The sequence below is a fragment of the Mesorhizobium sp. WSM4989 genome, assembly GCF_029625795.1.
In the GTDB taxonomy this organism is placed as follows: domain Bacteria; phylum Pseudomonadota; class Alphaproteobacteria; order Rhizobiales; family Rhizobiaceae; genus Mesorhizobium.
In genome coordinates this window covers 234,929-279,027 of the sequence record NZ_JARTVN010000004.1, presented here as the reverse complement: position 1 = coordinate 279,027, position 44,099 = coordinate 234,929, and the positions used below count along the sequence as shown (strand labels likewise).

Sequence of the window (44,099 nt, the reverse complement as noted above, 5' to 3'; positions counted from 1 at the left end):
CTCGACCGCACCGGCGACGAGATCCACACCTCGATGGAAGCCGGCCCGATGATCCGCAAGGGCGACATGAAGCAGGCCGCCTGGATTTCCGCCTACGAGGCCTGGAATGTCGATACGGGCCTCGAATGCGGGCTCGCCGGCCATGCCCAGATCGGCAAGGGCATGTGGGCGATGCCGGACCTTATGGCGGCGATGCTGGAGCAGAAGATCGCGCATCCCAAGGCCGGCGCCAACACCGCCTGGGTGCCGTCGCCGACGGCGGCGACGCTGCACGCCACCCATTACCACAAGGTCGACGTGCATGCGGTGCAGGCGGCACTGAAGAGCCGGCCGAAGGCCAAGCTCGACGACATCCTGTCGGTGCCTGTGGCGGTGCGGCCGAACTGGACGCCGGACGAGATCCAGCGCGAGCTCGACAACAACGCGCAAGGCATTCTGGGTTACGTGGTGCGCTGGATCGACCAGGGCGTCGGCTGCTCGAAAGTGCCCGATATCAACGATGTCGGCCTGATGGAGGATCGCGCCACGCTGCGCATTTCCTCGCAGCACATCGCCAACTGGCTGCGCCACAAGGTTTGCTCGGAAATCCAGGTCAGGGATTCGCTGCAGCGCATGGCGGCGATCGTCGACCGCCAGAATGTCGGCGACCCGCTCTACCGGCCGATGGCGCCGGACTTCGACAGTTCAATCGCCTTCCAGGCCGCCTGCGACCTGGTGTTCAAGGGGACGGTTCAGCCCAACGGCTATACGGAGCCGGTTCTGCATAAGCGCAGGCTGGAGCTGAAAGCCAAGCCCACCGCCTGAACCAGTCCGTCATCATGATCAATGGAACATTTGGAGGCCCATCGTGTCGGAACTAAGCTTGGATGTCGCAAATGCCATCATCACCGCGTCGCTGGCCAAGGCGAAGGAAGCGCAGATGAAACCTCTCGCGATCACCGTGCTCGATGCTGGCGGGCACCTGAAAGCGTTTCAGCGGCAAGACGGCGCCTCGATGCTGAGACATCAGATTTCCGCGGGCAAGGCGTACGGGGCTCTCGGGGTTGGCAAGGGATCGCGTTGGCTACACGCTGCCGCTCTCGAGCGCCCTCATTTCATCGAGGGTTTGAATGCGGTGTCCGGCGGGCGCATCGTCCCCGTGCCTGGCGGAGTGCTGATAATTGACGGCGAAAGCAAATTGCTGGGAGCAGTTGGAGTTAGCGGAGACACCTCCGACAACGATGAAATTGCCGCGGTCGCCGGGATAGAGGCTTCGGGCCTAAAGGCTCAGGTTGACTGATCCGGCTTCAGGCGCCGGCTAGGTTCGCCGAAGGATCAGAACGTCAGTTACGACTGTCAAAGTCGGCATGTTGCGGCGGGATGCCATCCGTTCGTGAAAAGCACGCAGTACAACGAGCAGAATGGCTTGCCAAATACCCAGCGGCGAGTGCCGTTCTTTTCACACACAGCATCGAGCGGCGGCTTTTCTGCTCCGTGCGCCGATTGCCTTGGCCTAACTGCTCAAGATATCGCGATATCAGCGGCAGAGGTTCAGGAAGGCTGTTCCTCGCGGTCCTGCGCGGCAACGCTGACGAAGCCCTTCCGGTGCCAAAGAAGGCATCGGTTCGCATTCTCGTTCGGCAGAAGGATGTCGTGGATGACCCCGATAAGGATCGAATGGCTGAAGCCTTCATGAACCTTCGCGATGCGGCAGTCGAAGGCAACGGTCGCTCCGGCCAGCAACGGAGCGCCGGTCGTTTGCATTATCCACAGCGCGCCCTCGAAGCGGTCCGCGCCTCTTGCCCGGGCGAAGTGATCTGCGAAAGCCTTTAGCGCATCAGGCAGGACCGACACCCCGAAGAAGCCCTGTCGCAGAATGGCGTCGTGCGCAGTGGCGGTCTTGTTTACGCAAGCGATCAACGACGGTGGGTCGGCCGACAGGCTGCAAACAGCTGTAGCCATGAGCCCCGCGGGAATACCGTCCTCGATTGTCGTGATAGCAGTTACCGGGCCGGGGAACCGCTGCATCGCCTCCCTGAAGTCATCTGAATTGATCATGCTCGTCCTCCTCCACGCGGCCCGTTGGGGCGTCCCGTCACTTCAGTTCATGTCGTGGCTCACGAAGCGCGTGTTCAAATAGCCTTCGAGCGCTTCGATGCCGCCTTCGTAGCCGTAGCCAGAGTCCCTCACGCCGCCATACGGCGTTTCCGGCAGGCCCAGTCCGATGTGGTTGATGGAGACCATTCCCGCCTGGATGCCTTGACCGAAACGACGTGCCGTTTGGGCGTTCCGCGTCCAGGCATACGAACCGAGGCCAAATGGCAGGCGATTAGCCTCTTCGAGCGCCTCGTCGATGTCAGAGAAGCGCCGCACCAAAGCGAGGGGACCGAAAGGCTCCTCGTTCATGGCCCTCATGTCGGCTGTCACGCCCGTAAGAACCGTCGGAGCGAAGAAGAAGCCGCGATTGTTGACGCGAGAACCGCCCAAAGCAATCTTCGCGCCTTTAGCAGTCGCATCCTCAATCAGTCCTTCAACGGCCGTGCGCCGCCTTTCGCTGATAAGCGGGCCCATCTGCGTGCCCTCCGCAAGGCCGTCGCCGACCTTCAGCGCCGCCGCCTTGCGGACGAACACGTCCACGAACTCATCATGGACGTTCTCCTGGATAAGAAAACGGGTTGGCGAAATGCAAACCTGGCCAGCATTCCGGAACTTCGAGGCGACAAGCGCTGTGGTGGCGGTATCGATATCGGCGTCGTCTGCGATGATGACGGGCGCGTGTCCCCCAAGCTCCATGGTAACGCGCTTCATGTGGGATCCTGCGAGCGAGGCGAGGTGCTTGCCCACTCCCACTGACCCTGTAAACGATATCTTGCGTATCGCAGGATGCGGAACCAGGAACTCACTGACCGCGGCCGGAACGCCGAACACCAGATTGACGACTCCGGCCGGGAAGCCAGCCTCGTCAAAGCAGCGAAACAGCGCCGCGGCTGCTCCCGGGGCCTCTTCCGGGCCCTTGATGATGATCGAACAGCCAGCGGCGACGGCTGGTCCCAGCTTTCGAATGATCTGGCTTGCGGGAAAATTCCAGGGCGTGAATCCGACAGCCGGACCGACAGGGTCCTTGTGGGCAATTTGCTGGACACTGAGGGATCTGGCGGGGATGACACGACCGTAGGTTCGGCGCCCCTCTTCGGCGAACCAATCGAGCAGATCGGCGCAGGAATTGATTTCCAGCCGCGCTTCCGCCAGGGGCTTGCCAGCGTCGGAAGTCAGGGTCGTGGCGATAGCCTCCAGGCGTTCACGCAACAAGGACGCGGCCTTGCGAATGATCTTGCTGCGTTCATACGGCGAAGTACGGCTCCAGACCTTGAACCCTTGCACGGCAGCCTCGACCACGCGTTCAAGGTCATGGCGTGAAGCCAGTTCAACCGAGCCGATACTCTCGCCCGTCGCAGGGTTGGAGACGTCCCAGACCTTCTTGTCCGAAGATTCCGCCCACGTGCCTCCGATGTAGAGCTTAACACTCTCGTAGGTCATTCAATGCCTCCAAGGCGCAACGCGCCTGCTCCTGCAGATTTGTGAACAAGCCATGTCACGCAAGACATGTGCCAATTCGTGCGATCCCGTGGAATGGCGCAGGTTGCCTCCGACTGCGTAGAAAGCATTGGTCTCAAAATCGTCTCAAAATCGAGAATGATGAGACTCCTGCCTTTGCATTGACATTGATCGACAATCGCGCGCAGAGTTCACGCTCCGTTTCGGGAACAAAGGCCGAATGCAGGACGCAGGCGACCATTTCAAGGTGATCGAGCGAGCCGTCCTTGCGGGAGGCGACAAGGGCGATGCGGCTTGGCGGACCGAGTCATGGGCTCGATGCCTGCACGAGTATAAACTCGACCCGTCACGGCCAAATTTTATCGATCTGTCGCCGCAGGAACTGAAGGTCGAGAACGACATCTTCGACAACGACATCGCGCTCGCCGGCAAAGAGTTGGAAGCCACCCTGTCGATGATTGAAGGTGGCGGCTACAGCGCCCATATCGCCAATAGCAACGGTGTCATAATCAGCGAAAGACGGAGTCGGGATTCCACCTTTTATTGCAGTTCCGATCGCGTCGGAGCGGTTTGGTCGGAGAGGGTAGGGGGGACCAACGGCATCGGAACCGCCTTGGCGATGCTGGCACCTGCTGCAGTTTATCTGGCCGACCATCTGTATGCGGACCTCACGGGTCAGGCTTGCGCTGCAGCACCCTTTTTTGGACCCGATGGTCAAGTCTTGGGGATAATCAACCTCTCCACCCAGAACCCGGGACTGCCTCAATTGGCCCACCGTGTAGTTGCGGGTGTGGCCCAAATCACCGCTCACCGCCTGGAGAACAGGTATTTTCGCGACACTTTCCGCAAGAACTTTATACTCACCATCGCGGGCGATCAGGCTACACCGGCGATGGTCGCCTTCGATGCAGACTATCGGATAGTTGGTGCTACACGGGCTGCGCGAGCGCTGTTGCGTCTCGACGACTCGACCGTCGGTTCCAGAAGCCTATGGGGCGTGTTTGAGAAATCGCGGGGCAATCCTACACTGGATGCCCTTTGCGAGACTGTACGGGAACTCAGGCCGCTGGGCAGTGGGGAAGCGCTCGGTATAACTTTTCAGCGTCCCACTTCAATGGCAACCGTTTCCGGAAAGAACCTTTCCGTGCAACGGGTGCCATTGAAGCAGGCTAGGCGGATCGCAACGCTGGCCGAATGTGCGGGAAACGACCCGCAGATGAAGCGTAACCTGGAGATACTCCGTAAGGTATTCGGCTGCGGGCTTCACTTACTGCTTCTCGGCGAGACAGGGGTTGGCAAAGATACCCTTTCGCGCGCCTTGCATCAGGAAAGTGAGCGGGGGGCGGGACCGTTCGTCGCGTTCAACTGCAGCGCGGTGCCGGAATCCCTGATCGACAGCGAGCTTTTCGGGTACAGTAGCGGCGCGTTCACCGGGGCAAACAAAGACGGAAACGCTGGCCGGATCGTGGAAGCCGACAAAGGAACGCTTTTCCTTGATGAGATCGGCGACATGCCGCTGGCGCTACAGACGAGGCTACTGCGTTTCCTTGAAACCCAGGAAGTGATGCCGTTGGGTTCCGGCAAGGCCAGAATGGTCGACGTCCAGATCATTGCAGCCACGCACCAGAATCTGGCGGAAAAGGTCTCCAAGGGAACGTTCCGACAAGATTTGTTCTACCGTCTGGCGGGCACGATCATTACCGTTCCCCCTCTGAGAGAAAGGACAGATCTCGATTTCATCATCGAGACCATTCTGGAGCAGGTTTCAGAGGGAAAGCCGCTGCTGATGAGTGTCACTGCTCGCGCCGCGCTCCTCGAACACGATTGGCCAGGAAATATCAGGGAGCTTCGGAATGTGCTTACCCGGGCCGCCCGCCTAGCCGAGGGCGGCAGAATCGAACTGGGCGACTTGATGATTTCAGCCGCCAGCACTCCGATGGCTCCCCCTCCGATCGAGGCCGACCCGCAAAATGGCCAAGGAGCCCTGCGATACGGCGATGACCGGCAATGGGGCGTGACAGGCCCTTGCGAACCCGCCTCGAACAAACGGACGCTGGCGCGCGATCCTGCAAAGCCATTGACTGCTCATAAGCTCGCCGCCTTGCGAGCCGAGCGCGAGGAAATGGCCCGGGTCATCGAGCGCGAGGGCGATGTCATGTCGTGGGCGAACGCGCTGGGTATGAGTCGGGCGACCTTCTACCGGAAGGTCAAGCAGCATCAATTGTCGTTGAACGCGCCGAACTAAAGCGCGTGTCGAGCCGATCTCGCGTGCTGATGAAGGGCCTCATACCTTCCAGCACCGAAGACACTGCGTGAAATGCCAATGACAGCTTTGCGGCGTCCAAGAAGGTCGGTATTGCCGAGTTACGCTCAATACCCGGCAATGGGATCGACAACGTTCAGAAGGTCCTCGCCCGCTTCCAACCGACGGACGTTCTCGGCAAATATGCTCAAGCAGCGATCGATGTATCCGTCGTGGTCGTCGCAGGAAATGTGAGGGAAGATCATAAGGTTCGGCGCCTCCCAAAGCTCGTCGTCGGGTGAAAGCGGCTCCTGATCGAACACATCCAGGATCGCGCAACCGATGCGGCCCTCCTTCAGGGCTGCAATGAGCGCCTTGTAGTCCATCACCCCGGAACGGGCGATATTGAAGACGCTGGCACCGGCCTTCATGAGCGCCAGCCTTTCCTCTGAGATCAGCCCGCGGGTTTCGCGGGTCAGTGGACATGACATCACCAGACAGTCAGCTTTCGGGAGGAGGTCATCGAGTCTGTCCGAGGTCCAAACCTCGTCGAAATCAGCGTTTGCTGCACCCGATCTGCTGATGCCCAGAGCGGTCACGCCGAATGGTTTCACTTTGCGGGCGATCGCGGACCCCAATGCGCCGGTTCCCACGAACAGTGCGGTTTTATCCTTCACACCGGTGGTTAATCGCGGATCCCAAATGCTGCGGCGTTGATTGAACGCATGCCGCGGTACCTCCTCAATTGCCATCAATACGGCCATGGCGCCAAAGGTACCACCCTTGTCCGCATGGACACCGCTACTGTTGGTGAGATTGGCCCCCTGTGGGAGCCAATCCAGCGGCATGTACTTTTCTACTCCCGCGCTCGTGCAATGAATGAAGCGCAGCCTTTTTCCATAATTTCTGATCCGATCTGGATCGAAACCGGAGCCGATGAAGTAATCCGCCGCCGACAGCCGTTCATAGTCGGGATCACACTCGGGCCTGACCGAAATGTCGGCCCTCATGCCCTTCGCAGCCAGCGCCTTTCGCACGGAGGCCTCCCCGACGTAGTATGGAGAAGCTTCCGGGAGCTTGTTTTCGACGTAGACAAATTTTGTGCCTGCCATTCAACTCTCCCAGGTTTGCAGTCACGGTCCGGCAAGTTTCGTGCCACTGGCCGGAGGAGCAGACGGCACTCGATGACTGTCGACCACGCCGCCGTTGGTCGCAAGTCTGGAGCGTCTGGGGCATTGGCGTCTTGTTTAGCCATGCCTGTAACAGACAAGGACCTGGGGCCGCTAACCACTGCTTTGCGGGGCACATACGTTGGCGGGCTTGATTTGGTGGCTTTGCGCGAGACTGTTGCGCGAGTCTTACTAACATAGTCCTTCTTTCTCATGCCTGAGACGGCGACTTATCGTCTGAGACTCATCATATGCGGGGTGGACGCCATCCCTAAGCCAATGTGATCGAACAGTTTTTTCGAATTGGCACGCGCCTTGCAGAATACATCACGCAGGTCGGGCAGGCCGATCTCAGCGTGTAGGGAGAAATTCGATGGATCTCGGTCTATTCATGATGCCGCTCCACGATCAGCGGCGCAATTTCACTGAGCTGCTGAAGCAAGACCGAGAAGCAGTCATTCTGGCAGACAGGCTCGGGTTCTCGGAAGTCTGGGTCGGCGAACACATCACGTGCTCATGCGAGCCTATCGCAGATCCGCTTCAGTTCTTTGGCTCCCTTATCCATTCGACCAAGCAGATCAAGTTCGCGACGGGGGTGCTCAACCTTCCTCAACACCATCCGGCCCGTCTGGCGGGCCAGATCGCACAGTTCGACCATATGTCCGAAGGACGGTACATCATGGGCGTCGGACCTGGCGGGCTGATCACCGACATGGAACTGTTCGGCACGAGCGAGAAGAATCGAGCCGAGATGACGACTGAATCCATCTCCATCATCCACAAGATCTGGGCTTCCGAGCCTCCCTACAACATCAAGGGCAAGTACTGGGATGTGGTGGTGGAGAAGACGCTGATCCCAAGTCTGGGGTTCGGGCCGATGCTGAAGCCGTATCAGAAGCCGTATCCGGAGCTGGCCATTTCGGTCATGAGCCCGTCCTCGTCCAGCGCCCGTCAAGCTGGTGAACAGGGCTGGAGCATCGTATCAGCCAATTTTACGCCTGTTGCGAATGTGAAGACCCATTGGGAGCAGTATGCAATTGGCTGCGAGAAGGCTGGACGGCGCCCTGACCGCAATAAATGGCGCATCGCCCGCTCAATCCTGGTCACCGACTCCGACCAAGCCGCGGCTGACTACATCGCAACCGACACCTCATCCTATCGCTGGTACTACGAGTACATCGTGGAGGACATGGCAGCTTTCAAGCTGCTCGGCGTCCTCAAGCCATCCATGAATACGCTCGATAGCGATGTCACGGTGCAAAATTGCCTGGACTGGATGGTGATTTCCGGCTCGCCAAAAACCGTTCTCGATAAGCTCGTAGCCTTCGTCGACGAAGTTGGTGGCCCATTTGGCGAACTCTTGATGACGCAGAAGGATTGGGACCAGCCGGCAATCCACAAGCGTTCCATGGAACTGCTCTCGACCGAAGTGATGCCGCGTTTGCGTCAGCACTGCCAGACGTTGCAGGCAGCTGAATGAAAAATGCGAGGCGCGCGGTGATCCGCGCCCACTCGCAATGACGGGAGCCAAGCAAGGCGACGATTGGGAGAAAGGCGATAGCGGACCCCATTTCCAAGGGTCTACATTGTAGTGCCACGCCCGGTACGGCTGGGCCTCTGGAAGCTATTGCGGTGGACCGCCTCAATGTCTTCGGCATGGTGGGGAGGCGATGAGGATCCCGGTTTGAGTTGTGGTGGCTTCAGCAGACAGTTGATGCAGACCCACATCTAACGGCATCGAAGAGGCTGGTCCGTCGGTCGCACATGAACTTTTGAACAACGCAGGCGGCCCACGGCCGCAAAACAAAAAACCGCCGTCATTGACTGGCGAAGCGGACGGGAACCACGGCCTATGGCTACTGCATCTGACTACCTCGAGGCCACGACGAAGATGAAACGGCGTACGAGCTGGACTTTTGCCATGCCAAAAGGCTTCGGTCTTGCAGCTGTGCCGCTGTCTTATCTTCTTTTTTTCTTCGTGCTGCCGGTGGTCATCCTATTCATCACCAGCTTCTTCATGGCGCGCTCGTTCGTGATCGAGCCCGTTTGGAACGTCCAGAACTATGCGAGGATTTTCGAAGCACGAGGATTCTGGCAGGCGACATGGGTGGGTTTGAAGAACGGATTTTTCACCGCGTTCTTTTCGGTCATTCTGAGTTTTCCCGTCGCGTATTACCTCGTGTATCGGGCCCGAACCAACATCATCTTGTACCTGGTCCTTCTGTCCTGGTTCTCCAGCTATCTGGTCCGCGTTTACGCGTGGCGGACAATTCTCGGCACGAACGGCGTTATCAATTCTTTCCTGATGGGCACCGGGATAGTCAGCAAGCCGGTTGAAATTATCCTCTTCAGCCCGTTCGCGACTGTCATCACGCTGATCCACATCATGCTTCCCTTCGCGCTGCTGATCCTGGTCTCATCAATGCGAGACGTTAGAAAGGAATATCTCGAGGCAGCCCGCGACCTCGGCGCGAGTGGTTTGACGGTTCTCTATAAGGTCATCCTCCCGATGACCTACAAAGGCATCGTCGGATCCTTCATGTTCAGCTTCATCCTCGCCGCCGGCGACTATTTCACTCCCCAACTGCTTGGCGGCCGCGAAGGTGTGACCAGCGGTTTGCTGATAGCGGACCAATTCCGCAGTTCGGGAAACTGGCCCCTCGGTTCCGCGATGGCGTTCGTCATGATGGCGACCTTCTTCGTGGTCTACATCCTGGTCGTTGCCATCCTCCGCTTTGCCCGCCTGGCGCCAGGCCGGCGGTATCACGGGTGATCGACATGCTGCGAACTTACCTCTCTGCCTATCTATTGTTCCTCTTCGCTCCCATCGCGATCATCGTCCTGTTTAGCTTCCACAGCACTCCGGGCTTGGTCTTTCCCATGGAAGGCCTCAGCCTGAGGTGGTACGCGCAGCTGTTTGTCAACGAAGGCTTCCTCACGTCCCTCTGGAACAGCGTTCGGGTTGGAATTCTTACATCTATCGGGACGACCATACTGGGAACGCTTACCGCGCTCGCCCTGATCCGGATGAGCGGCAAGTTCCGCACAGCGTTCGAATTCCTGAACTTCATGCCCATCGGGCTGCCGGGACTCTTTTTGGGCATCGCGCTCGTCACTTTGTTCGCTCAAATCAGCCTGCCTCGCTCGCTCGTTACCGTGACGATCGCGCATATCCTGTTCACGCTGCCCTTCTTCGTCGAGACGATGCGCTCACGCATCACCTATTTCGACCAATCATTGGAAGAGGCGGCCCGCGATCTGGGCGCCACCCAATTCCAGACGTTCAGGCTGGTCACCATTCCGATCCTGTTGCCTACGATCATCGGCGCAGCGATTCTCACGTTCGCGCTTTCGTTCGACGAATTCATCATCACGGTCTTCGTCAGCGGCAATGACACGACCCTTCCCATTTTCATCTGGTCGATGCTCAGAAAGACAGTCGATCCCTCGATCAACGCGGCAAGTGTTCTAGCGCTCGCGCTTTCGATCCTGGTGCTGTCGGCTGGCGGCCTCTCCATGTGGATGCAGCGCAAACGCGCTGTCGCATCGCGAATGACAGAAGAATAAGGGGATCCAAGAATGCCTAACAACATCGTCGAATTGATCAACATCACCAAGCGGTGGGGCGCATTCACGGGTCTGGAGAATGTCAGCCTCAGCGTACGCAAGGGCGAGATCCTGACGCTTCTTGGCCCGAGCGGCTGCGGCAAGTCTACCCTGATGAGAATTGCTGCTGGGTTTGAAACTCCTACCTCGGGAAAGGTCTTGATCGGTGGCAGTGACGTCACAGCTGTCCCCCCAGAACGCCGCCCGGTGAATATGGTGTTCCAACGCTATGCCCTGTTCCCGCATCTTGACGTCTTCGACAACGTCGCATTCGGCCTTCGGATCAAGGGCCACCCCAAGGAGAGGATCAACGCCGAAGTCAACGCGATGCTTGAACTCGTCCAGCTTCAGGAGTTCAGGAACCGTTGGATCGGTGAAATCAGCGGCGGCCAGGCACAGCGTGTCGCGCTCGCGCGCGCGCTGGTGAACAAGCCACAAGTCCTCCTCCTCGACGAGCCACTTGCGGCCCTCGATCTCAAGATCAGGCATCACATGCTCGACGAGCTCAAGCGCATCCACGTCGAAACAGGGACCACCTTCATCTACGTCACCCACGATCAGGATGAGGCGATGATCCTGTCCGATCGCGTGGTCCTGCTCAACAAAGGCGCCATCGAGCAAATAGGTACACCCAACGAAATGTATGGCGCTCCCAAGACGCTGTTCTGCGCAAAGTTCTTCGGCGAGACAAACTTGGTGACGGGCCAAGTGCGCGCAAACGATGGGGCGCTGGTCGTGGACACGCCTGTGGGACCGTCATTTGTCGGCGAACAGCCTCCTCTGGAAAACGGTTCGAAGGTGCATGTGTCAATTCGTCCGGAATCAATCGAAATCGCGTCGGCGGGATCGGGAACCGGTGCAAAGAACTCTTTCTCGGGCAAGGTGGAGGACGTGACCTTCATTGGCAGTCGAGTGGTCTACAAGGTGCGTCACTCGAACGGGACACTCTTCAAATGCCAAGAGTCCCGCTCGGCAAGCGGCATCCGTTTCTCCGTGGGCTCCGACGTAGGCCTTAGCTGGAAGCCGGAATCAGTCGTCGTTCTAGCAGATTGAAAACCGCGGCAGCTCTGCTGTCGCCGAAGGGTAGAATTTTCATGTACGATTACATCGTTGTGGGCGGTGGATCCGCCGGGTGCACGATTGCGTCCCGTTTGAGCGAAGACAGCGCTAGCCAGGTACTGCTTCTGGAGCAGGGGGATAGCGACTGGAACCCCTACATCCATATGCCCGTGACCTACTACAAGACGTCCAAGGGCAATATGCTTACCCGGTACCGTATCGAGCCTCAGGTCCACCAAGGCGGCGTCACGCCTGAGTTCGTGCAGGCGCGTGTGCTTGGTGGCGGCAGCTCTGTCAACGCCATGGTCTATATGCGTGGCTGTCCGCAAGATTACGACACTTGGGCCGCGGACGGGTGCGAAGGGTGGAGCTACAAGGATGTCCTTCCGTATTTCAAGAAAGCCGAGGACAACGAGCGTTTCAGCGGAGAGGTCCACGGTGTAGGCGGGCCGCTTGGCGTTTCCGACCAGCAACACACCCACTACCTGACAAAAGCTTGGGCAAGAGCGGCCCAGGAGCTCGGTATTAACTTCAACCCCGATTTCAACTCGGGCTCGCAGGCCGGTGTAGGTTTTTATCAATTGACGATGAGGAACGGGCTCCGTTGTAGCGCAGCCACGGCCTATCTGAAACCAGCGCGTCATCGTAAGAACCTGACGGTCCAAACCCGATCCAAAGCACTGAAAATCATTGTCGAGAATGGCCGGGCCGTCGGCGTGCAATACCTTCGCAAGGGTCAGGTGATTAGCGCGCGAGCAAACAGCGAGGTCGTTGTGTGCTCTGGTGCGATCGGTTCGCCCCACCTTCTCTTGGTTTCAGGTATCGGCCCAGCCGCCCACCTCAAGGAATCCGGTGTCCGGGTGGTTCACGACCTGCCAGGCGTGGGACAAAATCTCCAGGACCATTTCGACATGTTCCTGATCTACGAGCTGACAGGCGCTCACTCATACGACAAGTACAAGAAACTGCGATGGCAGATCGCGGCAGGCCTGCAATACGCTTTGTTCCGCAATGGGCCTGTTACATCCAACATCTGCGAAGGTGGCCTGCTGTGGTATGGAGACGCAAACGATCCGTTGCCGAGCCTGCAGTATCATTTCCTACCTGGAGCCGGTGTCGAAGAGGGATCTGAATCGGTACCCAGCGGCAATGGCTGCACGACCAATGTCTATCAGTCCCGTCCGAGGTCCAGAGGATGGGTCAGGCTCAAGAGCTCGGACCCGACGGTCTTTCCGGCGGTCGACCCAAATTACCTTTCCGAGCAATACGATGTCGAATGCCTCGCCGAAGGCGTGCGGATCGGCCAAGAAATTCTGATGCAGCGCTCAATGGAGAAGTATGTCTCCCGACCCTACCGCCCAGGGGAAGTGCTCAAGACCAAGGCCGAACGAATGCAGTTCGTTCGCGACACCGGGCAAGGCGCGCTTCATCCCTGTGGCGCCTGTCGGATGGGAAATGACGACATGGCGGTCGTTGACACGCAGTTGCGGGTGCGGGGGATCGATGGTTTGCGGGTTGCTGACACATCAGTGATGCCCCGCGTCGTCTCAGGTAACCTGAACGCGCCAACCATCATGATCGGCGAGCGAACCGCAGACTTCATTCGCGGCAACCGCAAGGGCATGGTTGGATGAGACAGCTGGAGCTGCTCTCTGCAATCGACGCAACTATCGAAGATGAATACTCGTGGTGGCAGCATGACCTTCGCAAAGGGTCCATGGTGCCGAACCAGCCGTCGATGACGGGCGAGCATCATTTCGACATCGTCGTTGTGGGGGGCGGGTTCACTGGTCTGTGGACAGCGCTGACTCTGTTGGAAAGGGCCCCGCGAACGCGAATCGCGATCGTTGAAGCTCATCGGTGCGGAGATGGGGCAAGCAGCCGCAACGGCGGGAATGTTCACGGCTACTGGGGGGCTTTGACCACCCTCGTGCCGCTATTTGGTCCGGACAAAGCTGTGGAAGCAGCCCGGCTTGGAACTTTGGCTCAGCGCAAGTTGAGCAAGTTCGCAAACAAGCCCGGACGAGATGTGTGGTGGGAGGAGAAGGGATACCTGCGTGTTGCAACGACGGCCGGCCAGCAGGGAAAACTCGAAAGCTTCCTTGCGATATCGCGGGCGCTCGGCGTTGCCGAAACCGTTCGAAGGCTTCCGATCGGCAAGCTTGCACAATATTGCTGCTCTCCGCGCTTCGTCGAAGGTTTGTTCTTCGAGGAAGGAGCGACCGTCAATCCAGCCCGCCTTGCCAATGCGCTAAGATCAGCGGTGATTAAAGCAGGCGTTGAAGTCTTCGAGGATACGCCGGTCACAGCGATCCAGGGCAAGGGCGCGCATCGCGTGCTGACAAGGCGCGGTTCAGCTGTAGCGCGCGATGTCGTTTTGGCGACTTACACAGGCGTAATGTCGGTACCTCAAGTTGCGAGGTCAACCACGCTCTTCTCGAGTTTTCCAGTCATGTCAGCCCCCAATGAGACCGAGCTGGAGCGGGCAAACTACACCGAGGCGCGGGGCCTTGCCGACCTTCGCATGTTTACCCATTACTTCCGTAGGACGCGGGACGGGCGCATGCTCATGGGCTCGGGGTCGGGGCCTATCGCATTCGGCAAGCGCCATGACGATGTTTCCCTGCGTCAAGACCCAAAGAGCGCAAAACGCGCGGCGCTCGGGCTTCAGCGATTTTTTCCTGGCGTCGCGCAAGGAGGAATAGAAGCATCTTGGGGATGGCCCATCGAGGTGTCGTCGGACCGTTTACCCTACTTCGGCACCTTGCCAGGCACTCGAATACACTATGGTTCCGGATATTCGGGGCACGGGATTAATGCGACTTGCATTGCCGGCGAATGCCTCACGTCTCGCGTCCTCGACGCGAAAGACCACTGGTTCATGTCTCCGTTCAGCCAGCGCGATCCGCTCAACTTCCCCCCAGAGCCTTTCCGCTTTGTCGGAGGTCGCCTCATCCGCAACGCAATCGTGACCTGCGAAGACTTCGAGGACGTCCAAAAGACACCTCCAGTCATTGCCCGGTCAATTGCACAGATTCCGGAAATCATGGGCCTGCGTATCGGCATGCGATGAATGTGGTAGCCACGGTTGGGGTCCGTCGAATATTCCCTCCGGGTAGGACCTCTCGGTATCCTTACCTCGCGGTCGGGTTTGCGCTGGAGGTGAAGTGCGATACGGCTGGCTATGGGACCGCGCGGCTAATGCGCCGCGGGGGGGCGGGGCGGCGGCAGTGATGATAGCCGCCGCTTCTTCGACGTCGATATCTTTGGAAAAATACGGTGAAAACGACAGGCTAATTGCCGTCAGAGGCGCGTGCTCGGATTGCTTGATCAAGGCACCCACCGACGTCATGCCTTCGATGTTTTCGTCTTGAACGATCGCGTATCCGCGTTCCCGGGTCAGTTGCAGATCCCGCAGCAGCACTGATGGGTCGGTGATCGTTTTCTTCGTTATGGCGGGCAGGGGACCGGTACCAAGGATTTCAAGGGCTTCGGACTCGGGCAAAGATGAAAGAAGACACTTTCCGATTGCCGTCGAGTGCAGGGGGATCATGTCGCCGGGCTCGACCGGTACGGTGATAGGTGCCAATCCTGTCAGGCACATCAGGTAAATGGCGCGGCGCCCCTGCAAGGAGGCCATAAACGAATCGACACGAAGTTTGCGCGAAACCTCGTTGAGCTCTTTACGTGCCTCTATCAGCAGTTGATCGCGTCTGCTCAACGACGCGCCGAAAGCAAGCGTTTGATAGCCGATCGTATAACGTCTGGTTTCGGGGTCCCGCCTCAAATAGTGCCGTTCCGCGAGCGTGTTCACGAGCCGCTGGACGATTGCAGGGCTCAAATCCAGTAACCGGGCAAGTTCCCTTGTGCCGATCGGGCGTTCTGCCTGATTAACGGCTTCCAGGAGTTCCAAACCACGTTCAAGCGACTGGCTTTTAGACATTCGATGGTGCCACTGGTTTTATCGACGTATTTTGCGCTGGCGACTTGGCTCGGGGGTAAGACAAAGGGTGCGAGGCGAGTTTGTAAGCAGTTCGCTGCCGGTAGCAGTAACGATCACCGTGTCCTCGACCATCATCCCTCCCCATCCGATCTCGTAATAAGGTGTCTCCAGACAGAGAACCATGCCCTCCTCGAGAATGGTTTCGCTGGCCGGTCCAATGAGCGGGAATTCATGTGGACGAAGCCCTAGCCCGTGACCGCAGTGGTTGCGTTGATAGTTGGGCAAGGCACCGGCCCTAACCTCTCGCATTGCTACCTCGAAGACCGTCTTGGCAGGGATGCCGGCGCGCACAATGTCCAATTCCGCCAGTTCACCACGCAACAACGCTTCATATCTTTCGACGGCTAGGAAGCCGGGATCTCCCACAGCGTATGTGCGAGCCATGTCCGAGTAATAGCCATTGACTGACACACCAATGTCCAACCGAACAATGTCGCCCAGCTGCAGGACGCGATCGCTGGCGTAGGCATCGACTCGCGACCCGCGTTCGCCCGACGTGACAACAAGGAACCTGGGCACGCCGGCGCCGAGCGTGACATGCCTCGATATCTCAGCGGCGATTTCGACCTCGGTTGTTCCTGGTCGCACCAAATCGATGATGGACGTTATCGCCGTGTCCGTCAGTTTGGACACATAGCGCATGACCTCAAGCTCGCCCGGCAGCTTGACGGCCCTGCAACGCCGCAGGCGCTCGGCTATCGGGCATTGGCCCGCATCCGGCAGTGCCGTCTCGACAACCGCGTTCAGCTCCAATCTGCCGAGGTCATGTCCGATACGCTTCACACTGTTTAGATTTGACAGCACAGTCGCCAATGCAAGGGCCGGGGACGCGCTAGGTGGCGGCAAGCTTGCGAAGGTCGCATCGCCTTCCGACTCGAAGACGAAGAAGGCTCCATACCTCCATATTGAGTTGGGGTCGGACAACACCTCCAATGCCGCTGGTGCGTCACTCGCCCCGGTGACGAGAAAGATGCTGTCGCGGGTAGCAACGAGCATCTGCGTGTATGGCGGCATGTCCTGCAAGACGGACCGGTATCCTGAAAGATAGCCGATGTGGACCGGGTCATCAGTGACGACGGCATCGAGGTCCGGATTCAACGTGAAAAATCTATCCCGGCATTGCCGTCCCAATACGCTTTGTTCGCGCAGCAAGGGGGTCATTAGTGAAAATGTTCCTATATTTGCAACAATACCATGTATTTTTGATGCAGTGCGCCCTCTGTGTCAAATGCGAAAAACGCCGATTCGTTTGGGTGAAAGAGGCTTGACATGCCAAATCGTTCCGTTTTTAATATCACCGTTCCGATAAAAGGAACAGTAGCTGCCACCTAAGGCGCCTTTTCAAAACGGGCTCAGTGGTTCCAATCGGGGTTACGAGCCAGCTGCGGAGCGCAACATGTCGCCAAGTCAGGCTCACCGTGAGACGCTGTGCGTGATCTCGCCCGCAGCCCATCTCGATGGCTTCGCCAGCCTGTCAACACCTGTCTATCGCGCCTCGACGATCCTTTTCCCAACCGCCTCCGACTATCGTCACCGTGCAGACCGTGCCCCCGACGGGTACACGTACGGCCTGTCCGGAACGCCGACCACCAGGGCCCTGGAAGAACAAATCGCCTCGCTCCACGGCGCTCGCCGGTCTATCGTTGTTCCCTCTGGTCAGGCGGCAATCACGTTTGCGATGCTGGCCATCCTTTCGACGGGTGACCACCTTCTTGTTGCTGACAACGTCTATCCGCCAGTCAAGCAGTTTTGCCGTGAGATCTTGTCGACACTCGGCATCGAAGCCGAGCTGTTTGATCCGGCAGATCCGCAGGATATGCAGGCACGCATCCAACCTGGCCGCACGAAGCTTGTCTGGCTGGAGTCTCCTGGCTCGACCACGATGGAAGTCGCCGACATTCCCGAGCTCTCCCGGCTTGCGAAGGCTTCGGGCGCGTTCGTTGGTTGCGACAACACCTGGGCGACAGGCCTTCTGTGCAGGCCGCTCGAGCTTGGCGCCGACTTGGTGTCTGAAGCCCTGACAAAGTATTGCGGCGGTCATTCCGACCTTTTGCTGGGCGCAATTGTAACCAACGAGCCCGGCCTCCACGAGCGCATACGGCGCTCGTTGAGCATCTTGGGTGTCGGGGTTTCACCCGATGAATGCTCCCTCGCAATCAGAGGCATACAGACCATGGCCGTCCGCCTGCAGCATGCTGGTGACAAGGCACTCCAGTTCGCTGCGCGCATAGCCAACCGCTATCCCTTCAAAGTCTTGCATCCAGCTCTTCCCGAATGCGCGGGACATTACGTCTGGAAGCGCGATTTCAGAGGAAGTGCCGGTGTTTTCAGCATCCAGCTGCCCGATGTGGCCGCCGATCGAATCGATGAAGCAATCGACCGTGTGAAAACCTTTGCCATTGGAGCCTCATGGGGTGGCACCAGAAGCATCATTGCTCCGATGGAGATCGGCGCTGATCGGCACCTGAAGCAGCGCGAAGGTGCCGCGACCTATCTGCGGGTAAGCGTCGGCCTGGAAGCGGCAAGCGATCTTTGGGCCGACCTGGAGCAGATGCTGGATCATGTCCTTAAACATCATGCGTCCTCAAGAACATTGATCGCGTCAAATCGGGAGTAGGTCATGCGGTTGGCAGGAAAAGTTGCGATCATCTCCGGCGCCGCCCAAGGCATCGGCGAGGCTTGCGCGCGTGTCTTTGCAAAAGAGGGCGCGCATGTGGTCCTGGGCGACATCCAAGGTGATTTGATCGAACGCATCGCGGCATCGATAAATCAGGGTGACGGCAGTGCCGTTGGAGCTCATCTCGACGTAAGCGATCCAGTCTCGGTTCAGCGCTTCGTTGGCTTGGCGAACGAACACTTCGGCGGCATCGACATCTGTGTATGCAATGCTGGAGTCAGTCGGCCGAAACCATTTCTCGAACTCACCCCGGAGGAATGGGACCTTACCCTCAAAATCAACTTGGGCGGAGCCTTCCTGCTAGGTCAGGCAGCCGCCAGAACGATGGTGGCGGCCAACCGTGCTGGCTCAATCATCAATATGTCTTCGATTAACGCGGTCGTGGCCATCGAGGGGATCGCTCCTTACTGCGCCAGCAAGGGCGGCGTGAACCAACTGACCAAGGCCATGTCTCTCGCCCTCGCCAGCCAGGGTATCCGGGTCAACGCCATCGGCCCTGGCACCATCAGCACCGAAATGGTCACGGCAAGGGCGACGCCGGAAAGCAAGCGCATGCAACTCTCTCGCACGCCTCTGGGCCGGATGGGAGAGGCCGAGGAGATCGCGCGTGTCGCGCTCTTTCTTGCCTCGGATGACTCTTCCTACGTGACGGGCGAGGTCATCTATGCCGATGGCGGCCGGTTGGCGCTCAACTACACGGTTCCGGTCAAGGAATAAGAGGGAGGAAAGGCCAGGTCGATCTTGTTTGATCACCTGGGCCGAATAAGCACGATGAGGATTGGCCTGATCATCAATCCGGTTGCAGGGATGGGCGGCTCCGTCGGCCTTAAGGGCACTGACGGAGACGCGATGCTCAAGCGTGCACAAGAACTGGGCGCGGCGCGCATCGCCGCCAAACGTGCTCTTCGTGCTCTTCGGATACTGGCCGATGCAAACCTGCCTGTCCGTTTCCTCGCACCAGGCGGTGAAATGGGAGGAGACACCCTGGCGGCGAGCGGATTGATCTCGGACCTCTTCGAGTTGGGGTCGGGTTTCTCTCCTGGTTCCACCAAGGCAGCGGCGCAGAAGCTTCTCGAAGCACATGTGGACTTGTTGGTCTTCGCCGGCGGCGACGGCACGGCCCGCGACATCCTGGAAGTAATCGGCAGGGAACTGCCCGTCATAGGTATTCCGGCCGGCGTCAAGATGCATTCCGGCGTTTTTGCCCTGACCCCCGAAGCGGCTGGCAGACTGCTTGTCGACTTGGCGATCCAGGACAGTGCTCGACGGGACTTCGACGAAGCTGAGGTCATGGATATCGACGAGGATCTGCTTCGCGCTGGACACCTGAACGCGCGATTGTTCGGGTACATGAACGTGCCCCGTGTACGCGGGCTCGTCCAAACGGCGAAGTCATCAGGATTCTCAACCGACGACCTACAGCTGAGATTGCTGGGGCGCGAAATCGCTGGCGAAATGGAACCAGCGGTTACCTATCTCATCGGGCCAGGCACGACCGCCAAACGTCCGCTTGATGCGATGGGTCTCGGTGGAACCCTGCTTGGAGTGGATGCTGTAAGGGACCGGCAGCTCGTTGGCACCGATCTCACCTCAGATCAAGCGATCAGTCTCGCAAGGCAAGGGCCCGTCGGCGTCATCGTCGGTATCACCGGCGGTCAGGGTTTCGTTTGCGGACGCGGCAACCAGCAGATTGGACCGGACCTTATCAGGAAGGTTTGGCCGCATCGCTTCACCATGCTCGCAGGTGCAGAGAAACTCCAAAAACTGCGTAGACCTGAGCTCATCCTGGATACCGGCTGCGCGGAATTGGACGCCGGGATGCGCGGCTACGCCCGCGTTCGCACCGGTCCGAAGCGATCGATGATCATGCAACTCGTCTAACCGAAACTGCAAAACGGCTGAACATGGAAATGATCCAGGAAGATAACAAAGGCCAAAACGATCGCACGAGCGAAATGCGCTCCGACGCGCTCCCGTATCCGAACAGATTTGCGGGCACGTCCTCCAGAACGTCGCATCCTTGGATGGCAAGCTCTGCGCCGGGTCAGTTGGAAGCGATGCTGCGCGAGATCGGGGCGGCCAGCCCACGCGAGCTTTTTGAACAGATTCCGGCAGACCACTTCCGCAAAGCACCCCTTGAGCTGCCGGCGCCTATCACTTCGGAAGTGGAGCTGCGTCGCGTGCTTCGGTCCAAACTTTCCAAGAACCGGGACTGCGAGCAGAACCTTAGCTTTCTGGGCGCCGGCGTGTGGCAACATTTCGTCCCGGGCGTCGTCGACGAAATCGTCTCTCGCACTGAGTTCTCCACCAACATCTGGGGTTCGGCACAGTCGGATGTCGGCCGCAACCAGGCCTGGTTCGAATTCAGCAGCCAACTTGGCGCGCTCCTGAACATGGATGTGGTTCAGTTGCCTGTCTATTCGTGGGGGTGCGCCGCCGGCCACGCTATACGCATGGCCGCCAGGATGACGGGACGCAACAAAATCCTGGTGAGCGCCCTGTCCGATCCTGAGCGGCTGGCCGTGATCCGCACATATTGCGGCCCGCGCGACATGGAACGCAACATCGAACTGGTAACGGTGGCGTGCGATCCGAAAGACGGTCGTCTGGACATCAAGGATCTCAACGCGAAGCTCGACCGGTCGGTCGCGGCGGTCTATTTCGAGAACCCCGCTTATCTTGGCACTCTCGAGACGCGGGCGGCCGCGATTGCAGCCGCCGCCCGCAAGGTTGAGGCAGAGACCATCGTCGGCGTTGATCCGCTCTCATTGGGGATCTTCGCGCCACCTGCCGACTACGGCGCCGACATCGTGGTCGGCCCTACTCAACCGCTCGGCGTCCACATGAACGGCGGCGGTGGCACAGGCGGCTTCATCGCAACGCACGACAATGAACGCTATGTACGCCAGTACAACGGCTTCCTCGTGTCGATCGACGAGACCATTACTGCCGGAGAATATGCATTCGGCCTCTCTCATTTTCATCAAACGTCCTATGGCTCACGAGAGTCGGGAAATGATTGGACCGGTACCTCGGTCTATTTGTGGGCGGTAGCGAACGCCGCCTATATGAGCCTGCTCGGTCCCAAAGGGTTCGAGGAACTCGGCGCCCTGATCCTGGCTCGCGCACGCTTTGCTGCCAGGCGGCTTGGCGCGGTTCGCGGTGTGCGAATCCTTTGGCCCGAAAACCATTTCAAGGAATTCGTCGTCAACTTCGACGGCACGGGCAAATCGGTGCGAGAGATCAACGACGCGCTGAGAGCCGATGGCATTTTCGGCGGCAAGGACATCTCAAACGAATTGCCCCAATTCGGCCAGTCCTCGCTTTTCTGCGTGACGGAAATTCACGGCGCGGCCGACATCGAGCGTCTCGTGACCAGCCTGGAAAGAATCCTTTGATGCGCAAACAGAACGAACTTCGGCAGTTTCATGCGGCCAGGTGGAACGAACCCATCGTCATGGAGCTTGGGCGGCCGGGTGCGCGAGGTCAGGTCTATGGGCAGCCGGAGGCGGTTGTCAGCAAGACGGTGGGTGACACACGCGATCTGATCCCCCCGGAATTGGTGCGCAAGCGTTCCCCCGACATGCCCGAGCTCACCGAGTTCGAGGTGCAGCGGCATTTCCTCCACTTAAGCCAGCAGACGCTCGGCATGATGGGCATCAGCCTGTTCGGCACCTGCACGATGAAGTACTCCAGCAAGATGGCTGAGGCCGAGACAGTGCGTGCTCAGGTCTCCGAAACCCATCCCTACCAGCATGGGGATACACTTCAGGGAACCCTGGAAGTCATTCACGACCTCGACAGGACCCTGCGCGTCCTGTCCGGCATGGACCAGTTCGTCTTCCAGGCCGGCGGTGGAGCGGACGCTGCTTATACGATGTGCGCCGTGGCGCGCGCCTATTTCCAGGCGAAGGGAGAGCTGGATGTACGTGATGAGGTCATAACATCGGTGCAGGCCCATCCGTGCAATCCCGCAACGGCCGCCGCCGCAGGGTTCAAGGTCATCAATCTTCCTCTCACCGAGACCGGCTACCCGTCCCTTGAGGCGCTCAAGGCTGCAGTCAGCGAGCGCACCGCCATGTTGATGATCGGCAATCCCGACGACATGGGCATCTACAATCCGCAGATCAAAGAGTGGGTGCGCATCGTCAAAGAGGCCGGAGGTTTGAGCTTCTATGACCACGCCAACTTCAACGGCGTCATGGGCAAACTCGCTGCGCGGGAGCTTGGCTTCGACGCATGCATGTTCATGCTGCACAAGACCTTCGGCGGCGCAAAGGGCGGCGGCGGACCGGCCGTGGGGGCCTTCGGATGCTCCCCGGAGCTTGCGCCGTTCCTTCCGGCTCCGGTCGTCGTCAAGGTAGGCGACAAGTATCATGCCGATATGGATCGTCCGCAATCATGCGGGAAGATCCGGGAATTTTGGGGCAACGTGCCGCTGATGGTGCGAGCATATGCCTGGACAAGGTCCCTGGGTGCCGAAGGCATTGACCTTGCGTCCGATATCTCGGTCGTCGCCAACAACTACATCGATCACAAGCTTTCCTCCATTCGCGGTCTCCAGAAGTCCCATCCCGAGATCAAGAAATGGCGCATGGAAATGACGCGCTGGGGACTTGGCCCGATGAAGCTGGACACTGGTGTCGGTACCGCCGCGGCGGCAAACAGACTGGCTGATTTCGGAATCGATCCCTGGTGGATGAGCCACGAGCCTTGGATTCTCGACGAACCGTTTACGCCAGAGGCGGGAGAACTCTGGTCGAAGGACGACATTGATCAGTGGATCGCGGCGGTACAGCGAATATCGGACGAAGCCTATTCCGACCCGGCAATCATTCTGAATGCTCCCTACAACCAGCCGATTTCGAAGGCGAAGGGAACCTGGCCGGGCGATCCGGACAGATGGGCGATGACTTGGCGCGCTTATGTGCGGAAGCACCGGGGCGCTGAGCTCGAAGGAAACACGGCGGCCTGAGGACGCTGGCTGCCCCCGACTAAGGAAGAGGACACGAAATTGGACGCTCGAATTTCAAACGATCAGCTTGCCGAATGGGATCGGCAAAACTTCATGCACCCGATTACGGCCTACGGCGCGTTCGAACGGCAAGAAGTTACTAGCACTGTCATGTCGAGAGGCGAGGGTGTGTTCGTCGAGGACCGCGACGGCCGCAAGAAGTTGGATGCCTTTGCCGGGCTTTACTGCGTCAACGTCGGTTACGGCCGGACAGAGATCGCGGATGCCATCGCCGAACAGGCCCGCAAACTGGCATACTTTCATGCCTATGGCGGCCACGGCACCGAAGCATCCATCACACTGGCCAAGATGATACTGGACCGTGCTCCCAAACACATGTCCAAAGTGTATTTCGGCCTCAGCGGATCGGATGCCAACGAAACCAACATCAAACTCGTTTGGTACTACAACGAGGTGAAGGGACGCCCTGAGAAGAAGAAGATCATCAGCCGCTGGCGGGCATATCACGGCTCTGGGCTGATCAGTGGTTCGCTGACTGGACTACCGCTCTTCCACAAGCAGTTCGGCCTGCCGTTGGAATATGTCAAACACACCGAGGCGCCTTACGGTCTGCGTCGGCCCGACCCAGAGATGAGCGACGAGGCCTTCGTGGACTACCTCGCGCAACGGCTCGAGGAACTGATCGCTAAGGAAGGCGCCGACACCATCGCGGCTTTCATCGGCGAACCAGTGCTTGGAACCGGAGGGATCGTGCCGCCACCGGCAGGCTATTGGGATCGTATTCAGCCCATTCTGAAGAAGTACGACATCCTTCTCATTGCCGACGAAGTGGTGACAGGTTTCGGTCGACTGGGTTCGATGTTCGGAAGCGAGCACTATAACATCCGGCCCGATATCATAACCATCGCCAAGGGGTTGACGTCGGCCTACGCGCCCCTGTCCGGGTCTATCGTATCTGAAGATGTCTGGAGCGTTATCCGCGACGGCACCAACACACATGGGCCCTTTGGGCACGGATGGACATACTCCGCCCACCCGCTTTGCGCGGCCGCGGGCGTCGCGAACCTCAAGCTTATCGATGAAATGGGGCTGGTAGCCAATGCCCGCGAGGTCGGTGGCTACCTGAAGGCCGAACTCACCTCCGCTCTCGTCAACCACCCCGCGGTGGTGGAGGTACGGGGTGAAGGGTTGATGTGCGCTGTCGAACTCGCTTCCCTTAAAGATGGCAAGTCGGCATTCAACCCAAGCGACACTGTCGTTCCGCGCATCGTCGCCGAGATCGGCCGAAAGGGTGTGATTGCCAGGCCGATGCCGCAAGCGGACGTGATCGGCTACGCACCGCCACTATGCCTGACCAAATCCGAGGCGGACATCATCGTGGGTGCGACCCGCGACGCGATTGAAGAGTTCAGTTTTCCGGCGTGAGCCGGGCAAAGGAACGCCAAGCCCAATCGTTCGCTTCAGAAAGCGCAGAGCGACGCGGGCTTGGCTAGGAGGCCGTAGACAATCCAACTCAAAATGAAAGGGGAATGAAATGTCTGACAAGAACAAACTATTCGATAACAGCGACAATATCGCTGAGGAGCGCAGGGACTACATTTTTCGGTCGGCCGGGCTCGACCGAAGACAGTTCCTTTTCGCGTCCGGCGCTCTCGCAGCCGGAGCTACTCTGGCGTCCTGGGCGCCACCCGCACATGCCGAAGTCGGGGGCCAGCTCGAAATCATGGCCTATGAAGGCTATGCAATGGAAAAGGAGACTGAAGCCTGGCGCAAGGCGCACAATGTCAACATGCGCTCGACTGTTATCGCGAGCCAGGATGATGTCACCGCTAAGTTCGTGGGCGACCCGGTCAGGCTGGATCTGGCCGAGTATTCCAACGGCTATAACGACCTCTTCAGTGGCATGGGTATCCTGAAGGAAATCGATCTGTCCAAGATCCCGAACTTCAACGCCAACGACGTGTATCCCCCGTTCTTCAACGGCGAAATGTGGAAATGGGACAACAAGCAGTGGGGTATCCCGTGGACCTGGGGCGTCGATACGATCGTCCTCAATCCGAGCGCCGTCGGGTTCGAGGTGACCAGCTACAAGGACCTTTTGCGGCCGGAATTGAAGGGCAAGATCGCGTTCATGGACAGCCCGCTCACCGCGTGGCCCCAGATGGCCAAGATCGCCGGATACCGCGACAAGTTCCCGAACCTCACCAAGGAAGAGGTCGCGGATGTCTTCGCGAAGTTGCAGCCATACCGTGAGCAATCGAAGGTGTTCGCGACATCAGCCGGCGACATGGTCTCTCTTTTCGCCAATGGCGAGATCGCCGCATGCTTCAACGTGTGGACCGCGCTTCCGATCGAGCTGGCAAAGCAGAACGTGAACACGGTCGCGATCTTCCCGGTAGAGGGTCCGGCGGTGTGGGTGGACGCATGGTTCATCACCAAGACCGCGGAAAACGTCGACACCGCCCACGCCTACATCAACCAGTTGCTTACTCCCGAGGTGCAGGCCGCTTGTGCCAAGAACAACGCGGTTTGCTCGGTATCAAAAAAGGCGCCGCCGCTGATGGACGCAAACACGCGCAAGCTCTTCGACTACGATAACTTCGATGCGAAGTTCGGCTCCGCCAAGATCTACGGCCAGCCACCCCGCAAATCTGACAAGTTCGCCACTTATGACGACTGGCTGCAGGCCTGGTCGAGCTTCAAGTCGGGTTTCTAACCATCATAAGGGGTGCGGCTGCAGACTGGCCGCACCCCACACCCTGGTTCCGGTCATGGACGGCGAGACAAAGACCAGCATGCTCACAGGCTATACAAACCGTTTGACTGCGAGGCCGGGCGAGGCCCTGTCCTTCATGGTGAGTTCCCCTTCGGGCGCATATCATGCCCAACTCTATCGCATTTTCCAGGGCGACAGGGATCCGGCAGGGCCGGGCGAAAAACTCCTGCCAATCGATGTTTCGCTAAACGGTTCCTACGAGGGCGGCGAGCAGCAAATCAGGCCAGGCTCATACATCGAAATCGCGGCCAGCAACCATCTGGCGCTCCACGGCGATTTCACGGTGTTCCTCTGGGTGTTTCCGACCCTCCAGAACGGCAGGGAACAGGTGCTGCTATCGCGGGAGGATGACGCTGGTCGGGGCTATCGCCTGGGACTGGACAGCAGTGGCCGAACCTTCTTTCAGTCGGGTGAGCGGCGCGTCACTGCATGCCATCAGTTGGAGACCGGCCGATGGCAGTGGATCGGCGTTTCCTACTTGGCAAGCACGTATGGTTTGACCATCCACTCTGGACGCCATTTTAAAGATCCGACCCTGGAAACGGTCGCGCCGACGACCTTGCAACTGGTCGTTCAATCGCCGTCCATGGACGTGGCGCTGTTCCTTGCAGGTAGGGGACAGGCAGGCTATGCGCAAGATAGCTTCAACGGCAGGATCGCCAGTCCGGTTGTCTACGGTCGCTGCCTTCCGAACCATGAAATCGACGCTCTCGCGCTGATTGGCGATCACTCCGAGTTTGTGTCCATCGCCGATTGCCTCGCGGCTTGGGATTTCAACATCGGCCATGAAGGCACCCTGATTCACGACGCCTCCGCGAACGCGCTTCACGGGACAACCAGGCAAAGGCCGATGCGCGCGATCACGGGGCCGCACTGGACCGGCGCGATCGACGATTTCCGGTTTGACCGAAACGGATACTCGGCGATCCATTTTCATCGGGATGGCCTCACCGATGCGAATTGGAACGAAAGCTTTTCCTTCACCGTGCCTGAAAACCTGACGAGCGGTATCTACATCGTGCGCATTACCGCGGGCGACGAATACGATGATATTCCGTTCGTTGTTTCGCCGCCTCTAGGGCAAAGGCAAGCGGACGTCGCATTGTTGGTGCCGACCTTCACTTACCTCGCCTATGGAAACTATCCCAGCCGCGGCATCGATGGCATCAAGTGCCTTTATGATCTCTACGAGGATAGCACCGGGGTTCCTCACGCATCCGGTTTGCACCCGATTCCGACGATCCGGCCCCATAGAGGATTCGTCCTTACGACGGAGGGCATCCCCTTTGCGCGCCATCTAAGCGCCGATCTCTATTTCCTCGATTGGGCGAACGAACGCGATCTGGCGATCGACGTCATTACCGATCACGATCTGCATGAGTTCGGGCTAGACCTGCTGAAGCCGTACAAAGGCGTGTTCACCGGATCGCACCCCGAATACGTGTCAGAACAGATGCTCAATGCATTGGAGCGTTATCGCGACACAGGTGGCAGCCTGGCCTACATGGGCGGCAATGGCTTTTACTGGGTCACCTCCGTCGCCCCGGGCGGCTCCTTCATCGAAGTGCGCCGGCCGAACGGTTCGCGTAACTGGACGTCACGGCCGGGCGAGGGCCACAACGCACTTACTGGAGAAATCGCGGGGCTTTGGCGTTTGAGAGGCAGGCCGCCGCAACAACTGGTCGGCGTCGGCTTCACGGCACAAGGATATGATGCGAACGATCATGCCGGACCTCCCCGGCCCCACAATCAAGTCGCGGATCGTGCGGTTCCCATCGCACGCGAGCTTTTCGAAGGCGTGCCCGAAGGCATTCGAATTGGCGACTTCCGAACGCTCGGCATTGGCATTGGCGCGGCAGGGGATGAGATAGACCGTCTCGACTACGCCCTTGGTAGCCCATCACACGCAACCTTGTTGGCCCGCGCCGAGGGGTTTGCGCCCATGTACCAGCCGGTGATCGAGGACCTGCGCGAATCCAATCAACTCGCGCTACCGCCACCCTATCGGAGCGTTCGGTCGGACATCGTGGCGTTCGAGACGCGCACAGGTGGTTTCGTCTTTTCGGTCGGAACCATGCAGTGGTTCAGCGCGCTCTATCACGATGACTATAAAAACTCAGTTTCGCAGATCACCGAGAACGTGTTCAGGAAGATGCTGGGGGGCGCACCGCCGACCCGCGGCTAGGACGCGCGCTGTGGTGGTTTTGGGTTTTGGTGGTTGGTCCGGCGCTTTCGCCGTGATTCGCCATGAGGGATGCCGATAAGATAGCAAATGTATCAAACTGCGTTGCGCGTGGCTGATGGGCAAGACGGCGCTAAGTCAGCCGAAGTCGTTAGAGATTTTCCTGCCAGCTGATCCCATCTTGGGGTTGCGTGGACCTGTCTTCAGGCGGGCTAGTCTCGCAAGTGAGACGACGGCCTAATCTCGAAAGCCGTCTCACCGAGCGTCTCAGATGCTGAGACGTTGTCGATAAAATTTATATATTTCAATTGCTTAATGGTTCTCCAAAAATCTGGCATGCATAATGCATGGCTTGGGTAACTGCTCCCTGAGAGCGAAAGGGGAACTGCGAAGCCGATGACGAAAGTTCGCTTTGAGCGTGTCTCCAAGATGTTTGGAGACTACACCGCGGTACAAGAACTCAATTTCGAGATCAACGACGGCGAGTTTCTTGTGCTCGTTGGCCCTTCGGGTTGCGGCAAGACAACCACCTTGAGAATGCTCGCGGGGCTGGAGACGCCGTCCTATGGGCGTATCTGGATAGACGACAAGGACGTGACACTGCTTCCTCCTGGCGAGCGGGGCATCTCAATGGTCTTCCAGAGTTATGCCCTCTATCCGCATATGACGGTCGCGAAGAACCTGTCATTCGGCATGGAAGTCAGGCATGAGCCGAAGGCTGAACGCGCCGTGCGAGTGCGGCGCGTTGCCGAGATGCTTGGCCTCACTTCCATGCTGGATCGAAAGCCTGCCGCGCTCTCCGGCGGACAGAGGCAGCGTGTGGCTCTCGGCCGCGCCATGATCCATGAGCCGAAGCTCTTTCTCTTGGATGAGCCGCTCTCCAACCTGGATGCCGCGCTTCGCACCCAGATGCGGTTTGAAATCTCCGACCTACAGAAGAGGTTAGGGGTCCCGACCGTCTATGTGACGCACGATCAGGTCGAGGCAATGACCATGGGTCATCGCATTGCCGTGTTTGCTCGCGGTCACCTCATGCAGATCGGCACGCCGCAAGAGCTATTCCGCAACCCGATGAACCGCGAAGTCGCCAGTTTCATCGGTTCTCCGAAGATGAATATCGTGGATGGCGATCTCTTCGGGATCGAATCGCGCGCTTCCGTTCGGCTGCTCGGCGGTTCTTTCAAGCTGTCGGACGTCCAGGTCGCGGCCCTCTCGTCGAAGGCGAAACCCAAAGTGCAGGGCGGCATCAGACCCCAAGACCTGCATTGGATGCAGGACGCCCCGTCGCGCTGCGATCAGCGCATTTCGGGCCGGGTCGTCAGCATCGAGACCACGGGCGCCGAATCCTTCGTCATGGTCAAGATCGACGAGGATCTGGTGAATGCAAAGTTCCCAAGCTTTGCTCCCGTGAAAGTGGACGACACCGTCGATTTGGCGTTCGACGTCCACGACCTGCACCTATTCGACCCAGAAACTGGCGACGCGCTGCTGACGACCGACGTCAGTGCCACCAAATCGCGCAACCTGTCGCCCTCCGATCCATCTCTAACCGTGCAGCACAAATAAGGGGAAAAGCATGCGCAATCGAAATAAAATGTCGAAGTCGGTTATTCTTGGGTCTCTTGCGATCACGGCAACAATGATTGCTTTTCTGGCGCCGGCCACCGCACAGGAAAAGATCACCCTCAGGGTCGCCTATTCCCAGGACTTCGTTCCGCTTACTCCCGAGCTGGGGAAAGCCTATTGGGCAAGCATAATTGACCAGTTCCAGAAGGCAAATCCTAACGTCACCATCGAAGCCATCCCGGTCCCCGGCAGCTACAAGGACTTCGAAAACAAGATGGGTTTGCTCTATCGCTCGCCCGATACGGCTCCTGACTTGGCGGAACTGTCGAACCAGAACATCGTCCAGTGGATCGAAAGCGGCTATCTGGCTGACCTGAGCGAATATGCGGCCAAGGCCGACTGGTACAAGACGATCCCGGATTCCGTGAAGGCCGAGTACACGCTCGACGGCAAAACATATGGGATCAGTCACGGCGAGAACGAGATGGGTCTGCTTTATGACAAGACCCTCTTCAAGAAGGCCGGCATTGCAATGCCCTGGGAGCCGAAGACCTGGAAGGATGTTCTCGACGCCGCCCGCAAGATCAAGTCGTCGAGCCCTGACGCCTGGCCTCTCTGGCTGTCTACTGGCACTGCGCAGGGTGCAAGTGCGGCATCCTACGGTCCGAACAGCCTGTTGCTTGGGTCATCCGATCCGACCATCTACGATGCCTCCAGCCAGAAGTGGGTGGTAGACAGCAAGGGAATCCGTGAGGTGATCGATGCGTACCGGACCGCGTCGGCCGAAGGACTGCTGGCGCCGGCGTCCCAACTCCTGAACGCCACCGCCATCGCGACACCGCCCACAGAGATTCCCAACCATCATATCGGCATCACGCTGGCCGGTAACTGGTTCAGCCTGCAATGGGTCAAAAAGGTTTCTGCGCCCTACTCTCCGAACGCCAAGGACGAGGTGGGGTATGCTCCCTTGCCCACCGTCAATGGCCAGGCACCCGGCGTTGGATCCGCGCTCAGCGGCTGGGGCAGCTCAATCTACGCCAATTCCAAGAACAAGGACATCGCCTGGAAGTTCATCGAGCTCCAGATGACCAAGGACAATCTTCTGATGGCGGCCTTCAACGGATGGACTCCGCCCACGCCTGAAGCCTCCAACGACAAGGACTGGCTGGCCACCGATCCTTTCCAGGAAGGCTTCCAGAAGATCCTGCCGCTGTCGGTCGGCATACCCCTCAAAGCGGGCTATCCGGTCTGGGCCATGGGCTTCATCACCGCTACCGAGGCTGTGGTCCTGGACCCGACCGTAACGGTCGACGACGCCGTGCAGAAAATGAGCGACTACGTCGCCAACCAGTTGGGGCCGGACCAGGTAATGGTCAAGAAGTAACCCACCTGCCGGTCGGGTGACAGTTGCAAGGATCAAGCCGTGGGAACAAGTCCCAAACCCAAGAAGGTAGTTGTTATGGTGACGCCTCGGTTTGATCGGCAACGTTATGAATGGAGCAGCGCCCTCCTGCTTTCGCCGGCGGCGCTGCTTCTGGCGGGTCTGTTTTTGGTTCCAATAGCCTATGCGTTCTATTTGGGGCTAACCAATCTGCAGCTCATCGGAGCCAATGCTCTCCACTATCGGTTCACAGGCGCGTACAACATTCAGTACATGCTGCGCGACAAGGAGTTCTATCACTCCGTCCTCCTGACTATCTACTTTGTGGTCGGGGCTGGCGCGATAGCCTCGACCGTTGTGGGCTTGATCCTCGCATTGTTGATGGAAAAGGCTCTCCCGGCTTTCGGAACAATAGTCGGCGCTCTAGCGATGCTCGCCTGCATTCTCCCGCCGGCGACAGTTGCCGTTGTCTGGTTTGCGGTATCAACCGCGGGCGGTGTCCTTCCTACGGTTCTGGGCGTGCCCGGCTCCGACCTACTGTTCAAGTTTCCGATGACAATCGTGTCCGCTGCCAACGCTTGGTCCCTGTGCGGCCTATCCATGCTCATGTTCGCCGCGGCACTAAAGAACATACCCCGGGACATGATCGAGGCCGCCATGCTCGAGAATGCCTCGGGCGCACAGCGATTGTGGCGTATCACCCTGCCCATGTTGCGCCCGACGATCATGACTTCGGTGCTGATGATGACGCTGCTGTCCTTCGGGAACTTTACGCTCGTCTTCATGATGACAGGCGGCGGCCCAGGCGGGAAAACCAACATCTTGCCCGTCTACTCCTACCTGCAAGGCTTCAGCTTCAGCAATCTGGCCTATGGCGCCCTGCTCGGGAACGTCATTGTCCTCATGGCCGCGTTGCTCGGGCTTGCTTTCGTCGGCATCGACCGCTGGTTGAACCGGGCTCAAAAAGCCGCCTAGACATTTGAGGAAACCATCAAATGAGCATCACTGCTGATGAACGTCGCTTCAGGCCCGGCGGTGCGGTTTTGGACGGCGCGCCCAAGGTAAAGGAACGCCGTTTCACGGCAGATCGCGCGGCCGTCAACGTGGCTCTGCTTTTCTGCGGCATGCTTTTCGTCCTGCCGCTCACCTGGCTGGTCGTTGCGTCGGTGGATGCCACGGCGAGCCGCCAGGTCCATCTCCCGACGCTGACGATGGACAATTTCTATTCTGTCGCCGAGCCCGGGCGGCTGCAGGGAATCTTGAATAGCATCATTATCTCGCTGATTGCCACGATCGTCGCGACGGTTCCGTCCATTTTTGCGGGCTATGCCTTCTCGCGACGCTACATTCCGTTCAAAAGCGCGACGCTCTTGATTGTTCTGTTCCTATCAGGCGTGCCGATCAATATCGTTATCGTGCCGGTCTACCAGATATTTGCATCGCTCAACTGGCTGTCGATGATACCGACCGCGGTGTTCCTGGGCGTGACATCGCTTCCGTTTGTTCTCTTCATCGTCAAGAACGCCATCGATGCCATTCCGCTCGACCTGGAAGAGTCCGCCCGCATCGAGGGCGCGAACACCGCGCAGATCTTGTGGCGTGTCGTCGTGCCGCTGGCTATGCCCGGCATCGCCGCCGGTGCGATCTTCGCGTTCGTGAATACCTGGGGGAACTTCCTGGCTCCACTGGTTCTCATCACATCGTCAGACATGCAGCCGAGTCCAGTCAAGATCTTCTCGTTCCTGGCTGCCAACGTCACGCGGTATGGGGGGATAGCGGCCTACTCAATCGTCTACTCGGCGCCAGTTGTGATCCTCTATTTGCTGCTGAACCGCGTGTTCCGTAAGGGCTTTGTCTTAGGCGGCGCAGTTCGAGGCTAAGCAAATTACCGTTCACCTCCCAGCAACTGGAGCCGTCCAACTACCTCGTTGGGCGGCTCATTTTTCTTCGCTGGCGAAATCTTCCTGACGCTCACGATGTGGGAACGATCACTATCTACGGGGTTCTTGAGCGCACAATATGCGGCGGGCGTTGCGATTAATCCGCATTAAAGCAACTGGTGGGCAAGCGAAGGTTGGAGTTTCACGCCGACAAGCCCACCGCGCGGCGCCGGATTTCGTTAGTGTCAGCGAGGCGGTCATTACGCCTTGTTGGAACTATACGCCCTCATCCCAGAGAGGTCGTTCTCAGGGGAGGCCCATGGTGTCTTTGATATTCTCGCCTCGCCCTCTTAAGCCGAGAGAGTCGCTCTGGGCGCCTCGTACCCGGAATGGCGTCCGGATTTCGCACATTGACATTTAGTCTTACGTCCTTAATGTAAGACAATCTTATCCGCTGCAAGAGGCCCATGGGTCTGCTGCGGAATCGACTTTTTGGTGGAGGAGGACCGGCAGTTGGCGGGATATTTCATCCAGCAGCTTATCAATGGGCTGACACTGGGATCGATCTATGGGCTGATCGCAATCGGCTACACGATGGTCTATGGCATCATCGGCATGATCAATTTCGCCCATGGCGACATATTCATGGTCGGCGCGTTTGCGGCTTTGATCGTATTCCTCATCCTTGGCGCGCTGTTCTCTTCGGTGCCAATCGTGCTCGCGCTGCTGATCATGATGATCCTCGCGATGCTGCTGACGAGCCTCTACAATTGGACGATCGAAAAGGTGGCCTATCGGCCGCTGCGGGGCTCGTTCCGCCTGGCGCCACTGATCACGGCTATCGGTATGTCAATCTCCCTCTCCAATTTCGTGCAGGTCGCACAGGGTCCGCGCAACAAGCCAATTCCTCGGTTGTTTACCGAAGTATACGACCTAGGCGGCATTGCGATATCGCTTAAACAGATCATCGTTGTCGTCGTAACTGCCGTGCTGCTGGTTATCTTCTGGTACCTGGTTAACCACACATCCCTGGGGCGTGCGCAAAGGTCATGCGAACAGGACCGCAAGATGGCGGCATTGCTCGGGGTCGATGTCGATCGGACAATCTCCATTACCTTCGTTATGGGTGCCGCGCTCGCAGCCGTCGCCGGCACCCTGTTCCTAATGTACTACGGCGTTGTTTCCTTTTCTGATGGCTTCGTGCCGGGTGTGAAGGCGTTCACCGCCGCCGTTCTGGGCGGCATCGGCTCGCTGCCGGGCGCGGTCCTTGGCGGCTTAGCGATTGGTCTTATCGAGAGCATGTGGTCGGCGTATTTTTCAATCGACTACAAGGACGTCGCCGCCTTCTCGATCCTGGCGATCGTGCTGATCTTCTTGCCAACCGGGATGCTTGGCCATCCTGAAGTCGAGAAGGTCTGAATTGATGACAATGGCTGCTACCACCGCAGGCGGCGTCATCGTCGTCCATCCACTAAAGCGCGCTTTTCGAGAGGCGCTTTATGCCGGCGTGATTTCGTTCGGCTTGTTCGTACTGCTGATTGGACTAAAAACTGACCAGAACATCCGCAACGAGCTCGTTCTTATCCAGCGATGGGGCGCGCTTGCGGCAATCGTATTGCTGGTGATGACTGGCCGTTTTGTCTATGTCGGTTTCATTCATCCAGCCCTCGAGCGCCGAAAGGCCGTCGCAAGCAGTGCGCAGCACGGAGCCGTCGTACCAGGATTCATCGCTCGGAATTCTAGTTCGATCGGTATCACCATGCTGTTTCTGTTTCCGATCGTCTCAGTAATGGCCTTCGGCTTCCAAGGCTCTTTGAAGTGGGTCGACAATTTCGGCATTCAGATATTGATCTATGTGATGCTGGGTTGGGGTTTAAACATTGTCATCGGACTCGCGGGCTTGCTTGACCTCGGTTACGTCGCTTTCTACGCTGTCGGAGCCTATGCCTACGCCTTGCTTGGCACACATTATGGCCTGTCATTCTGGATCCTGCTCCCGTGTGCTGGAATCATGGCGGCTACATGGGGCGTGATGCTAGGCTTTCCGGTGCTGCGTCTGCGTGGCGACTATCTTGCCATCGTTACGCTGGCGTTTGGAGAGATCATCCGGCTGGTGCTAATCAATTGGCGGGAGGTCACCAACGGAGCCGCCGGACTCTCCGGCATCCCGAAAGTATCCTTCTTCGGTTTGGCCACGTTCAACGTTGGTGACGCGAACTACATCGGTAAGCTGCTGCACCTGGCTCCATCGGGGGCGTACTATAAAATCTTTCTTTATTATCTGATCCTGCTTCTGTGCTTGCTCACGGCCTTTGTCACCATCCGCCTGCGTCGCTTGCCGGTCGGCCGCGCGTGGGAGGCACTGCGCGAGGACGAGATCGCCTGCCGTTCTCTTGGCATCAACACCACGACTACGAAACTAACGGCCTTTGCCACCGGCGCCATGTTCGCAGGTTTTGCGGGTTCGTTCTTCGCAGCTCGCCAGGGCTTCGTGTCTCCCGAATCCTTCGTATATCTGGAGTCGGCAATCGTGCTCGCGATCGTCGTCCTTGGGGGCATGGGATCGCTTGGGGGTATCGCAGTTGCTGCATTCGTAATGATTGGCGGCACCGAAATCTTACGTGAACTCAGCTTCCTGAAAGTGATCTTTGGTTCAGACTTTACGCCAGAGCTTTACCGAATGCTGCTGTTCGGCATCGCCATGGTCGTCGTCATGCTTTGGAAGCCGCGCGGTTTCGTCGGCAGCCGGGAGCCCACCGCGTTCCTGAAAGAGCGCAAATCAGTGTCGGGTTCTTTCACTAAGGAAGGTCACGGCTAACGAGCATGAACACGAGTGCACACACTTCCATGAGCGACATCATACTCAACGTCGAGCACCTGTCGATGAGGTTCGGCGGGCTGCTCGCCATCAGCGATCTGTCCTTCCAGGCAAGGCGCCGCGAGATTACAGCGCTGATCGGCCCCAACGGCGCAGGCAAGACCACCGTGTTCAACTGCATCACCGGCTTTTACAAACCGTCGGTGGGCATGATCACGCTCAGCCGGGCCGACGGTTCGAGCCTCATGCTTGAGCGTCTGCCCAACCATGAGATACCGGGACGCGCCAAGGTGGCGCGCACCTTCCAGAACATCCGCCTGTTCTCGGGCATGACGTTGCTCGAGAACCTTCTGGTCGCGCAGCACAACAAGCTTATGAAGGCGTCGGGCTATACGATGCTTGGGCTGTTTGGCTTCTCCGGCTATCGCCAGGCTTCAGCGGAATCAATCGAGCTCGCCAGGCATTGGCTGGAGAAGGCGGACCTCGTCCATCGCGCCGACGATCCGGCCGGGGACCTGCCCTATGGCGCGCAACGCCGTCTTGAGATCGCGCGCGCCATGTGCACCGGGCCGGAACTCCTGTGCCTGGACGAGCCTGCCGCCGGCCTCAATCCGAAGGAATCGTCGGCGCTCAACGAACTCTTGATCGACATCAAGAACAACACCGGCACGTCGATCCTGCTCATCGAACACGACATGTCGGTGGTGATGCAGATCTCCGACCATGTCGTCGTGCTCGAATACGGCCGCAAGATTTCCGACGGCAATCCGCAATCGGTGCGCACCGATCCGCGCGTCATCGCCGCCTATCTCGGCGTCGACGACGAAGAGGTGCAGGAGGTGCTGACCGAAGTCGGCGACGAGGATGTCATCGAGCAACTCGATACCGGGCCGGACGCAGCGCACGGGCCCGGCAATTCCGCTTCGATGATGGCGGGACCGGTTTCCGACAGCGTCGAACACGCCGACGAGGGCGAGCGGGTCACCGTGTCGAAGGGGGCGTCGAAGGCGGCGCAGATCGATGCGCGCACGAGTTCGACGAAGAGCAAGCCGGCCCCAGCGTCCTCGACGGCCAAGCTACGCGGAGGGCGCAAATAATGGCCGGCACAACGCTGCTCGATATCAAGGGCGTCGAGACCTATTACGGCAACATCCGGGCGCTCAACGGCGTCAACGTCCAGGTCAACCAGGGTGAGATCGTGGCGCTGATCGGCGCCAATGGCGCCGGCAAGTCGACGCTGATGATGACCATCTTCGGCGCGCCGCGCGCCCGCGCCGGCACCATCACCTTCGCCGGAACCGACATCACCCAGTTGCCGACGCATGAGATCGCCCGCCTGCGCATCGCCCAGTCGCCGGAGGGACGCCGCATCTTCCCGCGCATGACGGTGATGGAAAACCTGCAGATGGGCGCCAGCCTCGACAACCTGAAGCACTATGACGAGGACGTCGAGAAGGTGTTCACGCTGTTCCCGCGGCTAAAGGAACGCATCGGCCAGCGCGGCGGCACGCTGTCGGGCGGCGAGCAGCAGATGCTGTCGATCGGACGCGCGCTGATGGCGCGGCCCAAGCTGCTCCTGCTCGACGAGCCGTCACTTGGTCTTGCGCCGCTGATCGTCAAGCAGATCTTCGACGCCATCCGTGAGCTCAACAAGACGCAAGGGCTGACCGTGTTCCTGGTCGAGCAGAATGCCTTCGGCGCGCTCAAGCTCGCCACGCGCGGCTATGTCATGGTCAATGGCAATGTGACGATGAGCGGCACCGGCAAGGAACTGCTCGCCAATCCGGAAGTGCGCGCCGCCTATCTCGAAGGCGGACATCACTAAGAGGGGTCTTCACCAATGGGCATCATCTACGAAGAAGCCTCGGTCTGGCAGTTCCTGTTCGTCACCTGCCTGCTCGGCGGCTGGGCGGCATGGATGACCGGCAAGGCGGCGGCACAGACCTGGAGCACGTATGTGCAGCTGTTCTTCTACATGCTGGGCCTCGGCATCGGCATCAGGTTCATCCATCATGCCCTGTTCGACGGCACGATGTTCTCGCTGCATTACTATATCGTCGACACCATCGTGCTGATGATCCTGGGCTTCCTCGGCTATCAATACACGCGCACCAACCAGATGGTCACACAGTATAACTGGCTCTATGAAAGAGCTTCCTTATTGAGCTGGAAGCCAAAGACCTGACGTTCATGATTAACGCCGGCTCGGGGACGAATCGGCGTGACAAGTGACTCACGCTTCGAAGTCTGAAACCTCTAGAGAGCGGGTTCTGACCCATAGAGATTTCTGGCCTGGGAACAGAAGAACGAACGACGCGTAGGGTCGATGTGTTCGGATGTTTGAGTGAAGGCCGGCAATCTCGTTTAGCGTTTACCGTGATGACTCGCTCAACTCAATTTGGCCTCCGGAATTATTGACACCAAATCCACACCGCGCACGCCCTGGCGTGTCGATCCTTCAGCTCGGCTGCGCCCGATTCATTTAGTCACCGCGGTATCCGCCAAATGTGAGTTCCAGCCTTCGCAAGTTCCATAGGTTCAGCAAGGCGTCTGTGCGTCGCAACGCCGACTCGCTTGAGTGAGCTCGTTGAGAGCGGGCAGTCGATTTCACTGATTGACAAAGTGTCAGACATTATTAATGTAACTCAATCTGTCAACGGTATGCCCGCTGAGGGCAACGGTCGGATGGTCCGTTGCAGGTGCAACGACCTGCAGGTAGGCTTAAATAGAGGGAACTATGCAATGAGGAAAATGCTACTTTCCGCGGTCGCAGCCGGTGCGCTTGTCGCACTAACTGGCCAAGCGTTCGCAGACGTTTTGATGGGTGTTGCAGGTCCCATTACTGGGGCAGGTGCTGCCTTCGGAGCGCAGCTCAAGCGTGGAGCCGAAAGGGCCGTTGCCGACATCAATGCGGCGGGCGGCATAAATGGCGAAAAGATCTCGCTCGAGATCGGCGATGACGCCTCCGATCCAAAACAAGGCATCTCAGTTGCCAACAAGTTTGTCGCCGACAACATCAAGTTTGTCGTGGGACACTATAACTCTGGAGTTTCGATGCCAGCCTCTGAGGTTTACTCGGAGAACGGCATTCTGGAGATCAGCCCGTCATCCACGATCCCTGAATTTACCGAGCGGGGACTCTGGAATGTGTTCCGCACCTGCGGGCGTGACGATCAGCAGGGCAAGGTAGCCGGCGACTATCTCGCCTCCCATTTCAAAGATGGGAAAATCGCGATCATCAATGACAAGTCGGCTTTTGGCCAAGGCATGGCTGCTCAGGTCAAGAAGGCAATCAATGCTGGTGGCGTCACAGAGGTGATGTACGATGCCGTCAACGTCGGTGAAAAGGACTTTTCGGCACTGATTTCCAAGATGAAAGCGCGCGGTGTCACAGTGATTTACTACGCCGGCTATTATGCTGAAGCTGGCCTTATCTCGCGCCAGTTGGCTGACCAGGGCCTCAAGGCAACCTTGATGGGTAGCGACGATCTCGCCACAGCTGAGTTCGCGGCGGTTGCGAGCGATGCGGCGGAAGGAGCCTTGTTCACGTTTGCGCCGGATCCTCGCAAGAACCCCAAGGCCGCGGACATCGTGAAAAAGTTCCGGGACGACGGCTTTGAACCTGAGGCATACACGCTCTACACTTATGCAGCTGTCCAAATCATTGCCCAGGCTGCAAAGGCGGCAAATAGCTTGGATCCCCAAGCTGTCGCCGAAGCCATCCATTCGAAAGGGCCATTCCAAACCGTAATCGGTGACATTGGTTATGACTCCAAGGGTGACATCACGCGCGCCGACTATGTCGTCTACCGCTGGGGAAAAGGTAGCGACGGGAACTACAGCTACGTAGAAGTCAACTGATCCCTTCCGGCCCTAACCTTCGAAACCTCCCATCGGACAGGGCCCGCGCCGAGCAACATATACGTTGCTCGGCGCTTGCGCTTGACAGGCCGCCTGCGTCGCAATCCCGAGCTGTCGAACGACAAACTCGAAACGCGGACTTGAACACATGCTAAAGAGGGCGGGCTTGAGGCATCGGACCGGCGTCAGCTTGGGCTTTCAATCGACATCGCAGATACCTCAGTCGTGCCGTTCGCATCAGCGCGGCTAGGCATTCCTGCATGCCGGCGGCCACGATACTCGTGCCTTGATGGGCTTTGCCGCCGCAGTTCCCCTGAATTGGTGGGAGCAGGTCTTCTTCGGCACTTCGTCTTAGTCTTTCAGCCCGCCGAGGAGGCAGGCCCACTTGGCGGCCGGCGCGACTTCGCGGGAAGGCCTTCTCGACGATATCGACGCAATCGGCATTTTACCTGCGAAGTATCCGATGCTGTCGGACAAGCAACTCGGTCCCATGCGGCAAAGCCCCCGGGCAGGATAGGCGCGCGGTTGCAGTCGCCTGCTCGATGGCAAGGAAACACAGCATAGACCTGGCGACGCTGCCCTCGAGGGCGCCGTTACATCGATGGCGCTACGTCAAGGTGGACCTCCAACATGGAAGGCGCCGGCGTTGAACGCGCCGAAGATGGTTGAGCTCATTCAGCGAGTGGGCAAAGACGTGGACGGACGAGATAGCTCAAGACGTCCGGCTGGACGGCGGCCTAGGATTTTGCGCTCGACAACGAATCTGTCCATCCATTGCGTTCGCCTTGGCTTTCGCGACGCCGTCACCGAATTCGTGAAACTGGGCTGGCGAGGGGCCTTCGCCCTCGCTGAGGCAATGAAAGCCTATCTGAACCAAACTGGAGCAGGTGAGTTTGAACACTGGCAAGGTGCAAGGTCTTTTTGCACCCTCCCGGCACGGTAGCGCCTTTTGGCCTGGCGATCCCGACGAGCATTCTGTCCTCTGGCTGATCCGATCAGTTCTGCGGAGATTGCGGGCGCTGGGATTGAGGCGGTACGCAAAAATCCAAATGCCTTCACCGGCACATACCGACCTATTGGCATTCAGTGAGCTGTGCCGGAAAAATCCTGCATAACATTGCTCTTAGCCACACGAACGCGCCGCATCGTTTCGGGAGTGTTCCGGCTGCGACCCACAAAGCGTGGAATTCCACCGGTAACCACTGCACCGACAGCAGGGATGTCCCCGTTCCTCAGCGCAGACAGAGCGTCGGACTTGGAGCCTCCCATGCAAGAATCGATCAGTACGATATCGGCGTCACGGCGGTGTGCGATCGTACCGCTGTTGAGACGGTACACCCTGGCGTTGTTGCCACATGCCGCGGCGATGGCAATTTCCGGAGCCATCTTTCCTAAGGAAGCGAGATGGCTGATCGTGTAGAGCATTCCGAGCGGCATGATGCCGCTGCCGGTGGGCGTATCAGTTGCAATCAGCAATCGTTCGAGCCGATTTGCGCGAGTGAGAAGCTCGGAGACCAGCAGCGTCGTGCGAAGATTGCCGGCGGTGCAGATCTGCAGCGCCATGTCGGACTCGTTGACCAGCCTGGGAAAATCTTCATCAGGCATTGCGATTGGCCCGCCATTTACATGGTAGGAGACATCCGGCTGCATGCGAAGCAGATGGTCGGCCCAAATCCCAGATGAGCCGGGGATCGACGCTCCCCCCGTATGAACCATCGAAATCATACCGTGACGTCGTGCCAATGCAACGAGCGGGGCATACTCATATGGCGTTGCGAATGCTCCAAACCCCGCTTTCACCATCCAGATTCCGGCCGCTTTGAGCTCGGCAAAGTCCGCGTCGGTGAGCCCGGGCTCGAGGATAAGCGACCCTGCATGAACTCTCATACCGCCCGGCCGGTATTGCTGAAAGCACTTGGCCGCGGCGATCGCGAGCGCTTTCACACCGGTCACATCCTTCGGGCGCCCGGGAACATGAACTTCGGACGCGCTGATGGACGTCGTTACCCCGCCGTGAACGTAGCTTTCAAGAAAACCGACGGTCTTTTGGCGGGGTGTGTAGTCACCGAACGTAATGTGGACGTGCGAGTCGATCAGTCCGGGTATTGCCATGGTCCCATTGGCATCGATTATGACATCGCACTGTTCGACATTGGCGGCACCAATGTTGCCTACTGCTTCTATCAGGCCGTCTGCCGTGATAATCGTGTCTCCGTCGACAAAAGGGGTCGACAGGTCCCCGGTCAAAATCGACCCGATGTTAACGATCGCGACTTTCATCACTCACCTACGCTCCGGCGACCTCGCTGCCGGCGGGTTGCCGCCTTGCTGAAACTTCCTCGTGCGTAAGACCGCCGACGCGTGCGTTGATACGCCCATGACTCACCAGACAGAATATGATCGCGATCTCATCAGGCATCGGGGTTCCTTGCAGCGTAATCGTCATCCCGTCATAATGTGACCTAACGTAAACATCGTCCTTGTGATTCATCGGAATGTCGATCGTGGTTCCTGGTGGCACCACCTTTTGCATTGAGGAAATCCACGCAACTCCCCCGCCGATCGCATCTCGGATCGGGTTCGCAAAGACTGTAGTGAGCAACGCGTTGGCATGCTCCTGTTCGCCATTAAGACCTACCAGCCCGCCTTTGCCATATCCCTGAGCGGTGTAGTCGCCGAGTGCATCCAAGGCCATTTCCCCCATGCGTCGCCCAAGCGCAACGCTCTCTTCAGTCAAGGGCGAAAGATCTTTCACATATCCCGCCGAAGCGTATGGGTTCTGCAGCACCGTGACTACAGCGACTTTGCGGACGGGCGCCGGAGCCGGCTGACCTGCTTCCTCGAACTTGTCTTCAATAACCGTATAGGTCCGGCGGATACGCAAATTGTGCACGGTATATGCCTCCAAAAAAACTTCATTCGTCATTTCCCTAGTATCAAATCGTCAGACATTCTGTCAATCTTAGTTGATGCAAGGCTGACACAAATCAGCTAAGGCTCAGCGTGCAACGGAGGCTGTTTAGGATGACTCTCATCGATTTTCGCGTCTCGCCCAAAACGGTGCAGCAGGTGACGGTCGAAAAGCTGCGTCAGGCAATCATAACCGGAGTGTTCAAGCCTGGTGACCGTCTTCTCGAGGCGGAGCTTTGCGAGCTTCTTGGAGTGAGTCGACCTTCCGTCCGCGAAGCATTGAGGAGCCTGGAGGCCGAGCGTCTTGTAGCGATCGTCCCCAACAAAGGCCCGCACATTCCGCGTCTGACCTGGGATCAGGCTACGGAAATCTACAAGGTGCGTGCGTTGCTGGAAGGCGAAGCTGCATCCTTGGCAGCGCAGAATGCAACGGACGAGTCGATCAAAAAAATGCGCGTTGCGCTGAGCGTGTTCGAGAAGGCGGCACGTGGGGCAGACGCGGCAGCCGAGGTGAATTCGACGGCCGATTTCTATGCGGAGATCCTCCGGTCCTGCAACAACAGCATTATAGAGGAAGTACTGGGCGGCTTGCTGGCCCGCGTCAATTTCCTGCGCGCCCGGTCGATGTCCATGCCGGGAAGGGCAAAAGTAAGCCTCAAGGAAATGAAATCCATCCTTGACAGCATTGAAGCCCGCGACAGCGAGGCTGCTCGGCGTGCAGCTATCCATCACGTTGAACAGGCCTATGCCTCCGCACATGAGGCCTACAAGCGCGAACAATTGGAGTGATTCAACAAAGACCACTCGGAACCGAGGCCATCTGGCGGCTCAATGGATCGTGAGCAGCCGTCGAATAGAGGCAATCACTGCACTGTTGCTGGTCACCACAGGCACTTTGAATTCGCGTTCCAACAGTGGTTTGGCCTCCAGGGCGCGAAAATTCGTGCACGATACCAACAACAAATCGAAGTCAACTCCCGTCAAATTCTTACGGGTGAATTCGACGATCTCTTTTGGTGTCGGCTCACAAAGCTTGACATTGTCGCTGATCCCCATGCCCGCGGCGGCTACTACGCGGCGATTGGCCGACTCTGCGGCGCGAGCCACCGAAGTTGTAAGGTCCTCCACATAGGGCGTGATGACGGCTAGGCGTTGTCCCGGTGTTGCATCCAGCTCTTGGCCGACCGCCGTGAGAACGCCAAGCGCCGGCGCATTGGCGATCCCGCCAAGCTTGTCGCAGACTTCTGCGTCATAGGCTGCTCCGAACAGCGACCCGGCCGATGTGCATCCAAACACCACGAGATCCGGGTTGAGGGTGCCAAGGTCTCGAGCTGCCTCCGGAGCGTATGTCTCCACCATGGCAATTTCGGCGGACCTTGTGGTCTCGACCATATACATGCGAGCCGTGTGCACGCTGCATCGGCCGCCCAATTCGCGGTTGAAGTCGACCTCCATCACAG

35 protein-coding genes and 1 pseudogene (1 of these 36 cut by a window edge) are annotated in these 44,099 nt (G+C 58.5%); 28 read left to right on the top strand and 8 right to left on the bottom strand.

The window, feature by feature from the left end:
* Nucleotides 1-804 (top strand): annotated as a pseudogene (locus P9217_RS28380) (malate synthase G); the annotation flags it as partial.
* A 43-nt stretch (nucleotides 805-847) separates the two neighbouring features.
* Entirely contained in the window at nucleotides 848-1,279 is a 432-nt protein-coding gene (locus tag P9217_RS28375) for a heme-binding protein (RefSeq protein ID WP_278055838.1), read from the top strand.
* Between the two features lie 251 nt (nucleotides 1,280-1,530).
* Here the strand turns inward: P9217_RS28375 and P9217_RS28370 are convergent, their stop codons facing one another.
* Both P9217_RS28370 and P9217_RS28365 read right to left on the bottom strand, forming a co-directional pair.
* On the bottom strand, nucleotides 1,531-2,037 hold the full coding sequence (locus tag P9217_RS28370; RefSeq protein WP_278055836.1) for a flavin reductase family protein: 507 nt from the start codon (nucleotides 2,035-2,037) through the stop codon (nucleotides 1,531-1,533).
* Nucleotides 2,038-2,079: 42 nt separating this feature from the next.
* Complete coding sequence (locus P9217_RS28365) at nucleotides 2,080-3,516, bottom strand: NAD-dependent succinate-semialdehyde dehydrogenase (protein WP_278055834.1); 1,437 nt, start codon at nucleotides 3,514-3,516, stop codon at nucleotides 2,080-2,082.
* Between the two features lie 238 nt (nucleotides 3,517-3,754).
* Here P9217_RS28365 and P9217_RS28360 point away from each other — a divergent pair, with 238 nt between their 5' ends.
* Nucleotides 3,755-5,779: a sigma-54-dependent Fis family transcriptional regulator gene (locus P9217_RS28360; protein ID WP_278055831.1), complete on the top strand. Its 2,025-nt coding sequence runs from the start codon at nucleotides 3,755-3,757 to the stop codon at nucleotides 5,777-5,779.
* 125 nt (nucleotides 5,780-5,904) lie between these two features.
* Here the strand turns inward: P9217_RS28360 and P9217_RS28355 are convergent, their stop codons facing one another.
* A complete protein-coding gene (locus P9217_RS28355; RefSeq protein WP_278055829.1) occupies nucleotides 5,905-6,888 on the bottom strand; it encodes a D-2-hydroxyacid dehydrogenase in 984 nt (327 codons plus the stop codon).
* A 430-nt stretch (nucleotides 6,889-7,318) separates the two neighbouring features.
* On the opposite strand from P9217_RS28355, the gene P9217_RS28350 reads away from it, so the two are divergent.
* The 6 genes from P9217_RS28350 (at nucleotide 7,319) to P9217_RS28325 (ending at nucleotide 14,683) form a co-directional block, all read left to right on the top strand.
* Nucleotides 7,319-8,425: an LLM class flavin-dependent oxidoreductase gene (locus P9217_RS28350; RefSeq protein ID WP_278055827.1), complete on the top strand. Its 1,107-nt coding sequence runs from the start codon at nucleotides 7,319-7,321 to the stop codon at nucleotides 8,423-8,425.
* A 372-nt stretch (nucleotides 8,426-8,797) separates the two neighbouring features.
* Nucleotides 8,798-9,718 carry an ABC transporter permease gene (locus P9217_RS28345; protein ID WP_278055825.1) on the top strand — a complete coding sequence of 307 codons (921 nt, stop codon included), beginning with the start codon at nucleotides 8,798-8,800 and terminating at the stop codon, nucleotides 9,716-9,718.
* Between the two features lie 5 nt (nucleotides 9,719-9,723).
* Entirely contained in the window at nucleotides 9,724-10,512 is a 789-nt protein-coding gene (locus P9217_RS28340; RefSeq protein WP_278055861.1) for an ABC transporter permease, read from the top strand.
* A gap of 12 nt (nucleotides 10,513-10,524) precedes the next feature.
* Nucleotides 10,525-11,604 carry an ABC transporter ATP-binding protein gene (locus P9217_RS28335; protein ID WP_278055823.1) on the top strand — a complete coding sequence of 360 codons (1,080 nt, stop codon included), beginning with the start codon at nucleotides 10,525-10,527 and terminating at the stop codon, nucleotides 11,602-11,604.
* A gap of 41 nt (nucleotides 11,605-11,645) precedes the next feature.
* Nucleotides 11,646-13,244: a GMC family oxidoreductase N-terminal domain-containing protein gene (locus P9217_RS28330; protein ID WP_278055821.1), complete on the top strand. Its 1,599-nt coding sequence runs from the start codon at nucleotides 11,646-11,648 to the stop codon at nucleotides 13,242-13,244.
* Nucleotides 13,241-14,683, top strand: coding sequence for an FAD-binding oxidoreductase (locus tag P9217_RS28325; protein ID WP_278055819.1), 1,443 nt, complete (start codon nucleotides 13,241-13,243; stop codon nucleotides 14,681-14,683). The genes P9217_RS28330 and P9217_RS28325 overlap by 4 nt, the downstream gene beginning before the upstream one ends.
* Here the strand turns inward: P9217_RS28325 and P9217_RS28320 are convergent.
* Nucleotides 14,633-15,553 carry an IclR family transcriptional regulator gene (locus P9217_RS28320; RefSeq protein ID WP_278088326.1) on the bottom strand — a complete coding sequence of 307 codons (921 nt, stop codon included), beginning with the start codon at nucleotides 15,551-15,553 and terminating at the stop codon, nucleotides 14,633-14,635. The two genes, P9217_RS28325 and P9217_RS28320, sit on opposite strands and share 51 nt — an antisense overlap.
* 18 nt (nucleotides 15,554-15,571) lie before the next feature.
* Nucleotides 15,572-16,774 (bottom strand): Xaa-Pro peptidase family protein, encoded by a 1,203-nt coding sequence (locus P9217_RS28315; protein WP_278055815.1) that lies wholly within the window; start codon nucleotides 16,772-16,774, stop codon nucleotides 15,572-15,574.
* 235 nt (nucleotides 16,775-17,009) lie between these two features.
* Between P9217_RS28315 and P9217_RS28310 the strand changes: the two genes are divergently transcribed.
* The 18 genes from P9217_RS28310 (at nucleotide 17,010) to P9217_RS28225 (ending at nucleotide 39,729) form a co-directional block, all read left to right on the top strand.
* Nucleotides 17,010-18,230, top strand: a complete 1,221-nt coding sequence (locus P9217_RS28310; protein WP_278055813.1) for an aminotransferase class I/II-fold pyridoxal phosphate-dependent enzyme — start codon at nucleotides 17,010-17,012, stop codon at nucleotides 18,228-18,230.
* Nucleotides 18,231-18,233: 3 nt separating this feature from the next.
* Entirely contained in the window at nucleotides 18,234-19,007 is a 774-nt protein-coding gene (locus tag P9217_RS28305) for an SDR family NAD(P)-dependent oxidoreductase (RefSeq protein ID WP_278055811.1), read from the top strand.
* A 24-nt stretch (nucleotides 19,008-19,031) separates the two neighbouring features.
* Complete coding sequence (locus P9217_RS28300) at nucleotides 19,032-20,171, top strand: ATP-NAD kinase family protein (RefSeq protein ID WP_278055809.1); 1,140 nt, start codon at nucleotides 19,032-19,034, stop codon at nucleotides 20,169-20,171.
* A 29-nt stretch (nucleotides 20,172-20,200) separates the two neighbouring features.
* Complete coding sequence (gene gcvPA / locus P9217_RS28295) at nucleotides 20,201-21,688, top strand: aminomethyl-transferring glycine dehydrogenase subunit GcvPA (RefSeq protein WP_278055807.1); 1,488 nt, start codon at nucleotides 20,201-20,203, stop codon at nucleotides 21,686-21,688.
* Nucleotides 21,688-23,265 (top strand): aminomethyl-transferring glycine dehydrogenase subunit GcvPB, encoded by a 1,578-nt coding sequence (gene gcvPB / locus P9217_RS28290; protein WP_278055860.1) that lies wholly within the window; start codon nucleotides 21,688-21,690, stop codon nucleotides 23,263-23,265. The genes gcvPA and gcvPB overlap by 1 nt, the downstream gene beginning before the upstream one ends.
* A gap of 39 nt (nucleotides 23,266-23,304) precedes the next feature.
* Nucleotides 23,305-24,690: an aminotransferase gene (locus P9217_RS28285; protein WP_278055805.1), complete on the top strand. Its 1,386-nt coding sequence runs from the start codon at nucleotides 23,305-23,307 to the stop codon at nucleotides 24,688-24,690.
* 109 nt (nucleotides 24,691-24,799) lie between these two features.
* Nucleotides 24,800-25,981: an extracellular solute-binding protein gene (locus P9217_RS28280; protein ID WP_278055803.1), complete on the top strand. Its 1,182-nt coding sequence runs from the start codon at nucleotides 24,800-24,802 to the stop codon at nucleotides 25,979-25,981.
* A 55-nt stretch (nucleotides 25,982-26,036) separates the two neighbouring features.
* The gene (locus P9217_RS28275; RefSeq protein WP_278055802.1) at nucleotides 26,037-28,226 is read left to right on the top strand and encodes a N,N-dimethylformamidase beta subunit family domain-containing protein; all 2,190 of its coding nucleotides are present in this window, start codon (nucleotides 26,037-26,039) and stop codon (nucleotides 28,224-28,226) included.
* A gap of 393 nt (nucleotides 28,227-28,619) precedes the next feature.
* A complete protein-coding gene (locus tag P9217_RS28270; protein WP_278055800.1) occupies nucleotides 28,620-29,789 on the top strand; it encodes an ABC transporter ATP-binding protein in 1,170 nt (389 codons plus the stop codon).
* Between the two features lie 10 nt (nucleotides 29,790-29,799).
* Complete coding sequence (locus P9217_RS28265; protein WP_278055798.1) at nucleotides 29,800-31,173, top strand: extracellular solute-binding protein; 1,374 nt, start codon at nucleotides 29,800-29,802, stop codon at nucleotides 31,171-31,173.
* 39 nt (nucleotides 31,174-31,212) lie between these two features.
* Nucleotides 31,213-32,145 (top strand): sugar ABC transporter permease, encoded by a 933-nt coding sequence (locus tag P9217_RS28260; protein WP_278055796.1) that lies wholly within the window; start codon nucleotides 31,213-31,215, stop codon nucleotides 32,143-32,145.
* 20 nt (nucleotides 32,146-32,165) lie between these two features.
* Entirely contained in the window at nucleotides 32,166-33,050 is an 885-nt protein-coding gene (locus tag P9217_RS28255; RefSeq protein ID WP_278055794.1) for a carbohydrate ABC transporter permease, read from the top strand.
* Nucleotides 33,051-33,563: 513 nt separating this feature from the next.
* Nucleotides 33,564-34,469 (top strand): branched-chain amino acid ABC transporter permease LivH, encoded by a 906-nt coding sequence (locus tag P9217_RS28250; RefSeq protein ID WP_278055792.1) that lies wholly within the window; start codon nucleotides 33,564-33,566, stop codon nucleotides 34,467-34,469.
* A 10-nt stretch (nucleotides 34,470-34,479) separates the two neighbouring features.
* A complete protein-coding gene (gene livM / locus P9217_RS28245) occupies nucleotides 34,480-35,868 on the top strand; it encodes a high-affinity branched-chain amino acid ABC transporter permease LivM (protein WP_278055790.1) in 1,389 nt (462 codons plus the stop codon).
* A gap of 29 nt (nucleotides 35,869-35,897) precedes the next feature.
* Nucleotides 35,898-36,965 (top strand): ABC transporter ATP-binding protein, encoded by a 1,068-nt coding sequence (locus P9217_RS28240; protein ID WP_278055788.1) that lies wholly within the window; start codon nucleotides 35,898-35,900, stop codon nucleotides 36,963-36,965.
* A complete protein-coding gene (locus P9217_RS28235; RefSeq protein ID WP_278055785.1) occupies nucleotides 36,965-37,693 on the top strand; it encodes an ABC transporter ATP-binding protein in 729 nt (242 codons plus the stop codon). The genes P9217_RS28240 and P9217_RS28235 overlap by 1 nt, the downstream gene beginning before the upstream one ends.
* Nucleotides 37,694-37,708: 15 nt before the next feature.
* Nucleotides 37,709-38,053, top strand: a complete 345-nt coding sequence (locus tag P9217_RS28230; RefSeq protein ID WP_278055784.1) for a DUF6867 family protein — start codon at nucleotides 37,709-37,711, stop codon at nucleotides 38,051-38,053.
* 557 nt (nucleotides 38,054-38,610) lie between these two features.
* Nucleotides 38,611-39,729, top strand: a complete 1,119-nt coding sequence (locus tag P9217_RS28225; RefSeq protein ID WP_278055783.1) for a branched-chain amino acid ABC transporter substrate-binding protein — start codon at nucleotides 38,611-38,613, stop codon at nucleotides 39,727-39,729.
* Between the two features lie 1,083 nt (nucleotides 39,730-40,812).
* On the opposite strand, the gene P9217_RS28220 is transcribed toward P9217_RS28225, so the two are convergent.
* Together P9217_RS28220 and P9217_RS28215 are read right to left on the bottom strand one after the other, a co-directional pair.
* The gene (locus P9217_RS28220) at nucleotides 40,813-42,009 is read right to left on the bottom strand and encodes an amidohydrolase family protein (protein ID WP_278055782.1); all 1,197 of its coding nucleotides are present in this window, start codon (nucleotides 42,007-42,009) and stop codon (nucleotides 40,813-40,815) included.
* A 7-nt stretch (nucleotides 42,010-42,016) separates the two neighbouring features.
* On the bottom strand, nucleotides 42,017-42,655 hold the full coding sequence (locus tag P9217_RS28215) for an amino acid synthesis family protein (protein ID WP_278055780.1): 639 nt from the start codon (nucleotides 42,653-42,655) through the stop codon (nucleotides 42,017-42,019).
* A gap of 98 nt (nucleotides 42,656-42,753) precedes the next feature.
* Here P9217_RS28215 and P9217_RS28210 point away from each other — a divergent pair, with 98 nt between their 5' ends.
* The gene (locus tag P9217_RS28210) at nucleotides 42,754-43,428 is read left to right on the top strand and encodes a GntR family transcriptional regulator (protein ID WP_278055779.1); all 675 of its coding nucleotides are present in this window, start codon (nucleotides 42,754-42,756) and stop codon (nucleotides 43,426-43,428) included.
* A 39-nt stretch (nucleotides 43,429-43,467) separates the two neighbouring features.
* Here P9217_RS28210 and P9217_RS28205 read toward each other — a convergent pair whose 3' ends face one another.
* Nucleotides 43,468-44,099 carry the 3' portion of an aspartate/glutamate racemase family protein gene (locus P9217_RS28205; protein ID WP_278055777.1) on the bottom strand. 49 nt of this gene lie beyond the right edge of the window, so only the last 632 of its 681 coding nucleotides appear in the window; its start codon lies beyond the right edge, outside the window — the gene reads right to left on this strand; it ends in the stop codon at nucleotides 43,468-43,470.

What these genes read in the sequence shown, in the direction of transcription:
- P9217_RS28280 (WP_278055803.1), top strand. Translation starts at nt 24,800, where the DNA reads ATGTCTGACAAGAACAAACTATTCGATAACAGCGACAATATCGCTGAG.
- P9217_RS28340 (WP_278055861.1), top strand. Translation starts at nt 9,724, where the DNA reads ATGCTGCGAACTTACCTCTCTGCCTATCTATTGTTCCTCTTCGCTCCC.
- P9217_RS28210 (WP_278055779.1), top strand. Translation starts at nt 42,754, where the DNA reads ATGACTCTCATCGATTTTCGCGTCTCGCCCAAAACGGTGCAGCAGGTG.
- P9217_RS28270 (WP_278055800.1), top strand. Translation starts at nt 28,620, where the DNA reads ATGACGAAAGTTCGCTTTGAGCGTGTCTCCAAGATGTTTGGAGACTAC.
- P9217_RS28345 (WP_278055825.1), top strand. Translation starts at nt 8,798, where the DNA reads ATGGCTACTGCATCTGACTACCTCGAGGCCACGACGAAGATGAAACGG.
- P9217_RS28230 (WP_278055784.1), top strand. Translation starts at nt 37,709, where the DNA reads ATGGGCATCATCTACGAAGAAGCCTCGGTCTGGCAGTTCCTGTTCGTC.
- P9217_RS28325 (WP_278055819.1), top strand. Translation starts at nt 13,241, where the DNA reads ATGAGACAGCTGGAGCTGCTCTCTGCAATCGACGCAACTATCGAAGAT.
- livM (WP_278055790.1), top strand. Translation starts at nt 34,480, where the DNA reads ATGGCTGCTACCACCGCAGGCGGCGTCATCGTCGTCCATCCACTAAAG.
- P9217_RS28370 (WP_278055836.1), bottom strand. Translation starts at nt 2,037, where the DNA reads ATGATCAATTCAGATGACTTCAGGGAGGCGATGCAGCGGTTCCCCGGC.
- P9217_RS28305 (WP_278055811.1), top strand. Translation starts at nt 18,234, where the DNA reads ATGCGGTTGGCAGGAAAAGTTGCGATCATCTCCGGCGCCGCCCAAGGC.
- P9217_RS28360 (WP_278055831.1), top strand. Translation starts at nt 3,755, where the DNA reads ATGCAGGACGCAGGCGACCATTTCAAGGTGATCGAGCGAGCCGTCCTT.
- P9217_RS28265 (WP_278055798.1), top strand. Translation starts at nt 29,800, where the DNA reads ATGCGCAATCGAAATAAAATGTCGAAGTCGGTTATTCTTGGGTCTCTT.
- P9217_RS28275 (WP_278055802.1), top strand. Translation starts at nt 26,037, where the DNA reads ATGGACGGCGAGACAAAGACCAGCATGCTCACAGGCTATACAAACCGT.
- P9217_RS28235 (WP_278055785.1), top strand. Translation starts at nt 36,965, where the DNA reads ATGGCCGGCACAACGCTGCTCGATATCAAGGGCGTCGAGACCTATTAC.
- P9217_RS28335 (WP_278055823.1), top strand. Translation starts at nt 10,525, where the DNA reads ATGCCTAACAACATCGTCGAATTGATCAACATCACCAAGCGGTGGGGC.
- P9217_RS28215 (WP_278055780.1), bottom strand. Translation starts at nt 42,655, where the DNA reads ATGACGAATGAAGTTTTTTTGGAGGCATATACCGTGCACAATTTGCGT.
- P9217_RS28310 (WP_278055813.1), top strand. Translation starts at nt 17,010, where the DNA reads ATGTCGCCAAGTCAGGCTCACCGTGAGACGCTGTGCGTGATCTCGCCC.
- P9217_RS28315 (WP_278055815.1), bottom strand. Translation starts at nt 16,774, where the DNA reads ATGACCCCCTTGCTGCGCGAACAAAGCGTATTGGGACGGCAATGCCGG.
- P9217_RS28255 (WP_278055794.1), top strand. Translation starts at nt 32,166, where the DNA reads ATGAGCATCACTGCTGATGAACGTCGCTTCAGGCCCGGCGGTGCGGTT.
- P9217_RS28225 (WP_278055783.1), top strand. Translation starts at nt 38,611, where the DNA reads ATGAGGAAAATGCTACTTTCCGCGGTCGCAGCCGGTGCGCTTGTCGCA.
- P9217_RS28220 (WP_278055782.1), bottom strand. Translation starts at nt 42,009, where the DNA reads ATGAAAGTCGCGATCGTTAACATCGGGTCGATTTTGACCGGGGACCTG.
- P9217_RS28330 (WP_278055821.1), top strand. Translation starts at nt 11,646, where the DNA reads ATGTACGATTACATCGTTGTGGGCGGTGGATCCGCCGGGTGCACGATT.
- P9217_RS28365 (WP_278055834.1), bottom strand. Translation starts at nt 3,516, where the DNA reads ATGACCTACGAGAGTGTTAAGCTCTACATCGGAGGCACGTGGGCGGAA.
- gcvPA (WP_278055807.1), top strand. Translation starts at nt 20,201, where the DNA reads ATGATCCAGGAAGATAACAAAGGCCAAAACGATCGCACGAGCGAAATG.
- P9217_RS28355 (WP_278055829.1), bottom strand. Translation starts at nt 6,888, where the DNA reads ATGGCAGGCACAAAATTTGTCTACGTCGAAAACAAGCTCCCGGAAGCT.
- P9217_RS28320 (WP_278088326.1), bottom strand. Translation starts at nt 15,553, where the DNA reads ATGTCTAAAAGCCAGTCGCTTGAACGTGGTTTGGAACTCCTGGAAGCC.
- P9217_RS28240 (WP_278055788.1), top strand. Translation starts at nt 35,898, where the DNA reads ATGAGCGACATCATACTCAACGTCGAGCACCTGTCGATGAGGTTCGGC.
- gcvPB (WP_278055860.1), top strand. Translation starts at nt 21,688, where the DNA reads ATGCGCAAACAGAACGAACTTCGGCAGTTTCATGCGGCCAGGTGGAAC.
- P9217_RS28350 (WP_278055827.1), top strand. Translation starts at nt 7,319, where the DNA reads ATGGATCTCGGTCTATTCATGATGCCGCTCCACGATCAGCGGCGCAAT.